Here is a 57,671-nt window from a genome sequence, read left to right as displayed (position 1 = left end):
ATTAGTTCAAGTTTTGACGACATTGAACACGAGCTTGCGGTATTAAGTAATAACGCCATCGAAGTGATCGATGATATGAGTGATTACTTAATTTAATTAACCACCTATTGGAGTTTTATTATGAGCATTTTTAAAAAAATTATGACCGCTATCCGTGGTGGCGCAACAGAAGTTGGCGAATCTATAGTTGATGCTAATTCAACCCGAATTTTTGAACAAGAAATTCGCGATGCGGAAAACCATTTAACCAAGGCGAAACGTGACTTAACCGGCGTAATGGCGCAACAAATGGCATCTAGCAGAGAAGTTGAGCGCATTAAGCGAGATATTACTGAGCATGAAGGTTATGCGGTGCAGGCCTTAGAAAAAGGTGATGAAGCACTTGCCCTTGAGGTTGCGGAAAAAATTTCTTCATTGGAAAGTGAATTGAACACACAACAACAGGCATTAGACAGCTTTGAAGGTAATGCGAATCGCTTAAAAGAATTAGTGAAAAAAAGCGAACGTCAGGTACAGGAATACAAGCGTCAGCTTTCCATGGTGAAAACCACAGAAAGCGTGCAAAAGGCAACTTCTGCCATTACCGATAACTTTTCATCGAGTAACTCTAAACTGTTAAATGCTAAAGATTCATTAGAGCGTATTAAAGCAAAACAGCAAAAATTTGATGATCAAATGAAAGCGGCTGAAGTGCTGGCATCAGAGAATTCAGATTCATCACTGGAGGCGAAACTAAAAGAAGCGGGGATTGGTGCTACCGATAACAATGCCAACTCAGTATTAGAACGCTTAAAAGCCAAACAAAAATAATCATTAACGCAGCAAATAACCGCACCATTAGCACAAGTGTTAAGGTGCGGTTTTATGGTATCAGACAATGAGTTTTTTAAAGAAAATTTTTAGTAAAGAACAGCAGCAACGTCAGGTTTCAAAAGTACAAGATTTGCACGTCGGTGACATGATCATCCTCACTGACAGCTTTGCCCTACCAGAAAACCTGCGCAATCAACAGTTTCAAGTCAGTGCAGTCAATAGCTATGAATATCAAAATCATACTGATACCGAGTGGGTATTAACAGGCAAGGATGACAGTGAGCTCTATCTCAGTTTAGAGGTTGACGATAAAACCTACTTAAAGTTTGCGTTAAAGGTCCAACATCAGGATGTCGAAAGCCTGTTCGATCTCGATGAATTTGCAACCATATTTGATGAACCTGGACAGGCATTTTTAGATAGAAAAACAGACTCTCAATTATCTCAGGGTTGGAGTGCAAAGCAGTACCAACAAAGTTTATTTGCCAAGGTCGGCTATTTCCACCGTAAAGACCACCGCAGCGAAACACTAAGTGTCTACGAAGGAAAGGACGCAGGAGAGCAATTTGAGCTTTATCAGCTGTTGAGCGAAGATCAAAGTCGAGGGATAGAACTGGAGGTTTGGCAAGATGGTGAAACCGATGTTTTTCTAACCTTGTATCGTCCAACCCACGATATTGTTGACATGTTTCCAGGAAGTTAATTGTGAGTAGAAAATTACCCGAAAAATGGCAATCCTCCGTAAAGGCTGCTAAAGCGACTCAGGTAGCGTTCGATATAGATGAAAAGATCCAGCTAGAAATCCGTAAAGAAGCATTAGAGGACGGCCTCAGTCCGTCGGATAAAATTCGTGATATTTTAGGGCTCCCCATTAACAAACGGCCTAAACGTCCAAGGCTCACCGTGAGTTTGTCGCCGGATGACTACCAGCTATTAGCTCAAAAATATCAGTTAGATGCCAGCCAGCAACTGGAAATCAAACGTAAATTGATGGATGATTTAATCAAATATGTTATTGAAGAGTAATGGCTCAATAAAACAATGAAAGAACCACTAAAAGCTTATACCATCGACGAATATGGTGTTAAAAATTATAATTCGTTTTATTTATTATTAATCACTATTGCCGTGCTCTACGGCATTATTGCGCTACTATCAATTCCTTTATACCACTACGAAGTTACCAGCAAAGGTAACATCCAATCCTACCGTGATGCATTCTGGACCCTGCAAATGAGTGCCAGTACTATTGGTTTTGGTGATTTTTACCCAGTAACTATGCAAGGACGGATTATCGTTGCCGCGATGTTTTATATTGGTGTCGGTATGGTCGGCTTTGTCGGTGCACAATTTGTTAATAAATTTGTTGGTTTTTCAGATACGAATGTTAAAAACCGCGAATTAAGAAAGCAAAACAAAGATTTGCTTGAACATAATTTACAGTTAGAACGAAAAATTGATCTACTAGTTGAAAAGGTCGAGCGAATAGTTATACAAGAAAATGATGTCAAGTGAATTAAATAATTAGTATTAATAGCCTTTTGATTTTTGCTAACTATGCCATACTGGTTCCAAGAGTAAAAACTAGATAAACAATCAGGGAGTTCACATGTTGAAAAAAATATCACTTATTGCCGTTATTTCGCTAACCGTAGGTTGTGCCAGCAGCGATGGTTTAGAGCAGCAAGTGTCAACTTTATCTAATAAGGTTGACAAACTAACAATGGAATTAGCCAAAGTGAAAGCACAACAAGAAAAAAACACCCAGGCAATCGATGCACTTGAAACAGCTCAAGAGCAAACCAATCAACGCATTGATAACGTTGCGGCAAGTTATAAAAAATAATTGCCCGCTCTATTATGACTAAAACACTATCGATAAAGCAGCTATTCGCTGCTTTACTGTTCTAATGTCACCACTAAGCCTGACGGCTGACTTAATAAGTCGCTAAGCTGAATCCTGGCGCTTTCACTATCACCAATAAATGCATTAACTGCTGTTGGTAAACTCGTCATTGAGATCTGCCCTTGTTCACTTAACGGCTGATGCACTTCGATCAGTTTAGCGCCATTTGGCTCATACGACATTTTAATTGCCTGATCGACGATTCGGATCTGAGTACCGACCGGGACATTGAAATACAACCATTCTATATCTGGTGCATACATACGAATACAACCTGAACTCGCACGCATGCCAATTCCCATACGCTGGTTAGTACCATGGATCAAATACTCACTGGTATCAATTCTTAATGCGTATTTGCCAAATGGATTATTAGGGCCAGCAGGAATTTCCTTTGGCAGTGTTTTACCATGCTCCTGAAAATAGCGCTGTCGATACGCTTTAGTCGGGCGCCAAACTGGATCTTTACGCTTATCACCAATATGGCTTATTACTTTTGGTGTCGCCAGCCCTTCTCGTCCAATACCGACCGGGAAAACATAAACTAACGACTCACCGGGAGGAAAATAATATAAGCGTAGCTCAGATAAGTTCACCACTATGCCTTTACGCTCAGCAAACGGTAATAACATTTGTTTAGGGATCTGAATATAGCTTCCGACAGCAGGAAGAAAAGGATCAACCTCAGGGTTTGCCGCCATTAATGCCAGTAAGCCAACATCGTGATATTCCGCCAATGCCTGAAAATAATCACCTGTTTCCACCTGATAACTCAGCGGCTCACCCAGTAAGCGAGAATTATCAGCAGGTAACGGATAAACAGAGGCGTAAGCTCTCTCAACCATTAACAGAAATAAGATAATCGCATGAACTAACTTCATTAACTCAACCAATACGCAGGCAAAGATAACGCCAGCTCTTTGCTATGTGCGAGTGCCGTTAACAGATTCTCCACCTTACCTTGCTGCCACCTTAGCACCTTGTTATTTGTTTGCTCACTATTTTTTGCCAGCTTTTCTAATTGCTGTTTAATAATCCACAAGCTTTGTAATTCTTTTAAGCCTTGTTTCATATCAAGCCAGGGGGTACGAAAATCAGCCCGTAACTGTTCATCAAACAGCTGACCAAACCAGTGTCCAGTTAACAAACAGCGATGTAAAACCTGGCGCTTTGCCAGATAACTTTGCGCGTCCAACTGAGTTAATTGTGTCATTTGTTGTTGCAGTTCTCTCAGGCTGTCTGAAAGTTTCACCTGCGCAAATGGCAACAATTCACTATTCGCCTGTTGTTTAATCAAGTTTTCATTTTCGCTACCATTAACTATCAGCTGCAATAACTCAAGTTGTAACTTATTAAAACGTTCACTTTGCAATAATTGCATCACCATCAAACTGTCGGGAAAATGCTGTTTCTCAATTTTAAGTTGCTCGATCAACTGCTCACTGTATTCCAACTTTTTGCGGTAATTACCAGTTTTATTCATTAATTCCCGCAAATAAAGCGCATTATCGACCCAAGCAAACAATTGAATAAAATGGCTAATTTCCGAGCGTAATTTTTGACATTCAAGGGTTAAGCTTTCATTAAACAGCCAAAAACCATGACGCAATAACGATAAGATATCGACTAGTTCAGCCAGCTTAACAAGCTTTTTTGTGGCAATATAATTAGCAACAACTTGTTGCAACGCTTGTAGGCAAAAATCAACACCACTAATAAAATAACGGCTGGTTTGTTGAGCGGCACATTCTATATCTAAGCTTATCGGCGTAACTGGCTTGTCTTTATTAGCAAACAATTGATAACCTCGCGCTGCTTTACTTTTAGTCCCTGCACGCAAGGCCAGCTGAGTAAACAATAACTTAGCTAAAGCAAATAAATCATCCCGTTCACCGGACAACAGTTCTAACTCCAGTTCACAAATATCAAGGTTACGGCCATCAGAAGAAACGGTGCCCTGATCAAAGGCTAATTCTATCCTGCTATTTTGATAATTGATTTGCCATATTTCGCGTGAAAAATCGGTATTAAACAATGGAATAAGCTGAGCTTGTAGTTGAGAAATATTTTCATCTACTGGCCAAATATCATGTGGAAATAACGTTAAATCAGGAAAAGCCTGAGTAATATTAACGTTATACTCAGGCCTTTGATGCAAGCCACCAACAACAACCCCTGCTGTTTTTATCGTTTGTTCAATCTCCCCTTCATCAATGCGAGTGCGTAGTCCCATATCCAGCTGACGCAACGCCAGCTCAGGGGTGTCAAAATAACAATTAGTAAGTTTTTTATGTTGATGTGTAAAAGCAAGTGATTGCGTTTTCAGTAACTCAAATATCTTAGCTGAGACATTGGTATTGCTCACTAAAAATTTAAGTTCGACTTCAGTTGTCATATACGCCTTAAAATTTTCAAAATAGCGACTTATCGATTGATTAACCTTACAAAAGCTCAGCCAATGAAGCAATATTTTTCCTTGCTATCAGCGACACAAAGCCCTACTATTTTCCCTAGAATAAGAAGAGAGACATTTTGGTAACTAAATGAAAAAAATTACATGTTTGCTGGCAAGTGTATTAATCGCCACTAGTTTTATCGGTCACGCAGAAGAGACAGAGCAAACAATCGACGATAATTTCACCACCGCTTATATCTCAGATGACTTATTTATCTACATGCATGCTGGTCCAGGTAATAATTACCGTATTTTAGGTAGCATCAATGCTGGTGATGAAATAAAACTCACTGGTAAACAAGAGAATGGCTATTATCAAATAATCGATACTAAAGAGAGAGCCACTTGGGTTGAAGCTAAATACGTCAGTACTAAGCCTGGTTTACGAGTGATGATTGCAGAACTTAATACCAAGTTAGCCGACAGTGAAGACATCAATTTGCAAACGACCAGTGATCTGGCAACAGCGAATAGAGAAATAGTTAAGCTAAGTGAGCAGACTAAGCAATTGAATCAACAAATAAGTCAGCTAACACAAGAACTTACTGAGACTACATCACAGTTATCAACCCAAGATATGGCGATCAAAAAAGAATACTTTTTTAATGGTGCTATCGTGCTTGGCATCGGTCTACTGTTTGGTCTGATTTTACCGCGTCTGGCAGCACGTAAAAAATCCAGCATGGACAGTTGGAAGTAACAGCAACAATTTCTACTATGGCAATCAAGCATTCATGATAAACTAATCTCAGTTTTATCTTGAATGCTTATTTTTTTTTATGAAAATTATTTTCGATGTCCTGCACTTATACTATCTTCCTCAATATTTACCTGTTTACCATCAATTACTAAAATCAAACGCAGGTAGCGCAATATTTGTTTTCTACCGCGGCATTCACGATGACATTATTAATAGCATCATAGCGCAAGAATCACTCGACTATATCTGGGTTGATAATGAACAACAAGCCGTTGAGTTTTATCAAAAAGAAAAAGCGGATTGGGTGGTATTTGCCAATAGTTTTCCCCATTTGTCTCTGGTACACCAAGTCAGTCAATCAGTACAACTTGGCCACGGTATTGGGCCAAAAGCCAGTTATTATACTAAATCAGATACCGCAACTTCAGTGCGATTTGTCGAAGGTCAATACCGTACCGATCGGTTTAATGCAATGTACCCTGATGACAACTTTGTCAATGTCGGTTTCTGTAAACTCGATCCGATTATTAATGGTGAAACTCAAGGCTTTAAACTCGATGAATTAGGGCTGGCCCCAGAAAAGAAAACCTTACTCTATGCGCCGACGTTTTATCCGAGCAGTATTGAATGCTTTCCTAAAAATTGGCCAGAGCAATTTAGCCACTACAATATTTTACTCAAACCTCACTACTTTTCATTAAGCAAAGAAAAATATTACCAACAAAGATCCTTACTGGAACATTGGCAAACTTACCCTAATGTTTACCTTGCTAAAGTAAGTGATTACTCATTAGTACCATTTTTGACCAGTGCAGACCTGATGATCAGTGATGCTTCGTCCGCGCTATTCGAATTTGCCGCATTAAATAAACCTGTGATCTGGTGTGATTTTCTAAAATTACGCTGGAGCTATCGCGGTATATTTTCCTATCGTTTTAAAAAGCGTATGGATCAAGATTATGGTGAATATGCCGAAATTGCCGTGCATGCTAAAAACTACCAGCAATTAGCTCATTTAGTGGAACAACAGATCGCAAATCCTAAGCAATTGGAAACAACACGCTTGGCCTATGCTGAAAAACTTGCCGGTAACTTAGATGGTAATGCCAGTGTCCGTATAGTTGATTATCTGGTGAGTCATCGCAAGCGCTAACATTTTTACAACAAATTATCCTATCGGTGCTATCGCAATCACCGGGCATAATGTAAAATAGCGCCGATAAATATTGAGTAAGTAGGCATAAAATGAAGAAAATTGGCTATACCACAGGTGTATTTGATCTATTCCATATTGGACACTTAAACGTCTTAAAGCGGGCAAAACTTGAGTGTGATTATCTTATCGTTGGCGTTACCAGCGATGAGTTATCGTTAGCCGCTAAAAATAAAAAACCTGTGATCCCATTTAATGAGCGCATGGAAATTGTCGAAGCAATAAAATTTGTTGATGAAGTGGTACCACAAGTCAATTATGACAAAATGGAAGCCTGGAATAATCTGAAGTTCGACCGCATGTTTGTCGGCGACGATTGGAAAGGCACAGATAAATGGAACCAAATCGAAAAAGATTTCGCCAAAGTTGGCGTTGAAATCCTTTACTTCCCTTATACCAGCCATACCTCCAGTACTAAGTTACGAGAAGTATTAGACAAAATAAAATAATAACTCAATGAAAAAATTAAATCTGACTGTTGCTGTACTGGCATTATTTGCCTGCGTTACTAGTAACGCTGAACCTTGGGTAGACACCAGTAATACCTTCTTACGAGCCAATATTCAGCTACTTGCCGATAAAGGCGTTATCACGACTCCGGTAACAACCTTTCCGTTGATGTGGCATGATATCGCCAAAGATATCAGTCAGGCCTACTTATTCAAACTGGATAAGCCTACTCAACAAGCCCTGCTCTATGTTCGACATCAGCTTCGTTTAGCGAAACATAACCAGAAAACTTTATCCTTAGATCTGGCAGCAAAAGATAAACGTTTTACCAGCTTTGGTGAAGATTTTCGCACTAAAAATAACGCTAAGATCAGCACTACTTATATCGGCGATAGTATTGCAGCCAAAATATCAACCACTTATAGCGTATCCGCCGAAGAGAATGAAGATAAGTTACGTTTCGATGGCAGCTATGGCGCTTTTTTCTGGGGCAACTGGGTCTTTTCAGCTGGAATGCAAGACCGGTGGTGGGGACCAGGCATTGACAGTAGTTTAAGCGTAACCAATAACGCCCGACCTATGCCGGCACTGGCATTATCACGTAAATCTGCCGAGCCGGTGACTATCCCCTGGACGGAGTTTAGTATCCCCTGGACAGTTACCACTTTTATGGGGCAGATGGATGATAAACGAGTTGTTAAAGATGCATTGCTCTGGGGCTTTCGCCTGAATTTTAAACCAGCACAAAATTGGGAAATTGGTATCACCCGACTGGCTCAATGGGCAGGAAAAGACCGCCCGGGTAATTTTTCAACCTTTATCGATGTCTTAAAAGGTTTGGATAATTGTGGTGGTAACGGCCCAACAGTAGATGAATGTGCAGCAGGTAAAGAACCAGGCAATCAATTGGCTGGCTATGATCTTCGCTGGTCAACAACATTATTCAACCATCCAGTCGCTGTATCTGCCACTATGATTGCCGAAGATGGTGATCGTAAAGGCGGTTTAAGTATCTTTGGTGAAGAACGCTATCAGGCAAATATTGAAACCCAAATCACCGCATTTAATTATCACTGGAAACTTTACCTCGAAGGCACTGACACCTATGCGCTCTGTAAAGACGGCCATAATGGTGACGGTACCAGCAGCATAGGTGATTGTTACTACGAACATCATATTTACCAAACCGGAATGCGCTATCATGGTAAAACGGTTGGTAGCTTGTATGACAATGATGCAACAAGCTTAGTTATGGGCGCTATTTCACAATCCGCCAGTAACACCCAATTTGAATTTAAAGCTCGTTGGTTACAGCTAAATAAGGATAATCACGATAAGGCTATAGATAATAAGCTCATCGGCAACCCCCTAACGCCGATAGCTGAAAATATGCTGATGCTGTCCGCTAAAGTGCAACACAGCTATAGAAACTGGCGCTTGACCTTTGGCACAGAGCTCAGTCGTTCTCGCTTTAACAACAATAAAAGTGATGACAACAATAGCAACCTATTTATCAAACTAGAATATAATCAGTAGCGGGATTACCGCTACTAAAACTTCCAATAATTCAATTTCTTACGCATTTTTAGGCGCCGGCGTAGATTCAATGGTTTTGCCTTTAAATGTGCCGTGCCTTTATCAATTAACCAGTTAATTGCCGCCAGCGTGCGCTCACTGGACTTACCATCGCGCAGCGGATGAATCGCATGACAATGGGCGTTAATTTTGTCGAGTTGCTGCGGCGGGCAATTTAACGCCAATTCAAGGTTTTCTTTAAGATCACTTGCCTGAGTAAAATGTATCATCCAAGATTCTGGCCGGCGATTATTCAGCGCGACTACCGGCTTTTGCTGTAGTGCAAATTCAGCCAATACCGACGAAGTATCAGACAGCAAAACATCCGCCGCTTGTAACAGCGGGATCAACTCTGCCGTTTCAACAAAACGTAACTTGTCACACTCGAGCGCTTTAAACATCGCGATTTCTTCAGCTGTTGCTTTGGGATGAAGCTTAACCAACCACTGCCATGCTTGATGTTTCAATAAGGATTTAATTTCAGGTAATAACGAATAAGTGCTAGTCAGCTTAGGAGAAAATGTAGGTGCATATAAAATTAACGGCGCTGCAGTTCGGTAGGAAGCGGTCAACGGATGCGGATTGAACAAAGCATCCAGTTTCCCCCAACCTGTTTCAACAATTTCACATGTACCATCGTTGATTTGCTTAAAGGCCTGAGTAATATTCGGCCCCTGAGTGCAATATAAATCAAAGAATCCCCGGATATTAAATTTATTTTTCTTACCGGAATCAAAGCCATGAAATACTTGTACTTTAATGCCAGGAAAAAAATCGGGAATATAATTACCTGGCGCTAACACCGCATCTGGAGCAAACGCCATGACCGCATCAACATCAATTAAACGATTATCTTCCGCCAACAAGTAACTTTCAGCTTCCGCTCCTTGTGGCACAAACCAGGCAAATTTTGCTCCTTGCTTTGTTATTTGCTCTGCTATCGGTCTTAAAATACTAAAAGAGTAAGATAAAGTAACATAAAAAAGGTAGCGATATTCTTTTTTTGACTTCTCTAGCTTATCTGACATACCTAACAATATTAATGATGACTTACCTTCATTTTACTTAACAATATTAAGATTTCCACTAATAATAAAAACAAGCAAAAACAAGTTACTATGACGACTTATATGAATAGTTAATAACTTTAGACATTTTTACTATCAAAATAAGTTTGACAATATTTGAGCAAATACGTTACTAATAGCTTAGCGAAGTCATTAGATGACTAAAACACTTTACAGACTTAACGAATGAAAACAGCAAAAATTTTAATTATTAACCTCTTACTCCTCGCAAAAAATGCGCGGATAGGTTGTGTTTGCTAAAAATTCATTAAGCTTTACAAAATCACTAAAACCCGCGCTAATAACCGCGGGTTTTTTTATGCTCGCTTTTAGCTGCTAGTCACAAATAAAGGAAAGAAACATGGATAATCGAGTCATCATATTTGATACCACTTTGCGTGATGGTGAACAAGCATTAACAGCCAGCTTATCGGTACATGAAAAGCTGCAAATTGCACAAGCGATTGAACGTTTAGGTGCTGATATTATTGAAGCCGGTTTTCCGGTATCATCCCCCGGAGATTTTCAATCAGTCCAACAAATTGCCAAAACAGTTAAAAACTCTATTGTTTGTGGTTTATCACGCGCGGTTGAAGCTGATATTAAAGCCTGTGCTGATGCGCTAAAGGTAGCAGATCAGTTTCGTATTCATACCTTTATTTCGACATCTGATGTCCATGTCCAACAAAAATTGCGCAAAGGCTTTGACGATGTTGAAGCAATGGCGATTAATGCCATTAAATATGCACGAAAGTTTACTGATGATGTTGAGTTTTCCTGTGAAGATGCCGGACGTACGCCAATCGATAATTTATGTCGCATGGTCGAAAATGCCATTAAAGCTGGTGCAACGACCGTCAATATTCCAGACACTGTCGGTTATACCATACCGAATGAGTTTGGTGGCATTATCACGCAACTTTTTAATCGCGTACCCAATATAGATCAGGCGGTCATTTCCGTCCATTGTCACAATGATTTAGGCTTAGCCGTCGCTAACTCTATTTCAGCAGTACAGGTTGGTGCCCGCCAAATAGAATGTACCATTAACGGCATCGGTGAGCGCGCCGGTAATTGCTCGTTAGAAGAAGTCGCTATGATCATTAAAACCCGTCAGGATTTCCTAGGTGTTCATACAAACATTAACCATCAAGAAATTGCTCGTAGCTCTAAATTAGTCAGCCAATTGTGCAATATGCCCGTTCAACCTAACAAAGCCATTGTTGGCAGTAATGCTTTTAGTCATTCATCCGGTATTCATCAGGATGGGATGTTAAAGGCTGCCAATACCTATGAAATTATGACCCCGGAAAGTGTCGGCATCGCCAAAACTAAGTTAAATCTAACCTCACGTAGCGGTCGTCATGTGATTAAACACCGTATGGAAAGCTTAGGTTATCAGGAAAGTGATTATCACTTGGATGAGTTATATGATGACTTTTTAGCACTAGCAGATAAGAAAGGGCAGGTTTTTGATGATGACTTAGAAGCGTTATTGTTCAATATTCAACAGCAAGAAGAAAAAGACTTTTACCACTTAGAAACCATGAATGTTCAATGTGGCGTCGGAGAATTTGCAACGGCAAGTATTAAGCTAGTTTCGGGACAGCAGAATCAAATCACCTCGGCAACGGGTAACGGTCCGGTCGATAGTTTATACCGAGCGATAAAACAAGCGGTTGATATCGACTTTGAAGTTTCTGACTATAAGATTTCCAACAAAGGTACCGGCGAAGATGGCTTAGGAAAAGCAGACTTAGTCGTCAATTGGCATGGGCGTAATTTTCATGGTTATGGATTAGCCACCGATGTTATTGAAGCATCAGGGCAAGCATTAATCCATTGTTTAAACAGCATACATCGAGCAAAAACCATTGCCGAAATCAAAGAACAGCAAAAAATAGCACAAGTGTAATTAACAGTAAGCAGATTAACAATTAAGGTTAGAAAGCATGTCAAACATTGCAATATTAGCCGGTGACGGTATCGGCCCCGAAGTCATGATAGAGGCAAAGAAGGTATTAGCCTGTATCGCTGACAAATTTCAGATCACGATTAACACCACAGATTATGATGTTGGTGGTGCGGCCATTGATAATCATGGCAACGCACTGCCGCCAGCAACGTTAGCAGGCTGTGAACAAGCGGATGCAATATTATTTGGTTCAGTCGGCGGGCCAAAGTGGGCAAATTTACCTCCCACAGAACAGCCAGAGCGCTGCGCATTATTAGGCCTTCGTGGTCATTTTGACTTATTTTGCAATATGCGCCCTGCGACCTTACAGCCTGCATTAGCCAGCTTATCAACCTTACGCAGTGATATATCAGCACAAGGTTTTGATGTATTAGTGATCCGTGAGTTAACCGGCGATATCTACTTTGGAGAGCCGAAAGGCAGACGCGGCGAAGGTGATGAAGAAACCGGCTTTGACTCAATGTTTTATTCTCGCCAGGAAATTAAACGTATCGCTCATTTAGCTTTTCAAGCGGCGAAAAAACGTAATAACAAGGTCACTTCGGTTGATAAAGCGAATGTATTAGCCACCTCACAATTATGGCGTCAGGTGGTTGAAGAAGTCGCAAGTGAATACCCTGAGATTGATTATGAGCATCTATACGTTGATAACGCGGCAATGCAGTTAGTGCGAGATCCAAATCAATTTGATGTCATGCTGTGCCCTAACCTATTTGGCGATATTCTATCGGATATTTGCGCTATGATCACAGGTTCCATGGGGCTATTACCATCCGCTAGTTTAAATGCTGAAGGCTTTGGCATGTACGAACCAGCAGGCGGCAGTGCTCCTGACATTGCCGGACAAGGCATTGCCAACCCGATCGCACAAATTTTATCTGCCGCATTAATGCTACGTTACAGCCTAGATCAGGATAAAGCCGCACAAATAATTGAACAAGCAGTCACCAGCGCGTTAGATAACCGCATATTAACCGCTGATTTATTACCTGAAGATAGTAAAAATCAAGCAAAAACCACCAGTGAAGTCGGTGATTACATTTGTCAGTTTATTAACCAAGCCAACCTAGAGGAAGCATGATCATGGCGACAACCTTATATGAAAAATTATGGCAACGCCATTTAGTGGAAGAAAAAGCCGGTGAAACGCCATTACTTTACGTTGACCGTCATTTGATCCATGAGGTTACTTCCCCTCAAGCGTTTGCAAATTTGCGCTTTCATAATCGGTCATTACGTCACCCAGAGCGGACCATAGCAACCATGGATCATAATATTTCTACCCGTTCGATAGAAATTAATGCCGCTGGTGAAGGTGCCGCCAATCAATTACGTACGTTAGAGAAAAACTGTAAAGAGTTCGGTATTGAATTATTCGGTATGGGGCATAAAAATCAAGGCATAGTTCATGTTATGGGACCAGAGCTAGGCTTAACCCTACCAGGAACAATTATTGTTTGTGGTGACTCTCATACAGCTACCCATGGCGCTTTTGGTGCACTGGCCTTCGGTATTGGTACCTCAGAAGTCGAGCATGTCTTTGCCACCCAAACCTTGCGACAAACAAAAGCCAAGACCATGAAAATTGAAATCAAAGGGCAAGTCAACCAAGGCATTAGTGCTAAAGACATCATCTTGGCAATTATCGGTAAAACCGGTAGCGCGGGTGCCACAGGTTATGTCGTGGAATACTGCGGCGAGGCAATTGAAGCCTTAACCATGGAAGAGCGTATGACCATTTGTAACATGAGCATTGAATTTGGTGCTAAAGCCGGATTAATCGCTCCAGATCAAACCACCTTTGATTACCTTGAAGGGAAAGAATACGCGCCTAAGGGTGGTTTATGGCAACAGGCAGTTACTGACTGGCAAACACTTAAAACAGATGCTAATGCCCGGTTTGATGCAGAGTTAGTATTAGATGCCAAAGAAATCAAAGCACAAGTCACCTGGGGCACTACTCCAGGACAAGTAATGGCCATTGACGACACTATCCCTTCACCAGATGATTTTTCAGATCCAGTAGAAAAAGAGTCGTGTATAAAAGCATTAAACTATATGGGATTAACTGCTGGTACTAAAATTACCGATGTGGCTGTTAACAATGTCTTTATTGGCTCTTGTACCAATTCACGTATTGAAGACTTGCGTGCAGCCGCAGCAACTGTAGAGCACTTCGCGCGCCAAGGTAAACAATGTTCTGATAAGGTTACCGCTATCGTTGTTCCTGGTTCATATCGTGTTAAAGCACAAGCTGAACAAGAAGGCTTAGATAAAATATTTATCGAAGCAGGTTTTGAATGGCGCTTACCTGGCTGTTCCATGTGTTTGGGAATGAATGATGACAGATTACAACCGGGTGATCGCTGCGCCTCCACCTCAAACCGTAATTTCGTTGGACGTCAGGGACGCGATAGTCGTACTCACTTAGTGAGTCCTCAAATGGCCGCTGCCGCAGCCATTAACGGTCATTTTGTTGATTTAAGCGCATAAGGAGCAAATAATGGAAAAATTTACAGAACACACTGGGTTAGTCGCTCCATTAGATGCAGCGAATGTCGATACCGATCAAATCATTCCAAAACAGTTTTTACAAAAAACCGAACGTATTGGTTTTGGTCAGCATTTATTTCATGACTGGCGTTATTTAGACAACGAAGGTTTGCAAAACAACCCTGACTTTGTGCTAAATAAACCTCAGTATCAGGGCGCAAGTATTTTATTGACGCGAGAAAACTTCGGTTGTGGTTCAAGCCGAGAACATGCCCCTTGGGCGATTCAAGAATTTGGTTTTAAGGCGATTATCGCACCGAGCTATGCCGATATTTTTTATGCTAACTGTATTAATATTGGCATTGTGCCAATCAAGTTAAGCGAAGCACACATTAATGCATTATTTGATATAGCATCAAAGGGCGAACTAAAACTCACTGTCGACTTAGTAAACAATAAGGTTTTCAATGATGACGTTGAATTTAGCTTTTCATTAGACAGCTTTCATCAATATTGCTTAGAGCAAGGTATCGACAGTGTCGGCTGGACCTTAAAAAAACTCGAGAAAATCGAATCATTTGAAGCACAAATGCCAGCCTGGCAATAGAAATTAATTTACGCCAATCTATCTAAATGGCCTTTATTCAGCCAATTTAGATAGATTGCGCTTGCCATTACAACACATTTGATAATGCAAAATTATTAAAAATCAAAAGAAAACTTCTTACAAATATGATAATTTCCCTCTCAAATTTAACCTTATATTTACAATTAAACCTATGTCTGACGGTTTTATCTTAATTACAACTAAATTTCCAAAAACAGCTGACAGCGAATCATATAAAAAAGTAACAGTTCAACAAAACGAATACTTACTGCAAGCCAATAACTGTCATGTAATCTCTGATGAGCGGTCTTTTTTAATTTTAGAAGGTTATATTCATAACTATGAGCTTAGCGATATATATCAAGCATTTCGTTCCAATGATAAAACGATATTCAGTCAACTAGATGGTTGTTTTTGCGGCGTTTATATAGATGAAAACCAAGTGATTGCTTTTAACGATCGCTTAGGAGCTAAAACTGTATTTTGGCAAAAACAACAAGACGGACTATGTTTTACTTCACGCGCTGCTTTAATGCCAATATTTGAGACAAAATTATGTGCTAAAGGCGCTTATGAAAGTATCCATTTTCGCTGGTTAAGTGGTGAGCAGACGTTACTAGAATCAGTTAACAAGCTTCCCGCTAAACATTTTGCTTACTTCTCCCACTCAGCACACCTATCGAGTGAACAATACTGGCAACTACCTGTACCACAGAAATCAGCTAAAGCACCATTTTCAAAGAAACTTAATGAAACAAAAGTAGCGTTAAGCAACTACTTAGAAACAATAAGCAAAAAACACAAAACTGCGGCAATATTTCTCAGCGGAGGCGTTGATTCATCCTTGTTAGCTGCGCTAAGTAAAGAAGTATTTGAAAAATGTTATCTCATCACGCCAGTATTTCCAGATGATCATAATCCTGAACTAGATACAGCGAAACAATTTGCCCACCAATTAGGGCTAGAGCACATATTAGTCGATATCAAACCGCAAGCTATTCAAGATAATTTACAGGATTTATTAACGCTCATTCGCGAACCAATTAGAAATTATAGTTCCTTAACCTTAATGGAACTGATGAAGAACGTTCCTGCTGATGCGGATATAGTACTATATGGTGAAGCAGCTGATACCCTTTTTGGCGCTAATAATATTCATAAAACAACAAAAGATACTTTTAGAGCTAAGATTTGTAAACTCATTCCGCATTGGTTAATCAACTCAGTTACTAAATATCATACAAATTATGGAAAAATAGCCAAACACTATAAAGAGCTTTCAAACATCGATATTATCTTTGCCTCGTCGCAAATTAACTATGATAAAAAGGCATTAACTCTTGTAGAGTCTATAGCCACAGAGCTTTCACCACCAATAGATAATTGGGAATGGTACCCACAAGCACAACAAAAGAAGCCAAATATAAAGTATTTAAAACAAATACAGTTAGTCAATGCTCCTCTTGCTAAACATTTTTCAGAAGCACAGGCTATTGCTGAAATTTATGACAAAAAATTAGCCATTCCTTTTATGACCAATGATATTTTTAAAATCTCTCAATCTTTAAGGTATAACGAATTTTTTAATGGGGTTACTAAACCCATTTTAAGAGAACTGGCTTGCCAATACTTTCCCCGTGAATTGATCTACCAACGAAAATATGGTTTTCCTGTACCATTTATTTCATGGCTACAAGGAGCGTTAAAAGAATTAGTGGAAGAGCTCCATAATGAACAAGAACTATTTAACGGTAAGTTATTAGCAGACTGTACTATTGAAAATCACTATGAATTGTACTGGTTATTGATTAACTGGCAACATATCAACCATAGCTTCAAACAGCGTCAATTGAGTAGTCATACTAATTAAGTGCTAACTTTAAGATAAGTTTCTCATAAAGTTAGCTCTTTTATCGTCTCTACCCGGTTGGTGCATTAATCAAACTAAGCAGCGGTAAATGAGCGTTGAGATTGACTAGATAAGGCCTAAACAAATACTAAAGACTCACCTAGCCTTACTACCAATTAGACAAAGCTGGCATGCTAAAACGCTGATTATGAAATTCCAGTACAACTTGCTGAGGTAAAATTTTCGCCAATAAAACCCCTTGGGCAATATTGTCCCCTTCCCGGCGGTCCTCACCATTGACCCGCACCCAACCTTGTCCTTCAGTAGCGTAGATATGCATTTCAAATTGCAAATTAGGTAAACTGTTCTGGATATCTAATGGCATTTGATGAATAGCTTTAAGTTCTGCTTGTGCCGTATGGTTCTTATTATTCGAGCTCTGCTGCTCTGTTTCAGTGTCTTTAACAGCGGCTTTAAAACGTTGTAGTAAATCATCTGACACGCCATCGGTTGCCACCAGTTCAAAACCATCGTTTGAAACCTGAGTTACACGTTCAGGCTGATACCCCAGTACTCTGGGCTTTTCATTGATGCTTGGCTCAGACTGTTGTTGTTCTTGCTCGACCTTTTGAACTTTCTCTGTTGATACGGATTTACTTGTCACTACGTCAGTATTCGATAAACGGATAAGCTGGGAATTAATTTCTTTCGGCGCTGCCGCTTGCAGCTGACTATTATCACTAACGGGTGCCACAATCGTTTCTTTCATTGCGATTTTGCTTGTTGAGCTTGGCTCTGAATACAAGTTAAAACCAAGCCAGTATCCGCCTAGCACAGCAAACACGACAAACGTTGCTGCTAAGGCACCTTGAAACCATGGAGTATGCCAAAGTCCTTGCGCTTTTGTCTCATCCCCTAACGCTTCAATTGCCGCTTGCTTCACAATGTTACTATTCACCACAGTAACGTTTTTACCATAGGCTAAAATCAACGCACGGTCACAAAGTAAATTGATCACTCGGGGTATGCCTTTTGATATCTTATGCAACTCACTAATCGCCCTTTTATTAAATAGGGCTCTGGTACATTGAGCGACAGATAATCGATGTTTAATATATTGAGTAAGTTCTGCTTTGGTAAGCGGCAATAAATGATAACGCGCCGTTATCCGCTGTGCGAGCTGGCGTAAGTCACGACGTTGCAGTAACTGCTGTAGTTCAGGTTGGCCAATTAAAATAACCTGTAATAGCTTTTTAGTATTGGTTTCAAGATTAGTCAGCAACCTTAATTGCTCCAAAACTTGTGGCTGTAGATGTTGAGCTTCATCAATAATCAACAAGGTATTAATATTATTTTGATGATTCTTAAGCAATTTATCCTGAATTTTATCTGTGAGATATTTAAGGGTAGCGCCAGTTTTTTTATAACGTATTTTTAAATTATCACAAATCGTAGCCAGCAATTCTTCACAGGATAGCGTCGGGTTTAAAATAAAAGCCGACTGGGTGTTTTCCGGCAAGTTTTCCATAACACTACGACTGATAGTAGTTTTGCCAGTACCAACCTCACCGGTTAACAAGACAAAGCCACCATGATCACCTAAGCCATGAGTTAAATGTGCTAACGCCTCACGATGCCGATCACTCATAAATAGATAGGCCGGATCCGGTGCAATAGAAAATGGCGCTTCACTTAAACCAAAATACGCTGAATACATCACTAATAATTAGTAGTTTAAAAAGACTGAATGAAATTACCTTGTTGCCCGCAATAAGTCAAAGTATCAAAATCCCTGATAGGAAATTATGATAAACTTTTGACACGATTAACTACCATACATCATAACAAATTATGACTGACACTCGTATTGACCAACAAATAAATGCCTACCTAGTCGGTGGTGCAGTGCGTGATCAACTGCTTAGCCGCACGGTAGTAGAGCGTGATTATGTCGTGGTAGGTAGTAACGTACAACAGATGTTAGCGCTTGGTTTTAGTCAGGTTGGTAAAGATTTTCCAGTATTTCTCCACCCAACAACCAAAGAAGAATATGCGCTTGCCCGCACCGAGAAAAAACAAGGTCAAGGATATACCGGTTTTACTTGCTATAGTTCACCAGAGGTAACTCTAGAGCAAGACTTATTACGTCGTGATCTAACAGTTAATGCCATGGCTCTTGATAACCAAGGTAACATTATTGACCCATTTAATGGCCAGCAAGATTTACGAGATAGAATTCTCCGTCATGTCTCTCCAGCATTTGTTGAAGATCCACTCAGAGTGTTACGAGTGGCGCGCTTTGCCGCTCGTTATCACTACCTTGGTTTTACCGTTGCCGATGAAACTATGGCTTTAATGAGCCAAATTAGTAACAACGGCGAGTTAATCACGCTTTCAGGCGAGCGAGTATGGAAAGAAATTGCCAACGCATTAACTGAGCAAAACCCAGAAATATTTTTCCAGCTACTACATCAATGCTCTGCGCTGAACACTATTTGGCCAGAACTAGACAACTTATGGCAGGAAGAATCAACAACAAGTAATTTTGCTAACTTAGCAGAAGTTGCATTAGCAAACTTAACACAAGCGGTTAAATTAACCGATAAAACCGATATTCGCTTTGCCAGCCTTTGTTTAGCAATCCCCGGCCTAAATTTGGCGGCTTCTCCTCAAGATATAACCGAGCTTGCCTCAAGATTAAAATTACCCAAACAAACACAGTTATTAGCATTAAAAGCAACACAACTTCACTCGTTAGTCACAGATATTAAGCAGCAAACGCCGCAAGCAATATTAAGCTTATTTGATCAATTGGACGTATGGCGAAAGAACGAATTTTTTGATGATTTTCTATTGGTCTGTCAGGCAACAGCTCAAGCAATAGAGAACGCACCAGATCAGAATTTCACGGCTAAAGATTATTTAAAAACGTTGCTTAAGCAATGTAAGACGATATCAGCACAAGCTTTTATTGCTCAAGGACTAACAGGCAAAGCGATTAAATCAGCGATGCAGGCAGAAAAACTTAATATTATCACCAACTATCCTTTTCCTGACGATTAAAATACGTAATCTAAATGATATTACCAAAAACAAAAAACCATGCCGCTAAGCATGGTTTTTTATTCACTTAAATAGTTTCAAAAATTAGAAACTATAAGTCGCTTTCATATAGTAGTAACCACCGTTGTAATCAAATGGACCACTTTCGTAGTAAATTGCACCACTCCAATCGTTTGACGCCTGTAACTTCTGCGCTTCCTGATCAAAGATATTCATTGCACCGGCAGAGAAAGTTAATGCATCGCTGAAGAAATAGCTCACTTCTGCATCAAATGTTACAGCTGAGTCAGCCATTTCTGACTCTTCCGGCGTGGTGCCATCAGCATGTGTCGCATAATACTCACCAAAGTAATTCGCACGAACGAACATGCTAATGTCTTCCCAAGATTGGGCCATAGTTAATGTTGCGCGATGATCTGGCATACCATCTTCTAAACGATCAATCTTACCCTGATTAGTGGTTAATGGGTTAAACTTATCAACCTCAGTATCCGTCCAGTTATACGCTAAACTGAACTGAGTATCACCGTTCATTAATGCCATTGAATAGTTAGCAACTAAATCAATACCTTGAGTAGTAGTATCAAAATCGTTAGCGAAATAAGTAACAGCAGAAATTAACTCAGGATTTTTAACCCCTTCAGCTCTTAATGCCGCATAATCTTCTGGCTCTACATCTATTTGACTTGATTGTGCAATACGGTCAGTGACTTCAATGTTGTAATAATCAACGGTCATAAAGAAATCACCCGAGTTATAGACAAAACCTGCCGCATAACTGACTGACTCTTCCGGCTCTAACTCTCGACCACCATAAAACGCTGAAAGAGGGTTCGTTGGTGGCGCTAAGAAACTTTGAATAAGTTCCCCTTCAACTAAAGAAGTAGCTGTGTTGACAACATTCGCCTGACCAACAGTTGGTGCGCGGAAGCCGGTACTGTGAGATGCACGTAATGACAATTCATCAGAGACAGAAAACTGTGCGGTCAATTTATAATTAAGAGTATCACCAAAAGAAGAAAAATCTTCATAGCGCAGTGCACCGCCTAACAAGACTTGTTCACTCACTTGCGCTTCAACATCCGCATACAGTGCAACACTGCGACGAACATCTATACCTTGTGCTTCAGGACCAAACCCTTTAAAACCATGAGAGCCAATATTAAAACCTTGGGCCGCATAAGGGCCAGCTTTCCATGAAGATTCCTCGCCAGAAGTGATTTCAAAGCTTTCTTCACGCCATTCTGCACCTAGTGCAACATTCATTGGATCTTCAAAGCCAGCATCAACTTCTTTCACTAAATCAAGGTTAAAGCCTTTTTCTAGCTGAGTATAACCACCGGTTTTAAAATCAGTTGGCGTTTCCAAACCTAGTGAAGGGTTTAACGTATTTCTTAAGATGAATGTCGACGCATTACGGCCAACAGAACCACTAACATCATAATACCAATTTGTTAAGAAACCTGACTTGATTTCCCCTTTTGTTCCGGCAGTAAATGACGTATCAGTAATATTACCGCCGAATCTTGGCGTATAACCACCAGGCATAATTTGGTTCATTGAGAAACAGTTAGGATCTTCAACCATAGCTTGATAAGCAGCAGTATCAAGCACATTTCCCACATTGGATGGAACTAAAGAAGATGAACCATCTCCGCCCAGCATAGTTTCGACATAAGCATTAGACATAGAACATGTCGCCACACCATCAGTAGCAAAACCAACATCACCTACAAGTAATGTTGCGCCATCATCAATCGAAAACACATTACTGCGATTATGCGGATTACGGTAATAAAACCCACCCTCGGCATCACGTTCAGAATAGTTACCAAACATGTAGAATTCTTTATCATCGCCTAAATCAAGACCTACGTTGGCAAATAACGTAATGTCATCTTTGATCTCAGGGTTACCCCAAATCATTGCAGGATCTTGTACATGAGTATTACCGGCATCAATTAGCGCTTGTGCATCTGGACGTTGCACGCTTCGACTGGTGGCATCAGCATTTTTCAACTGAAAGCTTAAGTTAACAAAGCCATCACGAGTAAACGGTAAACCAATATTACCATCCACTATAGTACCAGTTCCGTCCCCTTCATAATACTCACCATGCTTTACTGACAATGAGCCACCATCGGCGTCATCTTTTAGCACAAAGTTCATCACACCAGCGATAGCATCTGAACCGTATTGTGCCGCAGCACCATCACGTAATACTTCAACTTGCTTTAACGCAACACTCGGGATCACCGAAATATCAGGCCCCTGTGCACCGTCATTAACACCGCCCCCTTGGAAAGCAATAACAGAAGCACGGTGACGACGCTTACCGTTTAACAATACCAAGGTACTATCTGATGATAAACCACGTAAATTAACCGGACGGATCAGCGTTGCAGCATCACTAATAGGTTGTTGGCGAACGTTAAACGATGGTACCGCACTTTGTAATTGATCAAGCATATCGCTTGAAGCACTTCGACCAAGCTCATCTGCACCTACAATATCGATAGGAACCGGAGATTCGGCCACTGAACGTGGCGCAGCACGAGAACCGACAACAGCAATTCGTTCGACTTCTTGTTCTGCACCTGCATTTTCTTCTGCGTATGAGGGCGCAGTACCTAACGCTAGCCCTACAGCTAAGGCTAACGTACCAGCACGAAATTTATTAGACATGTTTTTTACCTTCCTAGTTTTTGAACTAAAGTTATATTTATTTACATTTTTATTATTATTTTATTTTTATGACTTAATAGCGGCTGATAAAAAGCGCTCGATTAAGTTAATTTAGTTATAAAACAGCCAAGATCGCTTTACAAGTAGGGAAATAACTCATAAATCCTAAAATGAAGAAATAAAACAGTGTTATTAGATAAAAACACTAACAAACAAAACATTTGGATCATTAAACTAAAAAATCAGAGTTTTCTATAAAGCCAGAGATAATGGATTCTCTAGCATTGTTATTGATTCAAGTAAATGCGAAACCGTTCGTAATTAAGCGTCTTTTACATATAACTATTAGGAATAAAAAAAACAATGACAATTCAAAAATAAGATAGCAGTTATTATGAACCTTTCACTCGAACCACAATAAATAGACAAAAATTTAACTAAATTTTAACAGTACAGAGCTAGCATCAAGGTCATTTGTCGCAAATATTTAGCCGTTAAACGCAGCTTGTAACAAATTATTCGCACTATATAACCAAATCCAACCATGAATAACTATTCACATTTTATAGATTTTTTACTAGAAAACGTAATAACTAACACAATAATTAATTTCAGAAAATAAAAAAGGCTTGTTAAAAAACAAGCCTTTTAAAGTATAAATCGCTACTAAATAACAACTAGCACATTATTCTGCTGGCAACACTTTCGCTTCAACAAAGCCGAAGCCAATGCCAACCGCCCCACCTTTTTGACAATAGGCTTTCATAATGACATTGTCGCCGTCTTCCAAGAAAGTACGAGTTTCACCATTTGGCAAGCTAATGGGTTCAGAACCTGCATTCGATAATTCAAGTAATGAACCTGCTTCTTCCGGTTCTGGGCCTGATTGCGTACCACTACCAAACATATCACCAGCCTGAAGATTACAACCGTTTACTGTATGGTGCGCCACCATTTGTGCCACTGTCCAGTATGAATCTTTAAAGTTTGATTGCGACAATTTAACCGCAGACTCATTTGCAGTGCGCATTTTTTCTGTTTCCAATGACACTTGTAATTGAATATCAAATGAACCGGATGCACGATTTTGCTCAGACTCTAAATAAGGCATAGGTTGAGGATCATTCATATCACGAGTCCATTGCGCTTTAAATGGTGCTAACGCTTCGGTTGTTACTATCCACGGCGAAATAGTCGAGGCAAAGTTCTTTGATAAGAATGGCCCTAACGGCTGATATTCCCAGCCCTGAATATCACGTGCCGACCAGTCATTAAAAATACATAAACCAAACACATGGTCTTCCGCATTTTCGATGCTAATCGGCTGACCTAATTCATTACCTTTTCCTAAGAAAATCCCCACTTCAAGCTCATAATCCAAGCGTTTACATGGGCCAAATGATGGTTCTGTTGCTGTCGGCGCCTTAGTTTGTCCCTTAGGACGTTTAAAATCACTGCCTGAAATTTCAATCGACGATGAACGACCATGATAACCAATAGGCACCCACTTATAGTTAGGTAACAACGGGTTGTCTGGACGGAACTTTTTACCAACAGAGGTAGCATGATGAATAGAGGTATAAAAGTCAGTGTAATCGCCAATACGACAAGGTAAAGCATATTCGGCATCAGCTTGGGCAACTAAACAACCAGCCAAACTATTCTGTGCCGCAGACCCAGTAGCTAACGCTTGTGATAATGCTGCACGCAATGCGCTCCAGACATCTTTTCCCATCGCCATAAAATCATTTAACTGCTCTTTAGCACAAGCTTCAATCGCCTGCTGAGCAACACCGCTAAATACACCAGAATCTTTTGCGGCTGCCAAATCTAAAATTTGATCGCCAATAGCAACACCGCCACGAAAATTTTCTGCGCTATCGCTGCGACGAAACACGGCAAACGGCAAGTTTTGAATTGGAAAATCTCCCCCAGATACATTAGCTGATTCAACCCAACTGGTTAATTTCGGATCATGAGTTTGATTGAGTAAAGAATTGTTTGACATTAGCAAAAAATACTCCAAATTTGGCGTGCTAGATTATGTGAATATTAGGATTAAACACGCGAATAAACAATGCCCGCATTATATCAAGCTAGTAACTAAAGGCTAAGGAAATGCAAAACAAGCAAATTTTTACTGTCAACTTATTGTTGCACCTAGATATTTACATTAGCGTTACGCCTAGTCTTCCCCTACCTCATGAGTTGAACAAAAGTACTAAAAAATTCGCATTATTAACGCTGTCACTTATAATCAATAATGCACAGATATGTCAGTACTAGGTCGTTGATTTGATAAAAAATATCTATAAGTTATTAATTTTATTTTCTTCTTTTGGCTGTTGTGCGCAGCAAGAAGCGATCAAAGTACTAAGCGAACAATTCCCGCCCTTTAATTACACGATTAACCACCAACCACAAGGTATAAGTACCGAGCAGGTTCAAAAGCTGTTAAATAAACTGGCAATAAAAACTGAAATTCAATTTTTACCTTGGGGTCGTGCTTACTATATAGCTCAAACCACACCAAACACCTTGATCTTTTCCATTGCCCGCAATAAACAACGTGAACATCAGTTTCACTGGATAGGTTTACTGTCAAAAGCACACGCTTGTATTTTTTCTCTGAAAAGCAGTCAGCACTTAAATCATGTGACCTCGCTTGAACAAGCAAAAAAATATCGCGTCGCAACCCAGCAACAAAGCCATATCAGCCAATTATTACTGAGAGAAAATTTTATTGAACATCAAAATTTTCTCAAAACCGTTTCAGTCAGCCATGCAATAAAGCTCTTGCAGTACCATCGCACTGACTTTATCGGTTACCCAAAAGAAGTACTGTATTATCATTTAACAAAACAAGGCATAACGCCTGAAGAACTAATACGAGTCAACTTTTGTTTGAATAGCCCACCACTTTATCTGGCATTTAGCATGGGAACGCCTATCGATACTGTACAACGATTTAAAGCAGCGTTTAGTGAAATACAAGCTAACTCAGTTATCGAATAAATCTGCAACTCTTTTCATTAAAAACTGGGGAAATAACTAAGGGTGATCTATACCTAACAATAGAGTAAACCTGTAATTTCTATTATCTATTATGCCGTTATCTTTTTTATCAAATAAACAATCAGCAGCTCTTCCGCCATGGAAAATCATGATCATCGACGATGAAGAAGATGTTCATACCATTACTAAAATGGCATTGAAGCGTTTCGAACTGGAACAAAGAAAACTCACTTTTATTCATGCCTACTCCGCCGGTGAAGCAAAAGAAATACTCAGTAATGAAGAAGATATCGCATTAATTTTTCTCGATGTCGTGATGGAAAGTGATAACGCTGGTTTAGAATTAGTGAAATGGATCAGAGAAGATTTAAATAATAAATTCTCTCGTATCGTATTACGCACCGGTCAACCAGGACAAGCACCTGAAGAGCAGGTCATAGTTGATTATGATATCAACGACTACAAGGAAAAAACCGAACTCGATCGCAAAAAACTGTTTACCACGGTATTTTCATCATTAAGAGCCTATCGCGATATTATTGAAGTTGAGCAGGCACGCCAATATCAGGAACTCTATCGTGAGGGGCTAGAACGGGTTATTTCATCAACCAGTCATGTCTTTGAACAGCGCTCTATCACTCAATTTTTTAATGGTTTATTACAGCAAATCATGTCACTACTTAGGGTAAAACAAAACAGTATGTTGCTACAAGTGACAGGACTTGGAGCCGTTTATTCTGAAAATGATTTTAAAATCATCGCGCAAATGTCCAACGACAGTGGTGATGACGCCATCGATCCAACCGCCTTTCAATACCTCAATATGGCGATTGAGCAAAAAAGCAGTATCTATCAAGATGATATTCTGGTCGGTTACTTCCCGAGTCATTCAGATAAAATCAGCCTACTTTATCTAAAAGGTATCACTGCATTAAGTGAAATTAATGCCAAATTATTAGAAGTATTTTCAGGAAATGTCAGCCTGGCATTTGATAATTTACTATTAAATAAAGAGATCATCGAAACGCAGGAAGAACTAATTTATCGCTTAGGCGATGTAGTGGAATCACGTTCCAATGAAGCAGGTAATCATATTCGGCGTATGTCTGAAATATCCCACTTGCTAGCGATTAAATTAGGCCTATCCGAAGAAGATGCAGAACTATTGAAACAAGCGGCGCCTATGCATGATATCGGTAAAATTGCGACTCCAGATAAAGTACTACTCAAGCCGGGTAAGTTAAATAGCGAAGAAATGACAGAAATGAAACGCCACCCCAGCATTGGTTTTGAAATTCTCGATGGTTCTAAACGACCTATCTTAAAAACTGCTGCGCTCATTGCTCAGCAACATCATGAAAAATACGATGGTAGCGGCTACCCTGAAGGCCTCGCTGGGGAAGATATACATATTTTTGCAAGAATTGTCGCTGTAGCTGATGTCTTTGATGCTTTGACCCACAAACGCTGCTATAAAGCAGCCTGGCCAACGGACAAAGTAAAACAATTTTTTATTGAGCAAAGTGGACAGCACTTAGATCCTGAGATAGTAAAAGCATTACTCGATAATTTTGACAGCGCGATGGAGATCAACAATAAGTATCAGGATAGTTAACTTATTCTCAATGAGTTAATGGGATTTTAATTAAGTAGGCCAAACCTTTGCCTAATTCACTATTGACCTTAATACTGCCTTTTAACGACGAATGCACTAGATTATAAATCAAGTGAGTGCCTAATCCGCTACCACCATCACCGCGTTTAGTCGTATAAAAGGGTTCAAACAATTGGTTTAGGCTCTCAGGTGCTAGTCCCTTACCGTTATCCGCATAATGAATAACTAAATTATTATTTTTACTATAGATACTTATTTTTATTCGCCCCTGCTCTATCTCATCGAAGCCATGTATAATCGAATTCATGATTAAATTACTAAACACTTGCGAAATAGCACCGGCATTGAGCATCACCGAAAGTTGCGGTTCACACTCAATTTCAATAGTGTGTTTAAGCCGTTTCAATTTAGGCTTTAGAGAAAGTAGAATTTCATCGAGGTAACTTCGTACATTTATCTGCCGTTGCTCATTCGATGATTGATCAACGGCAACCTGCTTAAAACTCTTTACTAGCTCAGCACCACGATCGGCATTAGTACTGATGATCTTAAGCCCTTGTTCAATTTCATCTAAATATTCTTGCAGCGCTTCTTCTGTTAATGTGCCATTGACATAATCGGCTTTAAGCTGTTTATGTTCTTCAGCTAAATGGCTGATCCCGGTGACACAAATACCAAGCGGTGTGTTAATTTCATGAGCAATACCGGCAACTAAGCCGCCTAATGACGCCATTTTTTCCCTTTGCACCAGTTCTTGTTGAGTCTTTTTTAATTGTGCTATCGTATCTGTCAGCATCTTATTGTTTTGCTCAAGCAATCGATGCTGTTCAGCTAAATGACGCTGAGCTTCCCGGCGCTGAGTGGCATTAATGTTACTTTCAATCGCCATTGCAATATGATTAGCAACATAATCAAGAAACTGCAGATCCTGCTGATTGTATTTCACTTGTTCAGCATAGCTTTGCACCACAATAATACCGTGCAACATTCCTCCAGTGATCATAGGTGCCCCCATCCAACACTTAAAATCTGTCGAACCCAATACTTCTTTAATCTCCCCTTCAGTCATTAACTGCGTTATTTTATCTGGAGTTAACAATTTCGGTTTTTTAGTGCGAATGACATAAGAACTTAATCCCTGACCTAGCTGTAACACTTGCCCTGTCATGTCCTTATCGCCAACATCCTGTTCGTCAACAAAGTAAGGTAAAGTCAGGGTTTGCTCTTCTTCGTTGAGCAAGCCAATAAAGAAATTTTTTGCATCAATAAATTGACTGACAATTTCATGGACGCGCTGATATAAGTCAGTTAGCGCTAATTCCTCATGAGAAAGCGAAGCAATTTTAAATAACGCATGATGGAGTCGCTCAGCATATTGCAGATCAAACAATTGTTGTTTTAACGTCACGATTTCTGTCTGTAAAGACTCAGGAGCCACAATAAATCAACCAAATAGTTAAGGTAACTTATTGTTAAGCATAGTATGTTTTATGGTATTTTTTATAACCGCGACTAAACCGCCTGTCAGGCCCTAAGAGCTGCGGCATTAAAGTTCAAAATCGCCAAAATCAATATCAGTACTGTTATTGCTACAAACTTGGCTGGGAGGGTCGAGTAACGAGGGCTGTTGAATTTCAACCGGCTGAGCTTCTTGCTTAGCTTTAATTTTGCCCTCTTTTCTTTTTTTGCGTTGTAGGCAGCGCTTAATTACTTTTTGCTTATCGTCTGACGCTAAATTAATCCAATTTTGACGTTCATCACGGGTACGAAAGCAACCTTTACAGTGGCCTTTTTCGTCCGATTGACAGACCCCGATACAGGGGCTTGGTACGTCAAAAAATTCTAATTGCATACAAAACCTTGAGCAAAGTAAAAGCCTATAGCTTTATTATAACCTATAGGCTTAAATAATCGTTATGCTAACTTATCAGAAGCTATATGATAGTCGGGATCTTCGATTAAATTTATCTCAACCAGACTACCAGCTTTAGTTAATAACTGCTTACATTCCGTATTTAAATGCCGTAAATGCATAGTTTTTCCACGACTTAAATAACGCTCTGCCAGTATATCTATCGCTTCTATCGCGGAATGATCGGCAACACGAGAATTTTTAAATTCAACAATTACATCATCGCTATCCTTATCGACAGAAAACTGTTCTAAGAAATGAGTAACAGAGCCAAAAAATAACGGGCCATTAACTTCATAGACTATAGTACCTTGCTCATTTTCACTACGCTTAACAATCACATGTTTCGCATGTTCCCAGGCAAATACTAAGGCTGAAACAATCACACCGACTACCACGGCAATTGCCAGATCCGTTGCAACAGTGACACCTGAAACTAACACAATGACAAAGGCATCCGCTTTAGGCACTTTACCGAGAATACGAAAGCTTGACCACTCAAAGGTGCCAATAACGACGATAAACATGACCCCGACTAATGCTGCTAGTGGGATCATTTCAATTAAGCCAGAAGCGAATAAAATAAAACCTAACAAACCTAATGCCGCAGTGATCCCAGAAGCACGTCCCCGACCGCCTGAGTTCACATTAATCATCGACTGGCCTATCATGGCACAACCGCCCATAGCACCGAAAAAGCCATTAACCGTATTAGAAGCCCCTTGAGCAATACACTCTTTATTACCACGACCTCGAGTGCCAGTAAGCTCATCAATTAAGGTTAAGGTTAATAAAGATTCAATTAAACCAACCGCAGCAAGGATCAAAGAAAACGGTAAAATAATCATCAAGGTTTCAAGATTAAAAGGGACATCAGGAATAGCAAATTGAGGTAATCCACCAGCAATAGAAGCGGCAGGGTCATTAGTCATATCACGGACAAAATCAACCACAGTACGCGCTTCCAAGCCTAAGCTCTGTACCAATATTGTCACTACAATAATCGCCACTAATGACGACGGCACCGCTTTTGTTAACTTAGGTAACAAGTGAATAATCGCCATTGTCAACACAATCAAACCTAGCATGGTATATAACTGCTCACCTTGCATCCAGACATGCTCCCCCGCAGCATTTGGCACTTTAAATTGCCCTAGCTGAGCAAGGAAAATGACGATGGCCAGACCATTAACAAAACCTAACATTACCGGATGAGGCACGAGTCGTATGAACTTGCCGAGGCGGAAAATCCCCGCCAGTATTTGCAAGACCCCAGTTAATACCACGCAGGCAAACAAGTATTGGACCCCATGCAACGCCACTAAACTGACCATCACTACCGCCATGGCACCAGTTGCACCTGAGATCATCCCAGGTCGACCACCAAAAATAGAAGTGATCAAACCTACCATAAAGGCAGCATACAAACCGACCAGTGGCTCAACGCCAGCAACAAAAGCAAATGCAACGGCTTCTGGCACCAAAGCTAAAGCAACGGTTATCCCGGATAAGACATCATTTTTTAAATTGCCATTTTTACTGGCATGTAGTTCAAACATTGCGATCTCACGTAGTTGATTTATTTCAATACCGACTAAGACTCAGTCAATATTTTGAAGGTTAAGCAAGCTCACTTAACCATAGAAGCATTTAGTAGCAATTATCTAAAGATAAAAAGTGGCGGGATACTATAGATTAATGGTGAAAATGTCAATGACGGGGAAAATCAGCACCATCAAGAAATTAACAACAACTACTTGATAGTACTGAATTTTATTTGATATACGCAATTAATTAATAGCTATTAATTATACCTGTTCAGCAGTTTTTTCTCTTTCGAGTAAAAATTCTTTGATTTCATCCCGGGAACCTAAGATATGCTTTTTCATTACCGCAACTGCCTGCTCAACATTTTTTTGCTTGCATAGACTCAACAACTCATTGTGTTCAGATTCCGCCTTCGACATACCACCAGCCCATAATAAATGCATACGAATATAACGGTCAGCATTTTTATTTAAGGTATTAACCAAATCTTGAGTTTGTGGGCGGTTAGCACCAGAATACAAACAGTTATGGTAATTAGAATTAAGCTCACTCCAAGTATTAGCGGCGTTTTCTTTACCTAAAGATTGATTAAGCTCATCGAGTATTGCGGTCGCTTCGGCCAATTTTTGTTCAGAAAGATTCGGGATAGAAGCAGCCAGTAAATCGGCTTCTAACATTGCTCTGAGTTCAAATAACTCATCAACCTGCTCAATATTTAACTCAGTCGCTGTTGCCCCTTTATGTGGTTCAAATGCCACTAACCCTTCGGCTTCCAGCTGTAATAACGCTTCTCTAACAGGAATACGGCTAACATTTAACTCTTCCGCTAATGCTGCCTGGCGCAATGGCTGACCCGCCTTAATAGCTCCATTTAGGATCTTTTCTCTTAACGTTTCTACCACTAACTGTGTGCGTGTTTTATAAACTATGCTCATGCGCCATAACCTGGTGACTATTTATTAAATTGCTATCCATTATAAGCATTTAATTTTTAAAAAAAAGGAGCTAATGAAAATAGCTCCTTTTAATGACGATCTTATGATCTTAACAATTGTGGCAACAGCTCATTTGGCATGTTCTGATAGCAAATCGGCCGCTGAAAACGCTTAATCGCTTCACTACCAACAGAGGTAGTACGTAAATCAGTTGACGCTGGGAAAGGTCCGCCATGATTCATCGACGCGCAAACCTCAACGCCCGTTGGCATCTGGTTATAAATCAAACGCCCCACTTTATGCGCTACCGACAACGCTACGGTACGGCTTTGCGCCATATCCTTATCTGTGGCATGAATAGCTGCAGTTAAATTACCTTTAAGTAACCCAATGAATTCTGCTAGTTCCTGTTCATCTTGTAAGCGCAATATTAATGCACATGGACCAAACACTTCTTCCTGTAACACTGTATTAGCTTTAAACGTTGTCAAATCAGTGACAAATAACGCCGCCTGAGTAAAATGAGCAACACCTGATTGACCTTGTGCTAATAACTCAACACCATCAATTGACTGCCAGCTCGCAACTGTTTTTTTATAACTTTCAGCCATCGCCGGAGTCAGCATTACTCCCGCTTCAGTTGCAGCAATTGCGGCACTTGCCGCTTGCTCAAATACTGGCGTATCGACACTTTTCACATAGCTCCATATTCCCGGGCTAGTACAAAACTGTCCTTGCCCCATCATTAATGATGCAACTAAGTTTTCCGCTAATGTACTGGCCTCTGTCGCTAGTTTATCTGCCATAATAAATTGTGGGTTAACACTACCTAGCTCACCATAAAAAGGAATCGGTTCAGGGCGTTGGTTAATCTGCTGCTGTAAGATCATGCCAACGCGCTCAGAGCCGGTAAAACCAACCGCTTTAACCATTGGATGAGTCACTATCTGACTAGCGATAGCATAATTTTTTCCCTGAATTAACGAGAACACCCCAGCATCTATATCACAAAGCTCAATTGCCTTACTGATCGCCTGAGCCACTAATTCTGCCGTACCTGGGTGTGCGGCATGTGCCTTCATCACCACTGGGCAACCCGCTGCTAACGCCGAAGCCGTATCGCCACCTGCGGTAGAAAATGCTAACGGGAAATTACTGGCAGCAAAAACACCGACGACACCTAATGGCAAATATCCCAATCGAGTATCAGGTTTAGGTAACGGTTGACGCTCAGCATCCGCAGCATCAAACACCCCTTGATATTCTCCCTGCTCGAGTAAATCAGCAAATAAACCAAGTTGGCCCACAGTACGACCACGTTCGCCTTGAATACGCATTGCCGGTAAACCAGTTTCAGCACAGGCCATTTCAACCAATTCATCACCTAAGGCAACAATTTGTTCACCGATAGTACGTAAAAATTTTGCTCTTTGCACTGCCGGCAACTGACTATAACTTGCAAATGCCTGATGAGCACGTGCGATCGCCTGTTCTACTTCTGTTTCACTGGCATCAGCAAACACTTCAGGCATAGGCTCATTTTTTACCGCATTAGTCGCAGAAAATCCCTTGGTAAAATCTCCTGACCATTCGCCTGCAATTAAATTTTTTCCTGATATCGACATAATATTCTCTTCACTTTTTGATAAATAAATAGGCAATAAGGTGTTACAACAAACTATTTGACAACAAAACCAAAGGCATAGGGATCATCATCATCTATAGTAATGCAGTTTTTGCCAAACACTCTCGCCCAGCCTTGAATACTTGGTTTTATCGCCTGAATTTTGCCGTTAGGCGTTTCCAATTCAACCACTTGTTCTATCTTGCCAATAAACTGGCTTCCGATATAACTTTCATGAGTAAAACTATCACCGAGTTTTAGTTCTCCTCTAGCAAATAACTGCGCCATACGGGCACTAGTACCAGTGCCACAAGGAGATCTATCAATTGCCTTCTCACCGTAAAACACCGCATTAGCACCGTCAGAACCTTGGGTTTGAGTCGCCCCAGTCCACAACACATGACTCACCCCGTTGACGGTTGGGTCTTCAGGGTGAACACAATCCAAGGTTTCACTGGCTATCGCGCGGACAATTGGACTCCAATGTAAAATATCATTGGCACTCCATTGTTCAATACCAGGAAAGTTTGCCTGAGGCTCAACAATGACATAATAATTGCCGCCATATGAAACATCGACAGTTAATAATCCTAACCCTGGAATATCCAACTCAACATTTTGATGCGCTAAGTATGCAGCTACATTATAAAGCTTAACCGCAGTGACCTTTTCCCCTTGCATCTGATATTCAACAGTGATTTGCCCCGCCGGCACATCAAGAATTAACTTCCCCGACGTCTTCGCACTGAGTAACCCAGCTTCTAATGCCGCAGTTACTGTACCTATGGTGCCATGACCACACATAGGCAAACAGCCAGAGGTTTCAATAAATAAAATTGAAGCATCAGCATTGTCACTACATGGCGGATAAAGAAATGCGCCTGACATCATGTCATGGCCACGGGGCTCAAACATCAATCCCTGACGGATCCAATCATAATGCTGAAGAAAATCCTGACGTTTTTCACTCATGGTTCGGCCTTGCAAGTTAGGATGACCACTGGTCACTAACCTCACCGGATTGCCACAAGTATGACCGTCAATACAAAAAAACGTCCCTTTGTTCATTTAACACCTTTTATTTAGGTAATCTCGATCCAGCTGGCAATCACTACGAAAAGCAAGCTGGAGTTAAATAGCAACAAACCCAAATGCTGATCACTCAGATTCAGGTTTGTTATTGACTATAGCTAACACTAAGTACCGGTATCACATTACCGGCGTAACATTGATCTAAATTAAATTTAGACGGATCAATACGTGTTGCCACTGCGTCGTTATAAAGTTTTTCTACACGGGCACGCTCTTCCCCTGATAATGGTAAACGAGGTGCACGAGTCACTTCGCTACCATGGCCTGCCAACTGTTCGCAGAATTTAATACACTGCACCAAAGTTGGAATAGTATCTAAGCGTAATAACGGCAAGAACCAACGCCAGAAATGACTGACATACGACCCGCTACCACTTCTTTTACCGCAGTAAGAATCGCTTTTTTCTCTTCACGAGTATGAGCGCAGTTTTCTCCAACAGTTCCTAATGCAATGATACTGTCAACACCTTCCTTAATAAGCGAATCCACCATCTGTTGCGTCGCTTCAAAGTTAATAGGCATCATCGTTATATTGAGTCGTTACCGCTGGGTAAACGGCTTGCCAATCAATTTTCATCATTTGTTTTTACCGCAATAGTTAAATAAATAATACCGTCAAAGTATTTGTAGAATTAACTTCGCATATTGTATACAATTATTTTATTGATACAAGTATAATGTATGAAAATTTTAGTAAAAGGCGTTGGTAATGCAATTTAAACCCTATAATTTTGATAATTATCAAACAATTAGCTCAATAGACCTTCACACAGAAGGTGAACCATTGCGCATTATAACTCATGGTTATCCTGAAATAATTGGTGAAACCATTTTAGCCAAACGTCAATATCTCAGCGAACACTTAGATCATTTACGCCAATTATTAATGTTTGAACCACGCGGCCATGCAGATATGTACGGCGCACTTATTACAGAGCCTTGTACGCCAAATGCCGATTTTGGCATTTTATTTATGCACAATGAAGGTTACAGCAGCATGTGTGGCCACGGTATTATCGCTGCAGTTTCAGCGGCAATAGAAAGCCAAACCCTGCCACTGCCTAAAGCAAATGAATATATCGGCATAGATGCACCGGCTGGATTTATCAAGGCTTACGCTAATTATAACAATCAGCAATTAAACGTCAGTTTTGACAACGTGCCTTCATTTGTAGAAGTATTAGAGCAATCAATTACCCTGCCATCATTAGGCACAGTTAACTATGATATTGCTTTTGGCGGTGCTTACTATGCGTTTATCGACGCCGATCAACTTGGTCTTGAATGTACACCTGAAAACACTCAACAATTGATCAACGCCGGTCGGGAAATTAAAAAAGCGATATCAGCCAGTTATCAGATAACCCATCCGCAAGAACCAGATTTAAGCTTTCTTTACGGCACAATTTTTTATTCCAAACAAACCAATGAGTTTGACGCTCATTCAAAACATGTTTGTATCTTCGCTGATGGTGAAGTTGACCGTTCACCAACCGGTACTGGCGTATCAGCCCGTGCTGCACTATTAAGAGTTAAAGAAGATCTAGCGACAAAGACACCGATCATTATTGAAAGCATTGTTGGAGGCAAGATGACTGTCACTATAGAGCAAGCGCTAGATTATGTTGGCAAAGCAGCGATCGTCCCAAGAGTCAGTGGCCGGGCATTTATTACCGGTGTACATCAATTCGTGCTCACTGAAAATGATATTTTTCCACAAGGTTTTATTTTACGTTAAGCTGTAGAACTAAGGCAGTAATCCTATGCAAACACAAGATCAAGATAACAAACACATTGCCGTTATCGGCGCGGGTATAGTCGGCATTAATTGCGCAATAGCGCTACAATCCCAAGGCTATCAAGTCACATTACTTGATAAGGAAGGCATTGGCCTTGGCTGCTCAAAAGGTAATGCCGGTCACTTTGCCACCGAACAGGTATTTCCACTAGCCGAAGCAGGCCTATTATTACAGTTACCGAAAATGTTATTAGACCCGCTTGGCCCGGTAGCATTATCACCAAAGCACTTTCCTAAAGCCCTCCCCTGGTTTATCCGCTTTATTGCAAATATGTTTAGCGCAAAACGAGTAAAAAATACCGCAGCGCTAAAAAGCTTAAACGAACAGGCGATCAATTATTATAAGCCACTACTAAAAGCCGCCAATGCCGAACACTTACTCACAGAAAACGGCAGTTTATTAGTCTTTGAGCACACCCCAATTCACGATATTGAAGCCATTCAACAAAGCTATTTATCACAAGGGGTGAAAGTAGAGTTACTCGATCGCGAACAAACATTTGCCCTTGAGCCTAAGCTCAACAGTAATATTCAACATGCACTATATTTTACTGAAGTTGCCCACACTATTAGTCCGTTAGATCTCAGTCAAACTCTGGCAGATTATGCCATACAGCTCGGCTGTAGGTTTCAGCAATTTGAGGTATGTAGTATCAGCCATCAGCCTGATGGCGTGACGCTGAAAAATAATGAACAACAGTTGCACTTTGATCAAGTAATAATAGCCACAGGTGCATGGTCTGAGTCGTTATTGAAACAATTGGGTTATAAATTACCAATTGAAGGAGAGCGCGGCTACAGTTTAGATTTATCCGAGCAAACCATAGGTCAACTCACCCGTCCGGTTGCTTCAGCTGAAAGACGCTTTATTATTACGCCAATGTCGCACGGCTTGCGATTAGCCGGCACAGTGGAATTTGCCGGTTTAAAACAAAAAGCGAATATGAAACGCGCCTTGATGTTACATAAAAACGCCAGTTACATTCTCTCTGACTTGCCAGCACTCGGCCAGCAAAGTCACCAAGGCTGGTTAGGGTTTAGGCCGTCACTACCGGATTCTTTACCTGTGATTGGCAAAGCCCCGAAACATAAAAATATTAATCTGGCACTAGGTCATCAACACTTAGGATTAACTTTAGGCGCTATTACTGGCAAGTTGATCGCTCAAGTGGTAGCGGAACAGCCAACAGATATTGATATCCAGCCATTTTGTCTCAGCCGCTTTAACTAACCTTTTACCACCTAACAAAAGAGATTTATTGACAAACATCAATAAATCTCTAACCCTAATTAGGTATCATTTAGTTCGAACAGGCATAATAATCATTCACAATCATATAGATTATGCTATTGAAAAGCCTGCGATTAATGGACTCAGAATAATAAGGATTTATGCAGCAACAACTATTGATATTTTTTAAAGCCCTCCTAGGAAGTTGCAAAGACTTACTGCCTATCATAGTAGTAATTGCCTTTTTTCAAGTGTTAGTGCTGCAACAACCTTTACCTAATATCAGCGATATTTTAATTGGCTTGCTATTGGTAGTACTCGGTTTAACTTTTTTTATCTACGGCTTGGAAATGGGGTTATTCCCCATAGGTGAGTCAATGGCACAGGCGTTTGCCAAAAAAGGCAGCATTGGGTGGTTATTAACTTTTGCTTTTTGTTTAGGCTTTGGTACCACTGTTGCCGAACCTTCACTAATCGCAGTGGCTAAAGAAGCAGCAGTCGTTGCCGCCACAGGCGGTATTATCGAAAATAATCAGGAAATGAAAAACCAATACGCCAGTGGGTTGCGCTTTACCGTTGCTTTTTCTGTTGGCCTCGCCATAGTCATTGGTGTTTTACGCATTATTAGGGGCTGGCCAATTCATTATTTGATCATTGCCGGTTACGCCATGGTGGTAATTATGACGGCATTCGCACCAAACTGGATTATCGGTATTGCTTATGACTCTGGCGGAGTTACCACATCCACTATTACCGTTCCTCTGGTTACCGCCCTCGGTGTTGGTCTGGCATCTTCGATTAAAGGGCGAAACCCAATGATAGATGGTTTTGGTTTGATCGCCTTTGCATCATTAACGCCAATGATATTTGTGATGGCCTACGGCATGACGATTGGTCGTTAGCATGAATTTACTGATAGAGTTTTTTACAACGTTAAAAACAACGGTTATCGATGTGCTACCAATATTATCGATTATTTTGGTATTTCAGCTAGTTGTGATCCGAAAACCTATCCCGCGATTAAAACAAGTCGGTTTCGGTTTTATCTATGTATTAATCGGCTTGGCATTATTCTTATTAGGATTGGAAAAGGCGCTCTTCCCACTGGGTAAAATGATGGCGGAACAATTAACGGCCCCTAGCTTCATTTATGACGATCAAACAGCAGATATTATTCACTGGAGTCATTATATCTGGGTTTATATTTTTGCCGCTGCGATAGGTTTTAGTACCACCATAGCGGAACCGTCATTAATAGCGGTGGCCTTAAAAGCAGAAGAGGTTTCAGGTGGAGCCATTCATGCTAATAATTTACGGATCTCAGTTGCCATAGGCGTTGCTATTGGTATTGCCGTAGGTAGTTACCGCATAGTCGCTGGCCACCCTCTTCATTATTACATCATTGCCGGTTATCTAGTGGTAGTGATCCAAACCATGTTTTGCCCAAAATTAATTATTCCGTTAGCGTATGACTCAGGCGGTGTAACAACTTCAACCGTGACAGTTCCCTTAGTTGCGGCGTTAGGATTAGGACTTGCCAGTACTATAGAAGGTCGCAGCCCATTAATTGACGGTTTTGGTTTAATCGCATTTGCCAGCCTATTTCCGATCATCGCAGTGATGGCATATGCACAGATAACTCAGAAAAAAACTACAATAGCAAAAGACAACAAAAGGTAAACATTATGCAATTTAAATTACTTATTGCGTTTGTTGATGACGATGTCACCGAAGCGGTTATGAAAGAAGCAAGGCGTGCTGGTGCCACCGGTGCCACTATTATTAACAACGCGCGCGGCGAAGGCATTAAACGCCAACGAACATTTTTTGGTATGCAACTGGAAACACAGCGTGATGTATTACTGTTTGTAGTTGAGCGACACTTAGCAAGAAAAGTACTGGAACGTATTGCTAAAATTGCCGGTTTTGACGATGAATCAGGCAAAGGTATCGCCATTCAAATCGATGTTGAAGACGCCGTTGGAGTTGCTCATCAGATAGAAAGATTAAAAGGTAAAGTTGAGGAAGAATTATGAGCCAGATAACAGTTCAGGTTAAAGATGCAATGGCGACAGATTGTTATCAATTTGCCGACGGTATGCTCACAGTATTAGAGGGCATCAAACTGGCACAACAACACAAAGTCAAAGCGTTAATTATCAATAAGCGCAACGAAAATGACGAATACGGTATGGTAATGCTCGCCGATATTGCCAAACAAGTGATTGCCAAAAATCGCTCACCAGAGCGAGTAAACCTCTATGAAATTATGGCAAAACCTATCCTAACTGTGCCATCAAACATGGAAGTGCGTTATTGCGCAAGGCTATTTGAACGCTTTGGTATTCATACTGCGCCAGTGATGGATAATCATAAAATTATCGGCATGGTTGATTATACCGATATGGTGTTATCACATGTTACAGATGAGAAAATAAGCCTTTGAGTTGCTATAGATTGCAGATAAAAGCCTTAACAGGCATAGTAGCTATTTAGGCAAAATAAAAGGAATTATCATGAGTGTCACAGAATCCAAACAATGCGAGCTGATCTTTTATACCAATCCAGCATCTCGCGGTCAGATTGCCCGATGGATGTTAGAAGAGGTTGGAGTTGAATACCGCCAGATACTGCTTGATTATGATCAAAATATGAAGGCCGATGAGTACTTAGCCATTAACCCTATGGGTAAAGTACCAGCGATCAGTCACAATGGAAAAATAGTAACTGAATGTGCGGCCATTTGCGCTTATCTCGCTGATGCTTATCCAGAACAAGGCTTAGCGCCAAAGTTAAATGAAAGAGCTGATTACTACCGCTGGCTGTTTTTTACTTCAGGCCCTGTAGAAGCGGCTATTATCGACAAAGCCCGCAATATCGATATTCCTGATGAACACAAACGTATGGTCGGATACGCTGGTTACCAGCAAACCGTAGAGGTGCTAGCCCAAGCGGTATCTGCAAATCCTTATGTTGCAGGTCAACACTTTAGTGCTGCCGATGTCTATGTCGGTTCTCACGTTATTTGGGGCATAGAGTTTGGCAGCTTACCCAAACGGCCTGAGTTTGAGGATTATGCCGCTAAGCTCAAAACGCGCGCGGCCTATCTCGCTGCCAAAGAAATCGACGCGAAATTGATGAGTGAGCAAGGCTAAGCTTTTATCTTACAATCTCGAAAGGGTCGAAGACATTAAAACCTCTTATGACCCTTTTTTATTACCGATAATGCTACCTACAATTTCCCCGCTATTTTTACTAAATATTGATTAACAACAGAATAAAGCGAGTTTGAAAACAATTAATATTAAACACCCAAAAGACTTAGCACGTTTACGTCGTATTGCCTTAACAGCGCAAGGTTTGCTACAAACTCAGCCTTTTGGCCGAGGTTTAGCTGGAACCCGTAAAGCGATCAATCATTTAGGTTATGTCCAGCTGGATACAGTTTCAGTGGTTGAGCGCGCCCATCACCATGTACTCTACGCCAGAGTCCCTAATTTTAAGCCTGAGATGTTAGACCAGCTGCTGATTAGCCAAGATATTTTTGAATATTGGGCTCATGCCGCCGCTTTTCTGCCAATCGACGAATTTCGCTTCACTTTACCTTACAAACAAGCGATTAAAAGCGGCCAAACGCATTGGTATAAAAATCAAGACCGCAAGCTGATGAATGAATTGCTCGCTCGCATCCGCAGCGATGGCCCGTTGCGCTCGCGAGATCTTGAATCAAATACCTCAAACCGTGCTGGCTGGTGGGATTGGAAGCCGGCAAAAAAAGCACTAGAACAATTATATATGGAAGGCGATTTGATGGTTTGTGATCGTCAGGGCTTTCAGAAAACCTACGACCTTACCGAACGAGTTTTACCGCCGAAGGTAAATACGACCATGCCAGAGATCGAAGAGTTTGCCGAGCACGTTATTAACAAACAAATACGTTGTCATGGTTTTGCCACGCTTAAAGGGTTGACCTATAACGAATCTCGCAACACTAAGCTGCGAAAGGCGGTAAATACATTAATTAACGAGTACTTACTGGCTGGGAAATTAGAACAAATTCAGTTAAACAATGGCGAAGCGTTTGTCATAGAAGCGGAATCATTTGATCGCCGAATGCCCCGCGTCGCTAATCGCATGCAGATACTGTCACCATTTGACAATAGTGTTATTCAGCGCGAGCGGCTAAAAACAGTCTTTGATTACGATTATAAAATAGAGTGTTATACCCCTGAAGCGAAACGACAATATGGCTATTTTTGTCTGCCGCTGCTTTATCGTGACCAGTTTATTGGTCGAATGGATTGTAAGGCGCATCGAAAAATAAAACAGCTAGAAATCAAGTCGCTGCATTTTGAACCACACAGTTATCATCAAGATAACGTGATCAGTGCTTTTATAGCAGCCATTAAACCATTTATGCAGTTTCAACAATGTAACTCAGTATCTTTAACGAAAGTTCAGCCACAACATTTAGCTCAAGGCATTAATGAAGCGCTAAAAACTTTATAGTAATTACCAGCAAATTACACTTCAGATAATTTTTTAGGATTTTTCGCTTGTTCAATCGGTACTTTTACCTGAAAACTACAACCAACTTTGGTATCTAAGCATTTGATGGTGCCGCCTAATTTAGCATTCACTAGGTTATAAACAATGTTCATCCCTAGACCTGATCCCCCTTGACCGCGTTTAGTGGTAACAAAAGGATCAAAAATACGCTTTTTAATATCTTCACTGAGGCCGATGCCATTATCGCTATATAGTAAGGTTAGATAACCATTACTGGCGGTAAAAGTAATATTGATCTCACCTTCATCCCGACCTTCAAAACCATGAACATGAGAATTGGTCATAAAGTTGGTTAGGATTTGGTTCCAAGCACTAGGATATGTCACTAGGTTCAAATCTTTATCAACCGAGAGGTTAATGGTGTAGTTTCGTCTTTTAAATAAGGTTTTTACGGTATTAACCACATCATTGACGTGTTGAGCCAAATTAATATTAAGCTCAGGATCGGTATGTTGCTCAACCGCCACTGATTTAAAACCGCGAATTAATTCCACCGCTTTATTCAGACTACGCTCAATAATTTCCTGATATTCCACTAACAAGGATAAAGTCGAGGTTAATTGTGATTTAGTTAGATTTTCCTGCTCAACTGCGCGACTTAAATCAAACACTTTTTCCTTAAGGGCAGTGATCGACGTAACGCAGATGCCTAATGGTGTGTTAACTTCATGTGCAACACCGGCCACCAGTTGCCCCAGCGATGCCATTTTTTCCGACTGCACGAGTTGATCTTTCGCCAGCGTTAAATCATCGAGCGATTGTTGTAACTGTTGATTGCTGGCAGCGAGTTTTGCCGTTCGGTCATAGACTTTAATTTCCAGCTCACCGTTAAGGTTGATCAACGCATTTTCTGCTTCTTCGAGTTTCACTATGTCATTTTTTAACGCTAAGCGCATTTTATTAATCGCATCGACTAATTCATCGAGTTCATCTTTTTTCTTACTACGATTAGTAAGCACAAGAGGCTCGTTGAGGTTTTCCGTTTTAACGTTCTGAGAATAGCTGGTGATATGATAAATATGCCGAGTGATCAGCCAATGCACAATAAACATAATAAACAAGGCAACAATAAAGATTTTAATAAACTCGGAAGTGACAATAAAACCCGCTTGTTGCTGAATATTTTGATAAATATCCTGATAATCAGCAGCGATATGAATTACACCAATATCGTTTTCACCATAAAAGATTGGATACTCCACCACCTTTTTCGCAACGATATCGGCATTACCATACTGGTAAACTTTACCAAAACCTGTAGTGATCTTAACGTATCGAATATCCGGGAGTTTAACTATGCCTTGAATTTGCTGTTGTACCAGCGGTTCGTTAAAGTCCCATAAACTAGTAGAAATTGATTGAATATAACTCGACTCAATATTATCAAAACGCTGATTGAGCCGAGTAATATCTTTTTGGTAAGCAACATAAACCTGTATCGCGGTAGAGGCGACAGAAAGAATTGAGCTACATAAAATAATATAAACTAATACGCGCCGACTTAATTTATTGTTAAATGAGGCCGCTGTATTCATTTATTTTTTCCCTAATGCTTCAGTACCTTAATTAAAATAGCCAAAGCCGATAATGTCAATTAAATACTGGCTGCTCTTACAAACTGTTAACAAAAATCCTAAAGCTAATCAGCAACTAATGCTGAACAGGAATATGCATTGTCATTTAACTAAAATGGCTACTACAGCTTGCTATATACCATTTTCGCCGCTGCTAAATCTTCTAAGGCATGACCAACAGATTTAAATACCGTAATATCACCTTGCTCACGTTCAATGACATATTCTTTCCGAGATAAGGCAAACAGGTCTGCCTTTATCGCCTCTTTGGTTAGTACCCCAGTAGCTAATGGTATCGCGATATCACCTGTTTCTCGTAGCGCCCCTTCAAAATTATCAACAAAGACTCTAGCCTTTGTCAGACAGCTATCGTCCATTTCCCGCATATCAGGACGATAAGCGCCAACCATATCAAGATGTTGTCCTGGCACTAACCAATCACCAAAAATAAGCGGCTGCTGACTTAATGTCGCACAAGAAATAATATCGGCTTGAGCTATATGTGTTTCAAGGTCATCAATTGCCTCTACTTCAATAGCTAAATGGGCCACTTGCTGACATATTTGCTGAGCTTTTGCTAAGCTTCGCCCCCATACCAGCACCTTAGTAATAGGACGAACACTGGCATGTGCAGCAATTAGCTGGGGTGCCAATGTACCGGTCCCGACCATAAGTAAGGTTGAACTATCAGGTCGAGATAAAAAGCGTGAGGCTAATGCCGACGCTGCTGCAGTACGTTTAGCCGTTAATGATGGCGCATCTAATGTTGTCTTTAACGAGCCGGTATCGACATCAAATAACAAATAAATACCTTGTATAGAAGGTAACTGCTTTTTACTGTTCTCTGGCGCAACTGTGACAAGTTTTACTCCAGCTAAATCACCGGCCTGCCACGCTGGCATCATTAATAAAGTGGTTTCTCGCGCCGCTTTAGGGTTTTCCATATCAAAATGTAATCGAGGCGGCACACTAATATCTTGGGTAAATGCCTGCTCAATGGCGTCTACTAATGCTGGAAAGGTGAGGATTTGATTGATTTGTTCAGCCGGGATCATTATACACCTGCAATTCGCTTAAAACCCTCATTATTGCATAATGTATACAAAAGTAAATCATCTATTATGCTTGACTTTTAACTCGATGGCTGAGATATTTTTGCTTCTACTAGCCTCTTGGAGCGAGACAATGAACAATTCAACTCTACAACATACTGTTATCGCTGATATTGTATCCACAAGGATAGGCTGTTAAGCTCGTTTTAGCTGTCATTTCCAGTAACGAGTCTTTCTAAATCCCAAGTCATATTTGCGTAGTTAGGGTATAACTCCTTAACTCACTGCCATTTGTTACTTCCCCTATCCTATTATTCAATTCAACGTTATTAATTATTCCAGCGCTTGGAATTTAAGTTTTATACTCGAATTTTTGCCAAAAAAATTTGATTAATAATAAGGTTTTATTATTTTGACAACTCAAGAAAAAAATACTCAATTACCAACGAGTAAACTTGGTATTCGCCAGCTATTTAAACTGGCACTAAAAGGTAATCATCAAGACTTAACCTCAGGTTCTATTGGCGTAGCAGCATTTTTGCTCGCAGTACCTATGGTATTAGAAATGTTAATGGAATCGATATTTGCAATAACAGATATCTTTTTCGTTTCTGGGCTTGGCGCTCAAGCTGTTGCCGTGGTTGGTTTAACCGAAGCCGTGCTCACACTACTTTATGCCGTTGCCATAGGTTTTAGTATGGCAGTAACGGCAACCGTTGCCCGTCGTTACGGTGAAAAGAATACAGAACAGGCTAATGTCGTTGCAGGACAAACCCTCTGGATAGGGCTGGCAGTAGCCTTACTAGTTGGCATAGTTGGGCTTAATTTTGCGGAAGATATTCTCGCGTTAATGGGCGGAGATCAAGCCTTAATAACCGCGGGAAAGGACTACACCACAATAATGCTCACCGGTTCTATTACCATTTTGTATCTGTTTTTGCTTAATGCAATATTTAGAGGCGCTGGAGATGCTTCTGTTGCTATGCGCTCGCTATGGCTGGCTAACGGTATTAATATCGTGCTCGATCCGCTGTTAATTTATGGTATCGGCCCATTTCCAGAAATGGGCTTAACTGGTGCCGCAGTAGCAACCACTATTGGTCGGGGGACAGGCGTCCTCTATCAATTAAGCTACTTATTTGGCATTAAAGGTCGCATTCAACTTGCCTGGCAACATTTAGCATTAAATGCAGCTATTTGTCTGAATTTGATCAAGCTGTCATTTGGCGGTGTAGTGCAATTTTTAATTGCTACCGCCAGCTGGATTGCCTTAGTACGTATTGTCTCAACCTTTGGCAGTGAAGCTGTCGCCGGCTATACCATAGCGATAAGAGTGTTTATGTTCGCCATTTTACCAGCTTGGGGCTTAAGCAATGCAGTAGCGACATTAGTTGGGCAAAACTTAGGGGCAAACCAACCGGATAGAGCGGAACAATCGGTATGGCGTATTGCTAAATACAATATTTATTTTTTATTAGCAGTTGCAGTGCTATTTATTCTAATACCAACGCAAATTATCGGTTTATTTACCTCTGAAGCCAAAGTGCTAGCTTATGGAGTAGATTGCTTGCGTTATATTAGCTATGGCAATGGTTTCTTCGCTTTAGGGATGATCTTAGTGCAGGCATTTAACGGCGCTGGTGATACCATGACGCCAACTCGGATCAACTTTATTTGCTATTGGCTAATTCAGATACCGCTGGCTTATGGCTTGGCAAAATGGCTGGAATTAGGACCAACCGGCGTCTTTATATCGGTTACCCTGGCACAATTAGTGTTTGCTTTTATCGGCTGGCGGGTGTTTAACAAAGGCCACTGGAAGTTAAAAACAGTATAGCGAGTATTTATATGGATAAAGGCTTGGGAAAACCTGAGCTTTTATCTAAATAACTGATTAAGATTCATCACAAGAAAACTCAAAAACGTTTAATTCTGCTAACACCGCTGCGACTTTCCATAAAATAATAGCTTTGCCTACAAGGATGGAAGTACTTAGGGCTTTTCTGGAGCATAAAACCATGCCTATAAGCCTTTTGATTCTTGCTAAATAACCAAATTTTTAATAGGAAATTGATAATTAATCAACTCATTACGTCAAATAAAAAAGCTGCCTTTAAGTAACTAAACCTAAAAACAGCCAAAAACTATCTAACCTGTCACCATTGGTTGGGGATTACAAATAACAGGTTAAATACTATTTACTAAATTAACCTCAAGCTTGCATAAGCAATAGCGGGATATCAAACTAAACAACAGCTATCGTTATTTTACATTTGCAAATGATATTTTTATTTAAATTCAAAGCATTATGAAGTAATAATAGCCCCCTATCTACTTCAATATCGCCAAGAATTTAGTCAAAATAACAACTAAACACGCATGACTTATCCAAAGCCGAGGTTAAATAGTAAAACTTAATGACTAGCCTTCAAAACCAGCAAACTCTTCCTTGCTTAACTCGCCATCAGCATTGGTATCAAGTTTTTTAAACTGCTCTGCTAATGCTGAATTCTTTTGTGCTTCTGCTTGGCTAATAGCACCATTGCCATCTGCGTCTAAACTACTAAAATCTGAACCTGCATATACATTTACTGACGCTAGCATAAATACTGCTGATAATGTCATCGCTAAATTTTTCATATTTTTTCCTCTCACTTAATACTTAAAATCAAATTGTTTTAATTCAGCCCAAGATTAATGATTAACCAATCGCTAGTATTTCTTGGTGCTTTCGTAATAGGTAAATCAACTTTGGTGCCAACAATTAAAAACAACTAATAATCAACAGGTTACATACTAAGAAGAACAATACAGTAAGAAACAAGCACAATAAGTGTCGCTATTAGACAACATGAATAAACACTATTAAGAAAAGATTAATAATTTCATTAACTTATACTGTTGCTTATTAGAGACAGTGAATAAAGATAACGAGCTATAACCATAGACTTTAACGTAATACGCTAAAAAAAGAGCACCATCAGAGGAAGAGTAAATAGGTGAACAACAGCCATTACGCTACTATTCACCTTATTTTATTTTTGCTTAGCGTGTGACACTAAGCATATGTTTTGCAGCTGCCAAACGTGTTTTTTCGTCAAGGTAATTTTGTGGCGGCATTTCCGGGTAATCTTCGCGCTTCTTGCTTGGATTGGCAATATAATCAGCAATTCCTTGTGGGTTATCCATATACAGCGCCTGAATAATTTGTACCGGCGGTCCTATCATACGGCCAGTATAGGTATGGCAACCAGCACAAATACCATTGTAGACCACACTACCACGCTCAGCCGGATCTATCACCCGCGGAGCGACAGGTTCATCCAGTAAATAACTCAACAACTCATCGGTATTAGTAAACGCACATTCTTGCCATTTATTCACACCGGCAGAAGTATAACGGTGACGATTAATAATACAGCTGTCTTCACTGGCTCCAACCCGAATAATATCTGCATTTCCTTGTTTAAATTCGGTCAGCAACAAGGCCTTAACCTCATCAATGCTATCATAACCATTGTTATACATGACGTTATCTAAGATCATCACCCGATCCGGTTTAGGATCAGATTCAGGATCTATCGTAGTATTTGGCGCATTATCATGATCTGTGATCAAAATACCGGCGGTTTTATTATTGGCGATAATATTATCTTCCACCACCACATCATCAGCAGCCATGATCAAAATACCGGTACCAGCCGGAATTCCGCTGACAGTTGAACCTGGTGCGCCAAAGTTTTTATGATTATTACCAACAATAAAATTATTTCGAATAATGACATCAAAGGTCGTTTTAATCGGTAGGCCCGGAGTAATAAAGGCTAAGATCCCACCCGTATTATTGTGAACATTGTTGTTTTCAACAATCGCATGACGAGAGTTTTCAATTTCGATGCCGGCAACGCTGTCGAAAACATCATTGTGAGCAACATGAATGTTATCACTCATCCCAACATAAATTGCCGCATCTTCAATACCGGAAACAATGTTATATTCCACCACACCATTTTTACCCAGTTGCGGGAAAATACCATACACACCCGTATCAACAATCAGGTTATTACGAATTTCAAAGTTATTACCTGCCTGCCCCATAATGGCATTGCCTTTATAGTTAGTGATCTCTAAATTTTCCACGATAAAGTTATTGCCTGAATATAAAATCGCATCATTTAATTGCTTTTTACCATCGAGCACCGCACGTTTTCCTTGCTCAATCACTCCAATAATACTGATGTTATCTTTATCGATATAAACCGTTTCATGATATCTGCCCGGCATCACCTGAATCGTATCGCCAGGCTGAGCGTTTTGCACTGCCGCCATAATAGATTCACCATCGTTGACCACGTGGGTTTGACCCGCAATAGAACGATCCGCAACTTGGCTTTTATACCTAACTTGCTTACTTGGCTTAGCTTCTTGCCCGCTTGCATCACTATCTGACGACTGCTCATAGCCCCCGCCATAACTTGCCCCCTCCGAACTATTCGTTATCACTGGCGCTGCTACTTGCACACTGCCATAGTAACTTCCGCCAACAAAGGCAGCCACCACCAGTAGCGCTGCTACTATTTTTCCTGAACTCATATTAATCTCCGTGTTGCTCTGTTGCTTTATTATTGTCGTTAGTTGTTATTTGCTTATTATTAATGCTTTGCTGATAAGCCTGATCGATTGGTGCTAATCCTGACGGAACATGCTTCGGTATTTGTGGCGTTAAACTTTCATCGGTTAAGGTGGCAAGAAACTCAACGATCAGCTGCATTTCTTCATCGGTTAAATTAGGTTCAGCAATATGCCAATGTAGCAATAGTTCCTGATCTTCAGGCACAGCATTTCCCCGACCATCGTTATAAAATTTCACGGTATCAATCAGCTTGTTATAACGGCCAGAATGCATATAAGGGGCTGATTTAACGATATTTCGCAAAGTCGGCACCTTAAAGCCACCTTTCAATTGTGACACGTGATACGTGTTCTCGGCACCCATATCAAATGGTCGGCCTTCAGGTTCAGGTGTCCCAATAACGGCGATCTGGTTATTGGTAAATAACGGCGGTTGATGACATTCAGCGCAGCGGGCTACGAAAGAACGAAAAACATTTAGCCCGGCAATTTCTCTTTGACTAAGCGCCTGATGATAACCATGGGCATATCTGTCATAACGACTATTTAACGAGATCAGCGATGTTTGAAATGCCGCTAATGCGCGATACACCATGCCAAGCTCAATATCGCTTGCCTTTGGATAAGCTTGAGCAAACATAACTTGGTAATCCGGGTTATTGCGCAAAGTTGCTAATAACTGCTCCGGCGTATTGCCCATTTCCATCGCATCAAATAATGGTCCTTGAGCCTGCTGTTCCAGTGTTGCAGCCCGCGCATCCCAGAAAAATTTATCGAGAAAAGCGACGTTCCATAATGTCGGAGCAGAACGTGCAACCTTCTTTCCTGTGATACCGATACTACGATCGCGTGCATCACTGAAGCCTTTATCCGGCTGATGGCAACTGGCACAGGAAATGGTGCCGTCTTTCGAAAGTACTGGATCAAAAAATAGATAACGACCTAAGTCGATTTGCTCAGGGGTAAAGCCGTCTCGATGCGGTGGCAATGCGGTGCGGGTACCGCCTAAACCGCGTCCTTGTACTGAGGTATAAAATTGATATTGAGTAACCAGTCGGCAAATGCCCTGCTTAGTTAGTTCAAAACTTGGCGGACAATTATCCTTTAGCACAAAAGACTCGCTCTTTGTTTCAGCTGTTAATGAAACACCAGCGAAAAAGAGCAGTAGAAAAGATAGTACTTTCATATACTTACCTATTATTGCTGGACAGCAATATAATGCAAAATATCATCAAGTTCTTTACCTGACGTAGTTTTTGCCATCATTGCCATTTGCCGGCCGAGCTTATCTTTGGTGTGACTGCCACGAATATCACTAACAAAATTATTCATCTGCCGTTTAAGGTATTCCGGCAGCTGACCAGCTAATTTAGGCGCATTAAACGCTTCATTCCCCTGAGCCTGACCACCGTGGCAAGCACCACATTTTGCCTGATAATAACGACTGCCATTTTTAAGGTCGCCGCTTGATGCCGCTTGCTCAGACTTAACACTTTGCTGACTTAACGCTTGAGCAAGTGCCGGAACCTGGTTTGAAAAATCCAGTTGTTGACTCACCGCCACCATCTGCTGGCCAAGCGCATCCCTTTTATCTGCACCTCTTAGCCCGTTAGCAAAGTTATGCAATTGTCTAGTTAAATACGATGCAGACTGCCCGGCTAATACTGGTGCTTTTAATTGTGCATTACCCCGCCCGTTATCCCCATGACAAGCCACACACTGTTGATAAGTTTTTGGTAGCTCAACCGCTTCAAGCGTACCAGATACTAACAAGGTAAAGAAAAAAGCTAAGTAGCTATATTTGCGCTGAACATTACTCATAAATGAAATTCACCAAATAACTGATGATTTCACTATATAGCGCCTGAAAAGAATTGCTGACGAATTCCAGAAAAAAGCTGACGAATTATAAAATCAGCCGGTCACACAAGAAAACACCAGCCAAAAACTGAAGTAATTAACCAATAAAACAACAAGTTAAATTAAGGCTGCTGTAAATTTCTTTTTCGAAATTCTGTCGGTGTAATACCATGAGTAGCTTTAAATGCTTTATTAAATGAACTTAAACTGCGAAAGCCACTTTCTAATGCCAACGTTAATACCGGGGTTGATTGAAATGTTGGATCAGTTAACGCATCAGTAACTTCTTTAATGCGGTAATAATTGAGAAAATCATTAAAGTTGCGATAGTTTAATTTGCCGTTGATAAGGTTTCTTAATTTATATTCATGAATTGCCAGATGTTTTGCTAACCCCGCAATGGTCATACCGTCCTGTTGATATAACTTATCCTGTTCCATCGACGCCACTATCCGCGCTAACTCTTTTGAACCGGGCGTTAAAGCAGCCCGACGTTGGCTATCAATTTCTGCCGCTTTAACGGTTTCAAACAAACTGGATTCTTTTAATCGAAATAAGAAAAAGTTAATACCTGTAACCAATACAACTAACATAAAGCTCTTTGATAAATCCAACCACTGCCATTCAATTCGAAACAACTCTTCAGCAATGATCACCATAATAATATAAACAGATGCAATAGTGATCACACCACCACGGATATAGCGTCGTTCCTGCACCAAGTCATCTCGCCACTGACAAAATGAGATCACTAATGCGTGTGAGATCAGAACCAGTTCCAACAGTAAACCGCCATAAGTCACCAAACCATAAATCGCTTCATAATCTGCTAATTCAATGGTAAATAATTGTTGTACTAGTTCTGCAGTAAACGGGATCACTAAGGTTAACGAAGCAACCAGATACTGCCCGCGTTTTAGCACTGTATGGTCACCAAACACACTTAAGCTAACCAGCCAGAATACACCAGGTAATGCATTGCCACCTATATGTCCGATCCACCATAACACTGAATGTGACGCTAGATCGCCAAATGAATAACTGACTAAGTAACCACAGCTACACACCATTAATAGGATAAAAAGCGGAATTGAAGAATTTAACGCCCGGTACGGAAACAATAACAAGGCACAAAGTGCCATCTGGGCAAATGCAATATGATAAAAAAATTCAGCCATAACTTTCTTTTTTTACTGTGGTCAGATCTCTAAATGAAGCTCCCATACTAAACAGAAAAATCAAGAATTCCTAGCGACAAATAATAAAAATGCTCAGCACGCTATAAGCAATACTGAGCATTTCACGATAAAACTTTTATCAGTTAAAACATGTATTTAATATCAACACCCGCTTCTAATCCTTTATTGACGCTGGTATAGCCGGTTCCCAGAATATCTTTAGTACGCCCACCGACAAAACCTGGATAACGATTATCTAACAGATTTTTTCCCCAGACACCGATTTCTAATGACTCACTGTCATTAATCCAAGAAATTCGGGCATTGAGCAATTTAGTATCGTCAAAATAATGTGGAATACTGTTAACCCAATCGTCATTGCCAATTTCTAAACCGCGATCATTTTCTTTAAAGACATAATCAAAATGAACAACCGCAGAGCCTGAAGAAACATTAGGCAACCAGTCAGCCACCAAAGTATATGAGGTTGTGGTATCGGTTTTTGCCGTACCCGCTTCAATTAAGGTACCTGAATCATTATAAAATGCTTCCGTTTCCACATCCGTATTACGTACTTCAGTGACAAAACCTGCAGCTAACGTTTGTGTCATTTGCCAGTTCATACCAAGCTCAAAACCGTCAATGGTCATATCTTCATTAACTATGGTTGGCAATGCCTGATTTTGCCCCGGAGGCTTAGAGTTTTTACTAATTTGCCTGTCATCTAACACGGTATGAAACAGTGATAAAGTCGTTCTGATTTCGCTAAACAATATGCCCTTATAGCCCAATTCATAGTTTAACGACTCCTCTGGCTCAAACGAGACATCAATCGCTTTGCCTGTTTCCGGATCGATCAGCACCTCACCACTACTTTCGCTGTGTGGCGAGTTTAGCGAGTCAAAGCCCCCGGCTTTATAACCATTCGCCACAGAAGCAAACACCATATGGTCATCATTGATGATATAACCTGTGCCCAAACGCCCGGTAGTCTTACTCCAAGACTTAGATTGCCATAGCTGGTCTCGCGCCGGGAATAAAATATTGTTAATCCCTGACCGTACTTGCGCAAACTGCGTTTGTGATACCTGCCAAGAAAAGTCTTTTTCATCTTTTGAATGTCGCAGGCCAAAAAAAACATTCCATTGATCTGATAACTGAAAGTCAAAATCAGAATAAATACCATAGCTGGTAAATTCACCATTATTAATAAAGTTTTCTGACCACATTTGATTGCTGTAACTTGGACCAAAGATTTCAGCAATATCCAGTTGTTGAGCCACAATATCATATGTGGCATCACCTGTTAGAGTGATAATTTCGGGCGTTAACGGTGTGCCAGCAGGCACAGCACCAATATAAGCGAGATAATCCATGATATCGCCAGCAACTCCCATTAAATTTAATGCCGTTGACCATTGCTCGGCATCCCAAATATGCTCCAGTGGTAAGCCATTAAGCGCAAGCAAATAATCCACGGTTTCCTGAGGTACATCATCAGGTGAAACTCCGACACCAGTGGCAAACTCTGCTCTGACGCCAGCAGCAATTTGTTCGTTGAGCTGACCAGAAACCAGCCGAGCTGCGGTATCAGTTGTTGTTGTGATAAAGGTGGTTTGATGAACATCTTCTTTTGAGTAAGTGACACCACCAACATAGTGGAAATTATCGCTGTTGTAGTTGACCTGTAACTCATTGTAGAAAATATCAGAATCTTCATGGTTATCAGTATCTAAATAGCGGGAAATATTTTGAGTACCGTCTTCATCAATACGGTTATAAGTTTCCCATTGACGCTTGCTAGACAATAACATCATCGACCATTGCTGGTTAAACTCATGATTTAACTTAACCGTTACCGCCGTCATATCACGGCGTTCGTTACCGTTTACCACATCGTTAGCGAAGGTATCTGCGAACGGTTCGCCTGGGTTTTCGGCATAAGGGCTTAAGCCGATTGCCGCTCCCGGTGCCTGATCTAACTGATCCCAATCATAAGAAAGTTGCAGATCAGTACGAGATGAAATCTCCCATTTCAGCGCAGCACGTGCCGCCTGATGATCCTTTTCCCCAGCATCGCCAGCATTTTTATCTGATAGCGAAGAACTGGCGACATTTTTAATATAACCGTCCTGCTGATTAGATAGCGCATTAAGGCGTAAATAGACATTATCCGCAAGGCTGACATTAAACATGCCCTCAATGCGCTGCAAATTATCACTGCCAAAACTGCCCTTAATAAAACCAGTGGTATCATCTTCTGGTGCATTAGGGATCATGTTCACCACCCCCATAGCGGCATTTTTACCAAATAATGTACCTTGTGGTCCTTTTAACACTTCTACCCGCTGCATATCGGAAAACAAAACATTTTGCGCCGCTCTTGGTAAATAAACACCATCAAAAAACGTTGCAGTAGAAGGATCGCCCCCAACACTTATGTTAGGACTGGACACACCACGCATCGTCACGCCAGCCTGAGTAACATCACCATCACTGAAGTCAAACCCGGGAATAAATTTGTCGATATCGTTTAACATCACAGAGCCAGACTGCTTAATGGTGTCGGCAGAAACACTATCAACGGTAACCGGTACCTTCATAATGTTCTGCACCCGCTTTTGCGCAGTGACTGTCATCACTTCTACGTCCAGTTCCTGTTGTGCAACAGTTTCTGATGATGCAGCGCTTACCCAGAGAGGAGTGAAAAATAATGATAAAATGATCGCTTGCGCGATGGCGTGTTTTTTATATTGAATATTTGTAAAGCTTCGATAGTAGCCGTGCGACATACTGCTCTCCCCGAACGTATTAATAGGTATGTTTTTTATTCGTTATTATTGTGGTTATTCCTTTAATGCAAGATCCACTATATTGATGCACATCAATTAAAGCTTATGCAAAGTTTAAAAACACTGACGAAATATTAAAAATGACTAAGTGATTTCTAAAAAGCGCAGTAAAAATAGTAAGTTCTTATTAATATTAACTAATAAATTATCAGCACAGCTGTTTAATATAACTGTCGATATTTTACCCTCGGCCAATCACCCACTAATTATTTTCACAATTGATGTCTGATTTTCGCCAGTATTTAAGTACAATAGGCATATTCTTACCTAACAATTAATTAGGTAGTTAATTAGAACTATGTCTGTTGAACAACTCGATATTCAAACCTGCGAAAGCGCCAGATTAAGTAGAGATGCTCGTTTTGATGGTAAATTCTTTACTGCGGTATTAAGTACGGGAATATTCTGTCGCCCTATCTGTCCGGCACGGCCACCGAAAGCAGAGAATGTCCGTTACTATTTAAGTGCAGAACAAGCACTTCTTGCCGGTTATACTCCGTGCAAACGCTGTTTTCCAGAGCAAGCAGCAACAAAAAACTTGCCATTAAAACTAAAAAAAATCATTAACAATTTTGATTATAAGCAAGATACATTAGCCTCTATTGCGAGTAAGCACCAACTTAGTAGCCGACAACTACAACGTTTATTTAATCAACATTTTGGTATTTCACCGAGTGAATATTTCCAGCAGCAAAGATTGTTATTAGCGCGTAAGCTGTTATCAACAACGGAACTAACTATTAGTGATATCTGTTTTGCCAGTGGTTTTAACAGTATTCGCCGTTTTAATGAAGCAATCAAACATTGTTATCAATGCTCACCAAAAGCACTGCGAAAACGTCACGCATCGCCCTTAAATGAAAATACTATCGAAATAATCCTCTCGTATCGACCACCATTTGATTGGTCACTAATGCTGGAGTTCTTTCACTATCGGCAAATTGCCGGAGTTGAATATGTTACTGATAACAGCTATCAACGCAGTATTGCCATTGATGATTGTACCGGCTGGTTAGCCATTCGCCATCATGTAAAAAAATCCGCCTTAGTGATGCAAGTGTCGTTATCAGACTTTAGTTACTTAAATAACGTTATTATCAGGGTCAGAAGGATGTTTGACTTAGATGCGGATATCAATTTGATTCATAAACAATTAAATACGCATCCCAAATTAAAGCAGGTGATACAACGTTTTCCTGGCTTAAGATTACCTGGCAGTTGGGATATTTTTGAATTTTCGATTCGGGCAATTCTGGGGCAACAAATTTCCGTCAAAGCGGCTACTACCTATGCCGAGCGAATTTGCCAGCAATATGGCAAACACTTTGCACACTTGCCAGAAGCAACTTCGTTAACCTTCCCTGATATTAATAGCTTGGTAAATACAGACTTTGATCACTTAGGATTAACCCGTTCAAGACGGGAAACCTTGCAACGTTGGGTAAAATATTTTCAACAAAACCATGAGTTGTTAACAAACTATCAGTCACTTGAAGAGCTGGAAAAGCAATTGTGCCAACTTAAAGGTATCGGGCCATGGACGATTAACTATATTGCCATGCGTGGTTTGAGCGATCCAGATGCATTTCCAAGTGCAGATTTAGGTATAATTAAAGCATTAACCGAGCAAGATACCACACCAAAAAATAAAGAAATTTTAGCACTATCACAACAATGGCGACCTTGGCGTGCCTATGCTGCCATTTATTTATGGCACTCGCTAAAACCATTAAATGAATCTCAACAGCAGGATTAACTTATGTATTACAGCATTTATCAATCACCGCTTGGCGAAATTGCATTAACCGCAGATGATAACGGGTTAACAGCATTAGCATTTCAAAATACCGATGCTGCGATCAGTATTCCTGAAAACTTTCAACAAAACGACGTGGTTTTTCAGCAAGTTCACCAGCAGCTTGATCAGTACTTTGCCGGCAGCCGCGATACATTTGACTTACCGCTTGCACCAAAAGGTACTAAATTTCAGCAAACGGTATGGCAAGCGTTAACAACTATTAAACGAGGCGAAACAAAAACTTATGCTTGGCTAGCAGAAAAAATTAATAATAAAAAAGCAGTACGAGCAGTCGGCACAGCAAATGGGGCTAATCCCATCGCATTGATTATTCCCTGTCACAGAGTCATTGGTAGTAATGGCAAGCTCACAGGTTATGCCGGCGGTTTATCACTAAAAGCGAAATTACTAATGCACGAAGGGGCTCAATTTCGTCCGTAACTTTGACACTAACAAGTTAAATACACACGACTTTATTCCTACCGCCCTCTTTTGCCTCATAGAGGGCCTGATCTGATTTTTGCAGTAATTTGTC

At 40.5% G+C, this 57,671-nt stretch carries 50 protein-coding genes and 1 pseudogene (2 of these 51 only partly in view); 29 read left to right on the top strand and 22 right to left on the bottom strand.

All coding sequences use genetic code 11. From position 1 onward, the window contains the following. The 6 genes from QQK06_RS14595 to QQK06_RS14570 all read left to right on the top strand — a co-directional run. Positions 1 to 96, top strand: the final stretch of a protein-coding gene (locus tag QQK06_RS14595; RefSeq protein WP_284245478.1) for a YjfI family protein. It extends 318 nt beyond the left edge of the window; the window shows 96 of its 414 coding nt (coding positions 319-414); its start codon lies beyond the left edge, outside the window; its stop codon occupies positions 94 to 96. A gap of 24 nt (positions 97 to 120) precedes the next feature. Beyond that, on the top strand, positions 121 to 810 hold the full coding sequence (locus QQK06_RS14590) for a PspA/IM30 family protein (protein ID WP_284245477.1): 690 nt from the start codon (positions 121 to 123) through the stop codon (positions 808 to 810). Positions 811 to 877: 67 nt separating this feature from the next. Beyond that, entirely contained in the window at positions 878 to 1,516 is a 639-nt protein-coding gene (locus QQK06_RS14585) for a hypothetical protein (protein WP_284245476.1), read from the top strand. 2 nt (positions 1,517 to 1,518) lie between these two features. Next, on the top strand, positions 1,519 to 1,839 hold the full coding sequence (locus tag QQK06_RS14580) for a hypothetical protein (RefSeq protein ID WP_284245475.1): 321 nt from the start codon (positions 1,519 to 1,521) through the stop codon (positions 1,837 to 1,839). A gap of 15 nt (positions 1,840 to 1,854) precedes the next feature. Next, positions 1,855 to 2,328 carry a potassium channel family protein gene (locus tag QQK06_RS14575; protein ID WP_284245474.1) on the top strand — a complete coding sequence of 158 codons (474 nt, stop codon included), beginning with the start codon at positions 1,855 to 1,857 and terminating at the stop codon, positions 2,326 to 2,328. Positions 2,329 to 2,422: 94 nt separating this feature from the next. Further along, positions 2,423 to 2,659, top strand: a complete 237-nt coding sequence (locus QQK06_RS14570; protein WP_284245473.1) for an LPP leucine zipper domain-containing protein — start codon at positions 2,423 to 2,425, stop codon at positions 2,657 to 2,659. 53 nt (positions 2,660 to 2,712) lie between these two features. Here the strand turns inward: QQK06_RS14570 and QQK06_RS14565 are convergent, their stop codons facing one another. Then, positions 2,713 to 3,600: a L,D-transpeptidase family protein gene (locus tag QQK06_RS14565; protein ID WP_284245471.1), complete on the bottom strand. Its 888-nt coding sequence runs from the start codon at positions 3,598 to 3,600 to the stop codon at positions 2,713 to 2,715. Beyond that, on the bottom strand, positions 3,600 to 5,114 hold the full coding sequence (locus tag QQK06_RS14560) for a CYTH domain-containing protein (protein WP_284245470.1): 1,515 nt from the start codon (positions 5,112 to 5,114) through the stop codon (positions 3,600 to 3,602). The genes QQK06_RS14565 and QQK06_RS14560 overlap by 1 nt, the downstream gene beginning before the upstream one ends. 148 nt (positions 5,115 to 5,262) lie before the next feature. On the opposite strand from QQK06_RS14560, the gene QQK06_RS14555 reads away from it, so the two are divergent. The 4 genes from QQK06_RS14555 to QQK06_RS14540 all read left to right on the top strand — a co-directional run bounded on the left by QQK06_RS14555 (position 5,263) and on the right by QQK06_RS14540 (position 9,073). After that, complete coding sequence (locus QQK06_RS14555) at positions 5,263 to 5,874, top strand: TIGR04211 family SH3 domain-containing protein (protein ID WP_284245469.1); 612 nt, start codon at positions 5,263 to 5,265, stop codon at positions 5,872 to 5,874. 79 nt (positions 5,875 to 5,953) lie between these two features. Next, a complete protein-coding gene (locus tag QQK06_RS14550) occupies positions 5,954 to 7,027 on the top strand; it encodes a CDP-glycerol glycerophosphotransferase family protein (RefSeq protein WP_284245468.1) in 1,074 nt (357 codons plus the stop codon). Between the two features lie 92 nt (positions 7,028 to 7,119). Beyond that, positions 7,120 to 7,536 carry an FAD synthase family protein gene (locus tag QQK06_RS14545; RefSeq protein ID WP_284245466.1) on the top strand — a complete coding sequence of 139 codons (417 nt, stop codon included), beginning with the start codon at positions 7,120 to 7,122 and terminating at the stop codon, positions 7,534 to 7,536. A 7-nt stretch (positions 7,537 to 7,543) separates the two neighbouring features. Next, positions 7,544 to 9,073 carry a capsule assembly Wzi family protein gene (locus tag QQK06_RS14540; protein ID WP_284245465.1) on the top strand — a complete coding sequence of 510 codons (1,530 nt, stop codon included), beginning with the start codon at positions 7,544 to 7,546 and terminating at the stop codon, positions 9,071 to 9,073. A gap of 14 nt (positions 9,074 to 9,087) precedes the next feature. Here QQK06_RS14540 and QQK06_RS14535 read toward each other — a convergent pair whose 3' ends face one another. Continuing rightward, positions 9,088 to 10,140, bottom strand: a complete 1,053-nt coding sequence (locus tag QQK06_RS14535; RefSeq protein ID WP_284245464.1) for a CDP-glycerol glycerophosphotransferase family protein — start codon at positions 10,138 to 10,140, stop codon at positions 9,088 to 9,090. A gap of 400 nt (positions 10,141 to 10,540) precedes the next feature. Between QQK06_RS14535 and leuA the strand changes: the two genes are divergently transcribed. The 5 genes from leuA (at position 10,541) to QQK06_RS14510 (ending at position 17,124) form a co-directional block, all read left to right on the top strand. After that, positions 10,541 to 12,094, top strand: coding sequence for a 2-isopropylmalate synthase (leuA, locus tag QQK06_RS14530; RefSeq protein WP_284245463.1), 1,554 nt, complete (start codon positions 10,541 to 10,543; stop codon positions 12,092 to 12,094). A gap of 37 nt (positions 12,095 to 12,131) precedes the next feature. Then, positions 12,132 to 13,235 (top strand): 3-isopropylmalate dehydrogenase, encoded by a 1,104-nt coding sequence (gene leuB / locus QQK06_RS14525; RefSeq protein WP_284245461.1) that lies wholly within the window; start codon positions 12,132 to 12,134, stop codon positions 13,233 to 13,235. Then, positions 13,232 to 14,647 carry a 3-isopropylmalate dehydratase large subunit gene (gene leuC / locus QQK06_RS14520; protein WP_284245460.1) on the top strand — a complete coding sequence of 472 codons (1,416 nt, stop codon included), beginning with the start codon at positions 13,232 to 13,234 and terminating at the stop codon, positions 14,645 to 14,647. The genes leuB and leuC overlap by 4 nt, the downstream gene beginning before the upstream one ends. Before the next feature lie 10 nt (positions 14,648 to 14,657). After that, positions 14,658 to 15,254, top strand: coding sequence for a 3-isopropylmalate dehydratase small subunit (gene leuD / locus QQK06_RS14515; protein ID WP_284245459.1), 597 nt, complete (start codon positions 14,658 to 14,660; stop codon positions 15,252 to 15,254). 172 nt (positions 15,255 to 15,426) lie between these two features. Further along, positions 15,427 to 17,124, top strand: a complete 1,698-nt coding sequence (locus tag QQK06_RS14510) for an asparagine synthase-related protein (protein ID WP_284245458.1) — start codon at positions 15,427 to 15,429, stop codon at positions 17,122 to 17,124. Positions 17,125 to 17,272: 148 nt separating this feature from the next. On the opposite strand, the gene QQK06_RS14505 is transcribed toward QQK06_RS14510, so the two are convergent. Then, positions 17,273 to 18,820: an AAA family ATPase gene (locus tag QQK06_RS14505; RefSeq protein ID WP_284246630.1), complete on the bottom strand. Its 1,548-nt coding sequence runs from the start codon at positions 18,818 to 18,820 to the stop codon at positions 17,273 to 17,275. A gap of 161 nt (positions 18,821 to 18,981) precedes the next feature. Here QQK06_RS14505 and QQK06_RS14500 point away from each other — a divergent pair, with 161 nt between their 5' ends. Next, positions 18,982 to 20,166 carry a multifunctional CCA addition/repair protein gene (locus QQK06_RS14500; protein ID WP_431313662.1) on the top strand — a complete coding sequence of 395 codons (1,185 nt, stop codon included), beginning with the start codon at positions 18,982 to 18,984 and terminating at the stop codon, positions 20,164 to 20,166. A gap of 84 nt (positions 20,167 to 20,250) precedes the next feature. Here QQK06_RS14500 and QQK06_RS14495 read toward each other — a convergent pair whose 3' ends face one another. Beyond that, a complete protein-coding gene (locus tag QQK06_RS14495) occupies positions 20,251 to 22,851 on the bottom strand; it encodes a TonB-dependent receptor plug domain-containing protein (RefSeq protein ID WP_284245456.1) in 2,601 nt (866 codons plus the stop codon). Between the two features lie 685 nt (positions 22,852 to 23,536). After that, a complete protein-coding gene (gene fahA, locus QQK06_RS14490; protein WP_284245455.1) occupies positions 23,537 to 24,859 on the bottom strand; it encodes a fumarylacetoacetase in 1,323 nt (440 codons plus the stop codon). Between the two features lie 287 nt (positions 24,860 to 25,146). Here fahA and QQK06_RS14485 point away from each other — a divergent pair, with 287 nt between their 5' ends. Further along, positions 25,147 to 25,866 carry a substrate-binding periplasmic protein gene (locus QQK06_RS14485; protein WP_284245454.1) on the top strand — a complete coding sequence of 240 codons (720 nt, stop codon included), beginning with the start codon at positions 25,147 to 25,149 and terminating at the stop codon, positions 25,864 to 25,866. 148 nt (positions 25,867 to 26,014) lie between these two features. Beyond that, positions 26,015 to 27,481 carry a DUF3369 domain-containing protein gene (locus tag QQK06_RS14480; protein ID WP_284245453.1) on the top strand — a complete coding sequence of 489 codons (1,467 nt, stop codon included), beginning with the start codon at positions 26,015 to 26,017 and terminating at the stop codon, positions 27,479 to 27,481. A 7-nt stretch (positions 27,482 to 27,488) separates the two neighbouring features. Here the strand turns inward: QQK06_RS14480 and QQK06_RS14475 are convergent, their stop codons facing one another. The 7 genes and pseudogenes from QQK06_RS14475 to QQK06_RS14445 all read right to left on the bottom strand — a co-directional run bounded on the left by QQK06_RS14475 (position 27,489) and on the right by QQK06_RS14445 (position 35,169). After that, positions 27,489 to 28,919 carry an ATP-binding protein gene (locus tag QQK06_RS14475; RefSeq protein WP_284245452.1) on the bottom strand — a complete coding sequence of 477 codons (1,431 nt, stop codon included), beginning with the start codon at positions 28,917 to 28,919 and terminating at the stop codon, positions 27,489 to 27,491. A gap of 108 nt (positions 28,920 to 29,027) precedes the next feature. Then, complete coding sequence (locus QQK06_RS14470) at positions 29,028 to 29,333, bottom strand: DUF1289 domain-containing protein (protein ID WP_284245451.1); 306 nt, start codon at positions 29,331 to 29,333, stop codon at positions 29,028 to 29,030. A gap of 62 nt (positions 29,334 to 29,395) precedes the next feature. Further along, positions 29,396 to 30,952: a SulP family inorganic anion transporter gene (locus QQK06_RS14465; RefSeq protein WP_284245450.1), complete on the bottom strand. Its 1,557-nt coding sequence runs from the start codon at positions 30,950 to 30,952 to the stop codon at positions 29,396 to 29,398. A gap of 249 nt (positions 30,953 to 31,201) precedes the next feature. Beyond that, complete coding sequence (locus QQK06_RS14460; RefSeq protein ID WP_284245449.1) at positions 31,202 to 31,876, bottom strand: GntR family transcriptional regulator; 675 nt, start codon at positions 31,874 to 31,876, stop codon at positions 31,202 to 31,204. A 101-nt stretch (positions 31,877 to 31,977) separates the two neighbouring features. Further along, positions 31,978 to 33,501 (bottom strand): aldehyde dehydrogenase (NADP(+)), encoded by a 1,524-nt coding sequence (locus QQK06_RS14455; protein WP_284245447.1) that lies wholly within the window; start codon positions 33,499 to 33,501, stop codon positions 31,978 to 31,980. Positions 33,502 to 33,554: 53 nt separating this feature from the next. After that, on the bottom strand, positions 33,555 to 34,568 hold the full coding sequence (locus QQK06_RS14450) for a 4-hydroxyproline epimerase (RefSeq protein ID WP_284245446.1): 1,014 nt from the start codon (positions 34,566 to 34,568) through the stop codon (positions 33,555 to 33,557). Between the two features lie 109 nt (positions 34,569 to 34,677). After that, a pseudogene (locus QQK06_RS14445) lies at positions 34,678 to 35,169 on the bottom strand (dihydrodipicolinate synthase family protein). A 132-nt stretch (positions 35,170 to 35,301) separates the two neighbouring features. Between QQK06_RS14445 and QQK06_RS14440 the strand changes: the two are divergent. The 8 genes from QQK06_RS14440 to QQK06_RS14405 all read left to right on the top strand — a co-directional run bounded on the left by QQK06_RS14440 (position 35,302) and on the right by QQK06_RS14405 (position 42,130). Beyond that, positions 35,302 to 36,330, top strand: a complete 1,029-nt coding sequence (locus tag QQK06_RS14440) for a proline racemase family protein (RefSeq protein WP_284245445.1) — start codon at positions 35,302 to 35,304, stop codon at positions 36,328 to 36,330. A 25-nt stretch (positions 36,331 to 36,355) separates the two neighbouring features. Further along, positions 36,356 to 37,621 carry an NAD(P)/FAD-dependent oxidoreductase gene (locus QQK06_RS14435; RefSeq protein WP_284245444.1) on the top strand — a complete coding sequence of 422 codons (1,266 nt, stop codon included), beginning with the start codon at positions 36,356 to 36,358 and terminating at the stop codon, positions 37,619 to 37,621. Positions 37,622 to 37,782: 161 nt separating this feature from the next. Then, positions 37,783 to 38,523: a DUF1538 domain-containing protein gene (locus QQK06_RS14430; RefSeq protein WP_284245443.1), complete on the top strand. Its 741-nt coding sequence runs from the start codon at positions 37,783 to 37,785 to the stop codon at positions 38,521 to 38,523. 1 nt (position 38,524) lies between these two features. Further along, positions 38,525 to 39,301: a DUF1538 domain-containing protein gene (locus QQK06_RS14425; RefSeq protein ID WP_284245441.1), complete on the top strand. Its 777-nt coding sequence runs from the start codon at positions 38,525 to 38,527 to the stop codon at positions 39,299 to 39,301. 5 nt (positions 39,302 to 39,306) lie between these two features. Beyond that, positions 39,307 to 39,657: a P-II family nitrogen regulator gene (locus QQK06_RS14420; RefSeq protein ID WP_284245440.1), complete on the top strand. Its 351-nt coding sequence runs from the start codon at positions 39,307 to 39,309 to the stop codon at positions 39,655 to 39,657. Further along, the gene (locus QQK06_RS14415) at positions 39,654 to 40,067 is read left to right on the top strand and encodes a CBS domain-containing protein (RefSeq protein ID WP_284245439.1); all 414 of its coding nucleotides are present in this window, start codon (positions 39,654 to 39,656) and stop codon (positions 40,065 to 40,067) included. Before QQK06_RS14420 ends, QQK06_RS14415 begins: the two co-directional genes overlap by 4 nt. A gap of 70 nt (positions 40,068 to 40,137) precedes the next feature. After that, positions 40,138 to 40,776: a glutathione S-transferase family protein gene (locus QQK06_RS14410; protein WP_284245438.1), complete on the top strand. Its 639-nt coding sequence runs from the start codon at positions 40,138 to 40,140 to the stop codon at positions 40,774 to 40,776. A gap of 133 nt (positions 40,777 to 40,909) precedes the next feature. Beyond that, positions 40,910 to 42,130: a winged helix-turn-helix domain-containing protein gene (locus QQK06_RS14405; protein ID WP_284245437.1), complete on the top strand. Its 1,221-nt coding sequence runs from the start codon at positions 40,910 to 40,912 to the stop codon at positions 42,128 to 42,130. 14 nt (positions 42,131 to 42,144) lie between these two features. On the opposite strand, the gene QQK06_RS14400 is transcribed toward QQK06_RS14405, so the two are convergent. Together QQK06_RS14400 and lhpI are read right to left on the bottom strand one after the other, a co-directional pair. After that, positions 42,145 to 43,725: a sensor histidine kinase gene (locus QQK06_RS14400; protein WP_284245435.1), complete on the bottom strand. Its 1,581-nt coding sequence runs from the start codon at positions 43,723 to 43,725 to the stop codon at positions 42,145 to 42,147. A 161-nt stretch (positions 43,726 to 43,886) separates the two neighbouring features. Beyond that, positions 43,887 to 44,819 carry a bifunctional Delta(1)-pyrroline-2-carboxylate/Delta(1)-piperideine-2-carboxylate reductase gene (lhpI, locus tag QQK06_RS14395; RefSeq protein WP_284245434.1) on the bottom strand — a complete coding sequence of 311 codons (933 nt, stop codon included), beginning with the start codon at positions 44,817 to 44,819 and terminating at the stop codon, positions 43,887 to 43,889. A 409-nt stretch (positions 44,820 to 45,228) separates the two neighbouring features. Here lhpI and QQK06_RS14390 point away from each other — a divergent pair, with 409 nt between their 5' ends. Then, a complete protein-coding gene (locus tag QQK06_RS14390) occupies positions 45,229 to 46,653 on the top strand; it encodes an MATE family efflux transporter (protein WP_284245433.1) in 1,425 nt (474 codons plus the stop codon). Positions 46,654 to 47,237: 584 nt separating this feature from the next. Here QQK06_RS14390 and QQK06_RS14385 read toward each other — a convergent pair. The 6 genes from QQK06_RS14385 to QQK06_RS14360 all read right to left on the bottom strand — a co-directional run bounded on the left by QQK06_RS14385 (position 47,238) and on the right by QQK06_RS14360 (position 55,278). After that, positions 47,238 to 47,456, bottom strand: a complete 219-nt coding sequence (locus QQK06_RS14385; protein WP_284245432.1) for an EF-hand domain-containing protein — start codon at positions 47,454 to 47,456, stop codon at positions 47,238 to 47,240. A 405-nt stretch (positions 47,457 to 47,861) separates the two neighbouring features. Continuing rightward, a complete protein-coding gene (locus tag QQK06_RS14380) occupies positions 47,862 to 49,409 on the bottom strand; it encodes a parallel beta-helix domain-containing protein (RefSeq protein WP_284245431.1) in 1,548 nt (515 codons plus the stop codon). Between the two features lies 1 nt (position 49,410). Next, positions 49,411 to 50,634 (bottom strand): cytochrome-c peroxidase, encoded by a 1,224-nt coding sequence (locus QQK06_RS14375; protein ID WP_284245430.1) that lies wholly within the window; start codon positions 50,632 to 50,634, stop codon positions 49,411 to 49,413. 11 nt (positions 50,635 to 50,645) lie between these two features. Beyond that, positions 50,646 to 51,269 carry a c-type cytochrome gene (locus QQK06_RS14370; protein WP_284245429.1) on the bottom strand — a complete coding sequence of 208 codons (624 nt, stop codon included), beginning with the start codon at positions 51,267 to 51,269 and terminating at the stop codon, positions 50,646 to 50,648. Positions 51,270 to 51,430: 161 nt separating this feature from the next. Continuing rightward, positions 51,431 to 52,486, bottom strand: coding sequence for an AraC family transcriptional regulator (locus QQK06_RS14365; RefSeq protein WP_284245428.1), 1,056 nt, complete (start codon positions 52,484 to 52,486; stop codon positions 51,431 to 51,433). Between the two features lie 143 nt (positions 52,487 to 52,629). Continuing rightward, on the bottom strand, positions 52,630 to 55,278 hold the full coding sequence (locus QQK06_RS14360; RefSeq protein WP_284245427.1) for a TonB-dependent receptor: 2,649 nt from the start codon (positions 55,276 to 55,278) through the stop codon (positions 52,630 to 52,632). A gap of 358 nt (positions 55,279 to 55,636) precedes the next feature. Here QQK06_RS14360 and QQK06_RS14355 point away from each other — a divergent pair, with 358 nt between their 5' ends. Next, positions 55,637 to 57,094 carry a DNA-3-methyladenine glycosylase 2 family protein gene (locus QQK06_RS14355; RefSeq protein ID WP_284245426.1) on the top strand — a complete coding sequence of 486 codons (1,458 nt, stop codon included), beginning with the start codon at positions 55,637 to 55,639 and terminating at the stop codon, positions 57,092 to 57,094. Positions 57,095 to 57,097: 3 nt separating this feature from the next. Beyond that, positions 57,098 to 57,577 carry a methylated-DNA--[protein]-cysteine S-methyltransferase gene (locus tag QQK06_RS14350; RefSeq protein WP_284245425.1) on the top strand — a complete coding sequence of 160 codons (480 nt, stop codon included), beginning with the start codon at positions 57,098 to 57,100 and terminating at the stop codon, positions 57,575 to 57,577. Between the two features lie 16 nt (positions 57,578 to 57,593). Here the strand turns inward: QQK06_RS14350 and QQK06_RS14345 are convergent, their stop codons facing one another. After that, positions 57,594 to 57,671, bottom strand: partial view of a GGDEF domain-containing protein gene (locus tag QQK06_RS14345; protein WP_284245424.1) — the 3' end only. It continues 1,521 nt past the right edge of the window; the window shows 78 of its 1,599 coding nt (coding positions 1,522-1,599); the start codon falls outside the window, past its right edge — the gene reads right to left on this strand; its stop codon occupies positions 57,594 to 57,596.

This window comes from Thalassotalea insulae, from assembly GCF_030161395.1.
Lineage (GTDB): Bacteria > Pseudomonadota > Gammaproteobacteria > Enterobacterales > Alteromonadaceae > Thalassotalea_E > Thalassotalea_E insulae.
The sequence above is the reverse complement of the archived record's forward strand: the minus strand, read 5'-3'. Positions and strand labels throughout refer to the sequence as shown.

Coding starts and splice junctions, on each gene's coding strand:
- QQK06_RS14590 (WP_284245477.1), top strand. CDS start 121: ATGAGCATTTTTAAAAAAATTATGACCGCTATCCGTGGTGGCGCAACA.
- QQK06_RS14585 (WP_284245476.1), top strand. CDS start 878: ATGAGTTTTTTAAAGAAAATTTTTAGTAAAGAACAGCAGCAACGTCAG.
- QQK06_RS14575 (WP_284245474.1), top strand. CDS start 1,855: ATGAAAGAACCACTAAAAGCTTATACCATCGACGAATATGGTGTTAAA.
- QQK06_RS14570 (WP_284245473.1), top strand. CDS start 2,423: ATGTTGAAAAAAATATCACTTATTGCCGTTATTTCGCTAACCGTAGGT.
- QQK06_RS14565 (WP_284245471.1), bottom strand. CDS start 3,600: ATGAAGTTAGTTCATGCGATTATCTTATTTCTGTTAATGGTTGAGAGA.
- QQK06_RS14560 (WP_284245470.1), bottom strand. CDS start 5,114: ATGACAACTGAAGTCGAACTTAAATTTTTAGTGAGCAATACCAATGTC.
- QQK06_RS14555 (WP_284245469.1), top strand. CDS start 5,263: ATGAAAAAAATTACATGTTTGCTGGCAAGTGTATTAATCGCCACTAGT.
- QQK06_RS14550 (WP_284245468.1), top strand. CDS start 5,954: ATGAAAATTATTTTCGATGTCCTGCACTTATACTATCTTCCTCAATAT.
- QQK06_RS14545 (WP_284245466.1), top strand. CDS start 7,120: ATGAAGAAAATTGGCTATACCACAGGTGTATTTGATCTATTCCATATT.
- QQK06_RS14540 (WP_284245465.1), top strand. CDS start 7,544: ATGAAAAAATTAAATCTGACTGTTGCTGTACTGGCATTATTTGCCTGC.
- QQK06_RS14535 (WP_284245464.1), bottom strand. CDS start 10,140: ATGTCAGATAAGCTAGAGAAGTCAAAAAAAGAATATCGCTACCTTTTT.
- leuA (WP_284245463.1), top strand. CDS start 10,541: ATGGATAATCGAGTCATCATATTTGATACCACTTTGCGTGATGGTGAA.
- leuB (WP_284245461.1), top strand. CDS start 12,132: ATGTCAAACATTGCAATATTAGCCGGTGACGGTATCGGCCCCGAAGTC.
- leuC (WP_284245460.1), top strand. CDS start 13,232: ATGATCATGGCGACAACCTTATATGAAAAATTATGGCAACGCCATTTA.
- leuD (WP_284245459.1), top strand. CDS start 14,658: ATGGAAAAATTTACAGAACACACTGGGTTAGTCGCTCCATTAGATGCA.
- QQK06_RS14510 (WP_284245458.1), top strand. CDS start 15,427: ATGTCTGACGGTTTTATCTTAATTACAACTAAATTTCCAAAAACAGCT.
- QQK06_RS14505 (WP_284246630.1), bottom strand. CDS start 18,820: ATGTATTCAGCGTATTTTGGTTTAAGTGAAGCGCCATTTTCTATTGCA.
- QQK06_RS14495 (WP_284245456.1), bottom strand. CDS start 22,851: ATGTCTAATAAATTTCGTGCTGGTACGTTAGCCTTAGCTGTAGGGCTA.
- fahA (WP_284245455.1), bottom strand. CDS start 24,859: ATGTCAAACAATTCTTTACTCAATCAAACTCATGATCCGAAATTAACC.
- QQK06_RS14480 (WP_284245453.1), top strand. CDS start 26,015: ATGATCATCGACGATGAAGAAGATGTTCATACCATTACTAAAATGGCA.
- QQK06_RS14470 (WP_284245451.1), bottom strand. CDS start 29,333: ATGCAATTAGAATTTTTTGACGTACCAAGCCCCTGTATCGGGGTCTGT.
- QQK06_RS14465 (WP_284245450.1), bottom strand. CDS start 30,952: ATGTTTGAACTACATGCCAGTAAAAATGGCAATTTAAAAAATGATGTC.
- QQK06_RS14460 (WP_284245449.1), bottom strand. CDS start 31,876: ATGAGCATAGTTTATAAAACACGCACACAGTTAGTGGTAGAAACGTTA.
- QQK06_RS14455 (WP_284245447.1), bottom strand. CDS start 33,501: ATGTCGATATCAGGAAAAAATTTAATTGCAGGCGAATGGTCAGGAGAT.
- QQK06_RS14450 (WP_284245446.1), bottom strand. CDS start 34,568: ATGAACAAAGGGACGTTTTTTTGTATTGACGGTCATACTTGTGGCAAT.
- QQK06_RS14440 (WP_284245445.1), top strand. CDS start 35,302: ATGCAATTTAAACCCTATAATTTTGATAATTATCAAACAATTAGCTCA.
- QQK06_RS14435 (WP_284245444.1), top strand. CDS start 36,356: ATGCAAACACAAGATCAAGATAACAAACACATTGCCGTTATCGGCGCG.
- QQK06_RS14430 (WP_284245443.1), top strand. CDS start 37,783: ATGCAGCAACAACTATTGATATTTTTTAAAGCCCTCCTAGGAAGTTGC.
- QQK06_RS14425 (WP_284245441.1), top strand. CDS start 38,525: ATGAATTTACTGATAGAGTTTTTTACAACGTTAAAAACAACGGTTATC.
- QQK06_RS14420 (WP_284245440.1), top strand. CDS start 39,307: ATGCAATTTAAATTACTTATTGCGTTTGTTGATGACGATGTCACCGAA.
- QQK06_RS14415 (WP_284245439.1), top strand. CDS start 39,654: ATGAGCCAGATAACAGTTCAGGTTAAAGATGCAATGGCGACAGATTGT.
- QQK06_RS14410 (WP_284245438.1), top strand. CDS start 40,138: ATGAGTGTCACAGAATCCAAACAATGCGAGCTGATCTTTTATACCAAT.
- QQK06_RS14400 (WP_284245435.1), bottom strand. CDS start 43,725: ATGAATACAGCGGCCTCATTTAACAATAAATTAAGTCGGCGCGTATTA.
- lhpI (WP_284245434.1), bottom strand. CDS start 44,819: ATGATCCCGGCTGAACAAATCAATCAAATCCTCACCTTTCCAGCATTA.
- QQK06_RS14385 (WP_284245432.1), bottom strand. CDS start 47,456: ATGAAAAATTTAGCGATGACATTATCAGCAGTATTTATGCTAGCGTCA.
- QQK06_RS14380 (WP_284245431.1), bottom strand. CDS start 49,409: ATGAGTTCAGGAAAAATAGTAGCAGCGCTACTGGTGGTGGCTGCCTTT.
- QQK06_RS14375 (WP_284245430.1), bottom strand. CDS start 50,634: ATGAAAGTACTATCTTTTCTACTGCTCTTTTTCGCTGGTGTTTCATTA.
- QQK06_RS14370 (WP_284245429.1), bottom strand. CDS start 51,269: ATGAGTAATGTTCAGCGCAAATATAGCTACTTAGCTTTTTTCTTTACC.
- QQK06_RS14365 (WP_284245428.1), bottom strand. CDS start 52,486: ATGGCTGAATTTTTTTATCATATTGCATTTGCCCAGATGGCACTTTGT.
- QQK06_RS14360 (WP_284245427.1), bottom strand. CDS start 55,278: ATGTCGCACGGCTACTATCGAAGCTTTACAAATATTCAATATAAAAAA.
- QQK06_RS14355 (WP_284245426.1), top strand. CDS start 55,637: ATGTCTGTTGAACAACTCGATATTCAAACCTGCGAAAGCGCCAGATTA.
- QQK06_RS14350 (WP_284245425.1), top strand. CDS start 57,098: ATGTATTACAGCATTTATCAATCACCGCTTGGCGAAATTGCATTAACC.